Annotated in this window: 56 protein-coding genes, 1 rRNA gene and 3 pseudogenes (1 of these 60 only partly in view); 42 read left to right on the plus strand and 18 right to left on the minus strand. The window is 54.7% G+C overall.

Going from position 1 to position 54981, the window contains the following annotated elements; all coding sequences use genetic code 11:
- A 16S ribosomal RNA gene (locus HMPREF1144_RS25205) occupies positions 1-103 on the minus strand; the annotation flags it as partial.
- Positions 104-706: 603 nt separating this feature from the next.
- On the opposite strand from HMPREF1144_RS25205, the gene HMPREF1144_RS25210 reads away from it, so the two are divergent.
- Positions 707-1831, plus strand: coding sequence for a cupin domain-containing protein (locus HMPREF1144_RS25210; protein ID WP_009654410.1), 1125 nt, complete (start codon positions 707-709; stop codon positions 1829-1831).
- A 68-nt stretch (positions 1832-1899) separates the two neighbouring features.
- Here the strand turns inward: HMPREF1144_RS25210 and surE are convergent, their stop codons facing one another.
- Entirely contained in the window at positions 1900-2775 is an 876-nt protein-coding gene (gene surE / locus HMPREF1144_RS25215) for a 5'/3'-nucleotidase SurE (protein ID WP_004098184.1), read from the minus strand.
- Between the two features lie 495 nt (positions 2776-3270).
- Here surE and HMPREF1144_RS25220 point away from each other — a divergent pair, with 495 nt between their 5' ends.
- Both HMPREF1144_RS25220 and HMPREF1144_RS25225 read left to right on the plus strand, forming a co-directional pair.
- Positions 3271-4050: a histidine phosphatase family protein gene (locus HMPREF1144_RS25220; RefSeq protein ID WP_009654458.1), complete on the plus strand. Its 780-nt coding sequence runs from the start codon at positions 3271-3273 to the stop codon at positions 4048-4050.
- An 84-nt stretch (positions 4051-4134) separates the two neighbouring features.
- Positions 4135-5478: an OprD family outer membrane porin gene (locus HMPREF1144_RS25225; RefSeq protein WP_009654447.1), complete on the plus strand. Its 1344-nt coding sequence runs from the start codon at positions 4135-4137 to the stop codon at positions 5476-5478.
- A 41-nt stretch (positions 5479-5519) separates the two neighbouring features.
- On the opposite strand, the pseudogene HMPREF1144_RS25230 reads toward HMPREF1144_RS25225, so the two are convergent.
- Positions 5520-5783, minus strand: a pseudogene (locus HMPREF1144_RS25230) (MFS transporter); the annotation flags it as partial.
- 95 nt (positions 5784-5878) lie between these two features.
- Entirely contained in the window at positions 5879-6907 is a 1029-nt protein-coding gene (locus HMPREF1144_RS25235; protein ID WP_009654407.1) for a DUF1176 domain-containing protein, read from the minus strand.
- Positions 6908-7290: 383 nt separating this feature from the next.
- Here HMPREF1144_RS25235 and HMPREF1144_RS25240 point away from each other — a divergent pair.
- The 6 genes and pseudogenes from HMPREF1144_RS25240 to HMPREF1144_RS25265 all read left to right on the plus strand — a co-directional run bounded on the left by HMPREF1144_RS25240 (position 7291) and on the right by HMPREF1144_RS25265 (position 11185).
- Positions 7291-7763, plus strand: a pseudogene (locus HMPREF1144_RS25240) (DNA/RNA non-specific endonuclease).
- 288 nt (positions 7764-8051) lie between these two features.
- Entirely contained in the window at positions 8052-8375 is a 324-nt protein-coding gene (gene symE / locus HMPREF1144_RS25245; protein WP_009654422.1) for an endoribonuclease SymE, read from the plus strand.
- 158 nt (positions 8376-8533) lie between these two features.
- Positions 8534-8968 (plus strand): VOC family protein, encoded by a 435-nt coding sequence (locus HMPREF1144_RS25250; protein WP_004098173.1) that lies wholly within the window; start codon positions 8534-8536, stop codon positions 8966-8968.
- Between the two features lie 165 nt (positions 8969-9133).
- Positions 9134-9876, plus strand: a pseudogene (locus HMPREF1144_RS25255) (hypothetical protein).
- Between the two features lie 320 nt (positions 9877-10196).
- Entirely contained in the window at positions 10197-10460 is a 264-nt protein-coding gene (locus HMPREF1144_RS25260; protein ID WP_009654429.1) for a hypothetical protein, read from the plus strand.
- Positions 10457-11185 carry a Fic/DOC family protein gene (locus tag HMPREF1144_RS25265; RefSeq protein ID WP_009654459.1) on the plus strand — a complete coding sequence of 243 codons (729 nt, stop codon included), beginning with the start codon at positions 10457-10459 and terminating at the stop codon, positions 11183-11185. Before HMPREF1144_RS25260 ends, HMPREF1144_RS25265 begins: the two co-directional genes overlap by 4 nt.
- A 282-nt stretch (positions 11186-11467) precedes the next feature.
- Here the strand turns inward: HMPREF1144_RS25265 and HMPREF1144_RS25275 are convergent, their stop codons facing one another.
- Positions 11468-12247: an HNH endonuclease gene (locus tag HMPREF1144_RS25275; protein WP_009654449.1), complete on the minus strand. Its 780-nt coding sequence runs from the start codon at positions 12245-12247 to the stop codon at positions 11468-11470.
- Between the two features lie 160 nt (positions 12248-12407).
- On the opposite strand from HMPREF1144_RS25275, the gene HMPREF1144_RS25280 reads away from it, so the two are divergent.
- From HMPREF1144_RS25280 to HMPREF1144_RS25315, 8 genes are all read left to right on the plus strand, one after another.
- Complete coding sequence (locus HMPREF1144_RS25280; RefSeq protein ID WP_009654421.1) at positions 12408-13298, plus strand: hypothetical protein; 891 nt, start codon at positions 12408-12410, stop codon at positions 13296-13298.
- Between the two features lie 138 nt (positions 13299-13436).
- Complete coding sequence (locus HMPREF1144_RS25285) at positions 13437-13631, plus strand: helix-turn-helix transcriptional regulator (protein ID WP_001561320.1); 195 nt, start codon at positions 13437-13439, stop codon at positions 13629-13631.
- Positions 13632-13647: 16 nt separating this feature from the next.
- On the plus strand, positions 13648-14931 hold the full coding sequence (locus tag HMPREF1144_RS25290; RefSeq protein ID WP_009654417.1) for a ParB family protein: 1284 nt from the start codon (positions 13648-13650) through the stop codon (positions 14929-14931).
- The gene (locus tag HMPREF1144_RS25295) at positions 14915-15472 is read left to right on the plus strand and encodes a DUF2857 domain-containing protein (protein WP_009654413.1); all 558 of its coding nucleotides are present in this window, start codon (positions 14915-14917) and stop codon (positions 15470-15472) included. Before HMPREF1144_RS25290 ends, HMPREF1144_RS25295 begins: the two co-directional genes overlap by 17 nt.
- Positions 15462-16334 (plus strand): STY4528 family pathogenicity island replication protein, encoded by an 873-nt coding sequence (locus HMPREF1144_RS25300; protein ID WP_009654448.1) that lies wholly within the window; start codon positions 15462-15464, stop codon positions 16332-16334. Before HMPREF1144_RS25295 ends, HMPREF1144_RS25300 begins: the two co-directional genes overlap by 11 nt.
- Before the next feature lie 159 nt (positions 16335-16493).
- A complete protein-coding gene (locus tag HMPREF1144_RS25305; RefSeq protein WP_009654446.1) occupies positions 16494-17105 on the plus strand; it encodes a PFL_4669 family integrating conjugative element protein in 612 nt (203 codons plus the stop codon).
- Entirely contained in the window at positions 17095-17520 is a 426-nt protein-coding gene (locus HMPREF1144_RS25310) for a DUF3158 family protein (RefSeq protein ID WP_009654433.1), read from the plus strand. Before HMPREF1144_RS25305 ends, HMPREF1144_RS25310 begins: the two co-directional genes overlap by 11 nt.
- 191 nt (positions 17521-17711) lie before the next feature.
- Complete coding sequence (locus tag HMPREF1144_RS25315) at positions 17712-19538, plus strand: DNA topoisomerase III (RefSeq protein WP_009654423.1); 1827 nt, start codon at positions 17712-17714, stop codon at positions 19536-19538.
- 47 nt (positions 19539-19585) lie between these two features.
- Here the strand turns inward: HMPREF1144_RS25315 and HMPREF1144_RS25320 are convergent, their stop codons facing one another.
- Positions 19586-20056 (minus strand): Hsp20 family protein, encoded by a 471-nt coding sequence (locus tag HMPREF1144_RS25320; RefSeq protein WP_009654400.1) that lies wholly within the window; start codon positions 20054-20056, stop codon positions 19586-19588.
- Positions 20057-20443: 387 nt separating this feature from the next.
- Here HMPREF1144_RS25320 and HMPREF1144_RS25325 point away from each other — a divergent pair, with 387 nt between their 5' ends.
- The 7 genes from HMPREF1144_RS25325 (at position 20444) to HMPREF1144_RS25355 (ending at position 25991) form a co-directional block, all read left to right on the plus strand.
- On the plus strand, positions 20444-20887 hold the full coding sequence (locus HMPREF1144_RS25325; protein ID WP_009654409.1) for an STY4534 family ICE replication protein: 444 nt from the start codon (positions 20444-20446) through the stop codon (positions 20885-20887).
- A 70-nt stretch (positions 20888-20957) separates the two neighbouring features.
- Complete coding sequence (locus HMPREF1144_RS25330; RefSeq protein ID WP_009654405.1) at positions 20958-21341, plus strand: hypothetical protein; 384 nt, start codon at positions 20958-20960, stop codon at positions 21339-21341.
- A gap of 111 nt (positions 21342-21452) precedes the next feature.
- A complete protein-coding gene (locus tag HMPREF1144_RS25335) occupies positions 21453-22112 on the plus strand; it encodes an integrating conjugative element protein PilL, PFGI-1 class (protein ID WP_009654452.1) in 660 nt (219 codons plus the stop codon).
- 3 nt (positions 22113-22115) lie between these two features.
- A complete protein-coding gene (locus HMPREF1144_RS25340) occupies positions 22116-22790 on the plus strand; it encodes a TIGR03759 family integrating conjugative element protein (protein WP_009654457.1) in 675 nt (224 codons plus the stop codon).
- Positions 22769-23287 carry a transglycosylase SLT domain-containing protein gene (locus tag HMPREF1144_RS25345; RefSeq protein ID WP_009654414.1) on the plus strand — a complete coding sequence of 173 codons (519 nt, stop codon included), beginning with the start codon at positions 22769-22771 and terminating at the stop codon, positions 23285-23287. Before HMPREF1144_RS25340 ends, HMPREF1144_RS25345 begins: the two co-directional genes overlap by 22 nt.
- A complete protein-coding gene (gene traD, locus HMPREF1144_RS25350) occupies positions 23284-25305 on the plus strand; it encodes a type IV conjugative transfer system coupling protein TraD (protein WP_009654416.1) in 2022 nt (673 codons plus the stop codon). Before HMPREF1144_RS25345 ends, traD begins: the two co-directional genes overlap by 4 nt.
- Positions 25302-25991, plus strand: coding sequence for a DUF4400 domain-containing protein (locus HMPREF1144_RS25355; RefSeq protein WP_042928498.1), 690 nt, complete (start codon positions 25302-25304; stop codon positions 25989-25991). Before traD ends, HMPREF1144_RS25355 begins: the two co-directional genes overlap by 4 nt.
- A gap of 43 nt (positions 25992-26034) precedes the next feature.
- Here the strand turns inward: HMPREF1144_RS25355 and HMPREF1144_RS25360 are convergent, their stop codons facing one another.
- Complete coding sequence (locus HMPREF1144_RS25360) at positions 26035-26970, minus strand: DUF1848 domain-containing protein (protein WP_009654398.1); 936 nt, start codon at positions 26968-26970, stop codon at positions 26035-26037.
- A complete protein-coding gene (locus HMPREF1144_RS33130) occupies positions 26967-27764 on the minus strand; it encodes a hypothetical protein (protein WP_157214918.1) in 798 nt (265 codons plus the stop codon). Before HMPREF1144_RS33130 ends, HMPREF1144_RS25360 begins: the two co-directional genes overlap by 4 nt.
- Before the next feature lie 241 nt (positions 27765-28005).
- Here HMPREF1144_RS33130 and HMPREF1144_RS25370 point away from each other — a divergent pair, with 241 nt between their 5' ends.
- The 10 genes from HMPREF1144_RS25370 to HMPREF1144_RS25415 all read left to right on the plus strand — a co-directional run bounded on the left by HMPREF1144_RS25370 (position 28006) and on the right by HMPREF1144_RS25415 (position 36336).
- Entirely contained in the window at positions 28006-28314 is a 309-nt protein-coding gene (locus tag HMPREF1144_RS25370; RefSeq protein WP_009654443.1) for an RAQPRD family integrative conjugative element protein, read from the plus strand.
- Entirely contained in the window at positions 28307-28540 is a 234-nt protein-coding gene (locus HMPREF1144_RS25375) for a TIGR03758 family integrating conjugative element protein (protein WP_009654440.1), read from the plus strand. The genes HMPREF1144_RS25370 and HMPREF1144_RS25375 overlap by 8 nt, the downstream gene beginning before the upstream one ends.
- 9 nt (positions 28541-28549) lie before the next feature.
- The gene (locus HMPREF1144_RS25380) at positions 28550-28867 is read left to right on the plus strand and encodes a TIGR03745 family integrating conjugative element membrane protein (protein WP_009654415.1); all 318 of its coding nucleotides are present in this window, start codon (positions 28550-28552) and stop codon (positions 28865-28867) included.
- Positions 28867-29220 (plus strand): TIGR03750 family conjugal transfer protein, encoded by a 354-nt coding sequence (locus HMPREF1144_RS25385; RefSeq protein ID WP_009654444.1) that lies wholly within the window; start codon positions 28867-28869, stop codon positions 29218-29220. The genes HMPREF1144_RS25380 and HMPREF1144_RS25385 overlap by 1 nt, the downstream gene beginning before the upstream one ends.
- Entirely contained in the window at positions 29217-29876 is a 660-nt protein-coding gene (locus HMPREF1144_RS25390; protein WP_009654420.1) for a PFL_4703 family integrating conjugative element protein, read from the plus strand. Before HMPREF1144_RS25385 ends, HMPREF1144_RS25390 begins: the two co-directional genes overlap by 4 nt.
- Positions 29873-30640 (plus strand): TIGR03749 family integrating conjugative element protein, encoded by a 768-nt coding sequence (locus HMPREF1144_RS25395; RefSeq protein ID WP_009654428.1) that lies wholly within the window; start codon positions 29873-29875, stop codon positions 30638-30640. Before HMPREF1144_RS25390 ends, HMPREF1144_RS25395 begins: the two co-directional genes overlap by 4 nt.
- Positions 30637-31932, plus strand: a complete 1296-nt coding sequence (locus HMPREF1144_RS25400) for a TIGR03752 family integrating conjugative element protein (protein WP_009654426.1) — start codon at positions 30637-30639, stop codon at positions 31930-31932. Before HMPREF1144_RS25395 ends, HMPREF1144_RS25400 begins: the two co-directional genes overlap by 4 nt.
- Complete coding sequence (locus HMPREF1144_RS25405; protein WP_009654436.1) at positions 31929-32288, plus strand: TIGR03751 family conjugal transfer lipoprotein; 360 nt, start codon at positions 31929-31931, stop codon at positions 32286-32288. Before HMPREF1144_RS25400 ends, HMPREF1144_RS25405 begins: the two co-directional genes overlap by 4 nt.
- A complete protein-coding gene (locus HMPREF1144_RS25410; protein ID WP_009654408.1) occupies positions 32285-34966 on the plus strand; it encodes a conjugative transfer ATPase in 2682 nt (893 codons plus the stop codon). Before HMPREF1144_RS25405 ends, HMPREF1144_RS25410 begins: the two co-directional genes overlap by 4 nt.
- A gap of 101 nt (positions 34967-35067) precedes the next feature.
- Positions 35068-36336 (plus strand): phospholipase D-like domain-containing protein, encoded by a 1269-nt coding sequence (locus HMPREF1144_RS25415; RefSeq protein WP_009654402.1) that lies wholly within the window; start codon positions 35068-35070, stop codon positions 36334-36336.
- Between the two features lie 166 nt (positions 36337-36502).
- Here the strand turns inward: HMPREF1144_RS25415 and HMPREF1144_RS25420 are convergent, their stop codons facing one another.
- The gene (locus HMPREF1144_RS25420; protein ID WP_042928503.1) at positions 36503-36802 is read right to left on the minus strand and encodes a helix-turn-helix transcriptional regulator; all 300 of its coding nucleotides are present in this window, start codon (positions 36800-36802) and stop codon (positions 36503-36505) included.
- Between the two features lie 171 nt (positions 36803-36973).
- On the opposite strand from HMPREF1144_RS25420, the gene HMPREF1144_RS25425 reads away from it, so the two are divergent.
- The 5 genes from HMPREF1144_RS25425 (at position 36974) to HMPREF1144_RS25445 (ending at position 40258) form a co-directional block, all read left to right on the plus strand.
- A complete protein-coding gene (locus HMPREF1144_RS25425) occupies positions 36974-37249 on the plus strand; it encodes a helix-turn-helix domain-containing protein (RefSeq protein WP_009654445.1) in 276 nt (91 codons plus the stop codon).
- A gap of 112 nt (positions 37250-37361) precedes the next feature.
- A complete protein-coding gene (locus HMPREF1144_RS25430) occupies positions 37362-37883 on the plus strand; it encodes a PTS glucitol/sorbitol transporter subunit IIC (protein ID WP_009654432.1) in 522 nt (173 codons plus the stop codon).
- A complete protein-coding gene (locus HMPREF1144_RS25435; protein WP_009654453.1) occupies positions 37880-38254 on the plus strand; it encodes a PTS glucitol/sorbitol transporter subunit IIA in 375 nt (124 codons plus the stop codon). The genes HMPREF1144_RS25430 and HMPREF1144_RS25435 overlap by 4 nt, the downstream gene beginning before the upstream one ends.
- Positions 38251-39231 (plus strand): PTS glucitol/sorbitol transporter subunit IIB, encoded by a 981-nt coding sequence (locus HMPREF1144_RS25440; protein WP_009654412.1) that lies wholly within the window; start codon positions 38251-38253, stop codon positions 39229-39231. Before HMPREF1144_RS25435 ends, HMPREF1144_RS25440 begins: the two co-directional genes overlap by 4 nt.
- 10 nt (positions 39232-39241) lie before the next feature.
- The gene (locus HMPREF1144_RS25445; protein WP_009654424.1) at positions 39242-40258 is read left to right on the plus strand and encodes a Gfo/Idh/MocA family protein; all 1017 of its coding nucleotides are present in this window, start codon (positions 39242-39244) and stop codon (positions 40256-40258) included.
- 80 nt (positions 40259-40338) lie between these two features.
- Here the strand turns inward: HMPREF1144_RS25445 and HMPREF1144_RS25450 are convergent, their stop codons facing one another.
- From HMPREF1144_RS25450 to HMPREF1144_RS25480, 7 genes are all read right to left on the minus strand, one after another.
- Entirely contained in the window at positions 40339-41379 is a 1041-nt protein-coding gene (locus HMPREF1144_RS25450) for a ParB/Srx family N-terminal domain-containing protein (protein WP_009654454.1), read from the minus strand.
- A gap of 58 nt (positions 41380-41437) precedes the next feature.
- Positions 41438-42397 (minus strand): fimbrial protein, encoded by a 960-nt coding sequence (locus tag HMPREF1144_RS25455; RefSeq protein WP_009654399.1) that lies wholly within the window; start codon positions 42395-42397, stop codon positions 41438-41440.
- A gap of 17 nt (positions 42398-42414) precedes the next feature.
- The gene (locus HMPREF1144_RS25460; RefSeq protein ID WP_009654419.1) at positions 42415-43368 is read right to left on the minus strand and encodes a fimbrial protein; all 954 of its coding nucleotides are present in this window, start codon (positions 43366-43368) and stop codon (positions 42415-42417) included.
- On the minus strand, positions 43365-45872 hold the full coding sequence (locus HMPREF1144_RS25465) for a fimbria/pilus outer membrane usher protein (protein ID WP_009654431.1): 2508 nt from the start codon (positions 45870-45872) through the stop codon (positions 43365-43367). Before HMPREF1144_RS25465 ends, HMPREF1144_RS25460 begins: the two co-directional genes overlap by 4 nt.
- A 10-nt stretch (positions 45873-45882) precedes the next feature.
- Positions 45883-46563 carry a molecular chaperone gene (locus tag HMPREF1144_RS25470; protein ID WP_009654418.1) on the minus strand — a complete coding sequence of 227 codons (681 nt, stop codon included), beginning with the start codon at positions 46561-46563 and terminating at the stop codon, positions 45883-45885.
- Between the two features lie 103 nt (positions 46564-46666).
- Positions 46667-47179 (minus strand): fimbrial protein, encoded by a 513-nt coding sequence (locus tag HMPREF1144_RS25475; protein WP_009654430.1) that lies wholly within the window; start codon positions 47177-47179, stop codon positions 46667-46669.
- A 368-nt stretch (positions 47180-47547) separates the two neighbouring features.
- Positions 47548-48138 (minus strand): tyrosine-type DNA invertase, encoded by a 591-nt coding sequence (locus HMPREF1144_RS25480; protein WP_009654435.1) that lies wholly within the window; start codon positions 48136-48138, stop codon positions 47548-47550.
- Between the two features lie 213 nt (positions 48139-48351).
- Between HMPREF1144_RS25480 and HMPREF1144_RS25485 the strand changes: the two genes are divergently transcribed.
- The 3 genes from HMPREF1144_RS25485 to HMPREF1144_RS25495 are packed head-to-tail and all read left to right on the plus strand — an operon-like array spanning position 48352 to position 52156.
- Positions 48352-49284, plus strand: a complete 933-nt coding sequence (locus tag HMPREF1144_RS25485; protein WP_071532317.1) for a TIGR03756 family integrating conjugative element protein — start codon at positions 48352-48354, stop codon at positions 49282-49284.
- Positions 49285-49295: 11 nt separating this feature from the next.
- On the plus strand, positions 49296-50657 hold the full coding sequence (locus tag HMPREF1144_RS25490) for an integrating conjugative element protein (protein ID WP_085955013.1): 1362 nt from the start codon (positions 49296-49298) through the stop codon (positions 50655-50657).
- Positions 50654-52156, plus strand: a complete 1503-nt coding sequence (locus HMPREF1144_RS25495) for a conjugal transfer protein TraG N-terminal domain-containing protein (protein ID WP_009654451.1) — start codon at positions 50654-50656, stop codon at positions 52154-52156. The genes HMPREF1144_RS25490 and HMPREF1144_RS25495 overlap by 4 nt, the downstream gene beginning before the upstream one ends.
- Here HMPREF1144_RS25495 and HMPREF1144_RS25500 read toward each other — a convergent pair.
- Positions 52140-52847, minus strand: coding sequence for a M48 family metallopeptidase (locus HMPREF1144_RS25500; protein ID WP_042928508.1), 708 nt, complete (start codon positions 52845-52847; stop codon positions 52140-52142). The two genes, HMPREF1144_RS25495 and HMPREF1144_RS25500, sit on opposite strands and share 17 nt — an antisense overlap.
- Positions 52844-54981: the 3' portion of a type I restriction endonuclease subunit R gene (locus HMPREF1144_RS25505; protein ID WP_009654456.1), read on the minus strand. It continues 1129 nt past the right edge of the window; only the last 2138 of its 3267 coding nucleotides appear in the window; the start codon falls outside the window, past its right edge; its stop codon occupies positions 52844-52846. The genes HMPREF1144_RS25500 and HMPREF1144_RS25505 overlap by 4 nt, the downstream gene beginning before the upstream one ends.

Here is a 54981-nt window from a genome sequence, read left to right on the forward strand (position 1 = left end):
CCACTCGTCACCCGAGAGCAAGCTCTCTGTGCTACCGTTCGACTTGCATGTGTTAGGCCTGCCGCCAGCGTTCAATCTGAGCCATGATCAAACTCTTCAATTTAAGTTTGATGCTCGTAGAATTAAACTTCGTAATGAATTACGTGTTCACTCTTTGAGACTTGGTATTCATTTTTCGTCCGAGGACGTTAAGAATCCATGTCACTTTGAGTGCCCACACAGATTGTCTGATAAATTGTTAAAGAGCAGTGCAACGCGGCTTTCGCTCACCGTTGCGAGGTGGCGTATATTACGCTTTCCTCTTTCAGAGTCAACCCGTTATTTCAGGATTTTTTCTCTTCAACCGACCGGGTTGTTTGTGAAGTGATTCACATCTGCCGTGTCAGTGGGAGCGCATTATAGGGAGCTGCCGGGATATAGCAACCCTTAAAATACAAAAAACTTATCAAACGCTCATAATTTAAACTCCCCACGCCCCATCCACACCAGAAAAAATGGGAAAAAGCCAGACGCCAGAAGGGCTGCAGCGAATTCAGGCAAAAGCGACATTTTGCGAAAATCAACGTTATCCGCTTTACGTTTCCCCCTCTCTTACCGCGTCGTGACTTCAGATGATGAATTAAGCACCAGCCTTGACCCATGACAAAGCGGCTTGAGGGTGCATCTTTCTATAATCAGGCCCGTTTCTTCTTATTGGTATGAACCTATGGCTTATCAACTCAACATTAACTGGCCCGAGTTTTTAGAAAAGTACTGGCAAAAGCAGCCGGTCGTATTAAAGAAGGCTTTCGCGAATTTCGTCGATCCGATTACGCCGGATGAGCTGGCCGGGCTGGCCATGGAACCGGAAGTCGATAGTCGACTGGTGAGCCTCAAGAACGGTCAATGGCAGGCCAGCAACGGGCCGTTTGAACATTTTGATGACCTGGGCGAAACCGGCTGGTCGCTACTGGCTCAGGCGGTAAACCACTGGCATATGCCCGCCGCTGAACTGGTGCGCCCCTTCCGCGTGCTGCCGGACTGGCGTTTAGACGATCTGATGATCTCCTTTTCCGTACCGGGCGGCGGCGTGGGCCCGCATATCGACCAGTACGACGTCTTTATTATTCAGGGCATGGGCAGCCGCCGCTGGCGCGTGGGCGATAAGCTGCCGATGCGTCAGTTCTGCCCGCATCCGGCGCTACTGCACGTCGACCCGTTCCCGCCCATTATTGATGAGGATCTGGAACCTGGCGATATTCTGTACATTCCGCCCGGATTCCCGCACGACGGAATCACTCACGAAACGGCGCTGAACTACTCCGTCGGCTTCCGTGGGCCAAACGGCCGCGATTTGATCAGCAGCTTTGCCGATTACGCGCTGGAAAACGATCTCGGCGGCGAGCACTACAGCGATCCGGATTTGACCTGCCGCGAACATCCGGGACGGGTAGAAGAGTATGAACTGGAACGCCTGCGCGGCATGATGATCGAGATGATTAGCCAGCCGGAAGATTTCCGCCGCTGGTTTGGGCGTTTTGCTACCACGCCGCGCCACGAGCTGGATATTGCCCCCGCTGAACCGCCTTTTGAAGAAGAGGAGATTGTCGACGCGCTGGCGGGCGGTGAAATGCTGACTCGCCTGAGCGGCCTGCGTGTACTGCACATCGGCGACAGCTTCTTTGTGAATAGCGAACAGCTGGAGCCAACCGATCCCGCGGCTCTGGACTCGCTGTGCCGCTATACTCTGCTGGGTAAAGAGGAGCTAGGCGAGGCCGCGCTGCGCAATCCGGCTTTTATCGCCGATCTGACCCGCTTGATTAACCAGGGCTACTGGTTCTTCGACGAATAGCGCTTCATCACCGGTTCATATAAAGAAGGCGCGGAGCCCGCGCCCTCTTATTTACTATCGCTACAGCATCATTTACCGAGCAGCGCCTCAAACTGCGCCTGGTAGTGCGGCGCGTTCCATGAACCATCAAACAAGGTGTAAGTAATATATCCTTTGTTGAGCCAGCCCGAGTCATTATCGCCTTCCGCCGGTTTCATCGCCTCCGGATTCATCGTCTGTTTGGCGGTACCGTCAGCCAGAAGTTCATAACCAATCTGCGGTACAGGGAATTGTTCATTCTCAATATAATGAACGCCCTTAATTTCAGCCGACGGCAGCGGCGGATAGTTAATGCTCAACCCGGCCCCCTGCGGCATAATCGGGCTTCCCGGTTTATGCGCGGCGTTAAGTTTATCCACCAGCGAGACGACATAATCCACCGAATCAGGCCAGTACTTATGCGTGCTCGGCCATTTGTTCTTCATCTCTTCTTCCGTGAAGCGGTAGCCAATGCTGGCGGCAATCGCCGGGAAACCGTAGCGTACGGCGCGGGCCGCGGCGCTCACGGTGCCGGAGTTAACCTGCGCCATACCGGTATTGGGACCATCGTTGACGCCTGAAATCACCAGATCCGGCGGCGCGTCTTTCAGCAGGCCCCACAGGCCAAAATCCAGCGCATCGGCAGGGGTTCCAGGGAAGCAGTAGCGTTTGTCTGCGGCTTTTTTGACATCAAAAACTTTACCCGTTTTAAAGGTAATTGCCGACCCGATACCGCTCTGATTTGTTGCCGGCGCCACCATCCAGACGTCATACCCTTTGGCCGCCAGTTTTTCCTGCAGCGAAGTGGTTCCCACAGACTGGCAGCCATCATCGTTAACCAGCAGTATTTTCAGCGGTTTTTCAGCAGCCTGTACGCCAGCGGCAGATAACGCCAGAATGGCGGCAGTCAGAATTTTCGTTCTCATCATCACTCCTTGTTAGGTAGCAGAGGTATTTCTTAGGCGCAAAAAAAAACCTAAGACTCCTGCCGCACGCCAAATTGGCGGACAGGGGTCTTAGGTTTTGCCTGTGGTCAGTAACAATCCCAGAGTGCTGCGAAAATAACGCCAGAGCGTAAAAGAGTCCAGCCCGGACATCATTATTCTGTGACGGAGATCAATCCTCTAAAATTATTTAAGCCGAAAACTGCCAATTAATCTGAAAATTAAACTTAAGATACAACTCAATCGACAAAATTACCTCCATGAAGACGATCACATTTATTGACATTCATAATAAATAGAAGATGTCTTTTCTCATAATTAGTGCTAACGTCGCCCTTGTTGGATTGTTACTGTTTAGAACAGGCGAAACCTACGTTATAGACGTTCGAGCGAACATAATCTTATTTATGCTTCGCGTCGAATATCTGACGTAGGTTTTTTTTTGCTTATAAAAAGACCATTCAGGTGGAGCGTTATATGAAGAAGTGGCTAATAGCATTAATGATGGCGGCAGGTGCGGCAACCTGCTCTGCGGCGGAAGTTAAAAACGATGACGGCGTGAATATCTATTTCGCCCGTCATGGCAAAACTCTGCTGAATACGTTTGACCGCGTGCAGGGTTGGGCGGACTCACCGCTTACCGAAGACGGCATTCGCGTCGCTCGTTATCTCGGCGAGGGGCTTAAAGGTATTCCGTTTGACAGTTTCTATTCCAGCGATGCCGGACGTCAGCGTGAAACCATGCAGGTGATCCTTAAGCAAGCCGGAGTAAGTGATTACAAACTTACTGAGCTCAGCGGCCTGCGGGAAGCCTTCTTCGGCGGTTTCGAAGGCGGCTATAACAAAGATATGGCCGACGCTGGCGCCAGAGAGCTGGGGCTTAAAGACGGCGCTGCGCTGTTCAGCCAAATGAAAGCGGGCACCCTGGCCGTCGATACCAACCAGAACGCGCTGGCAGCGGCCGACCCAAAGGGTATGGCGGAAAACTATCAGCAGGTAAAAACCCGTACCCAGGCAGCGCTGCACACTATCGTTGCAAACGCGCAGGCCCGGGGCGATAAAAACGTGCTGGCGATTTCATCCGGTACCGCAATGCAGATTATGATTTCCGATTTAACCGACGATAACGCGAAAAACAAACCGCTTGCCAATGCCGCGGTGGTTAAAATTGTTTATAAAGACGGCAAATATACCGTTCCAGAAATTGGCACCATGAAATATGTCGAAGCCGGAAAACAGGCTCTCGATAAAAAATAATAACCACGCTTAACTATTTATTACGGCAGACTTCAGGCGAAAACACCTCGCCTGGATCGCTGCGTCCCTACTCTGGGGTTTATTATGAAAATCAATACTACAACAGTCGCCATTATGCTGCTGGCTATTCCCGCCAGCGCCTGGTCAGCTTCGACCACTAACAGCCTGAAGGAGCGCGATTATATCGATACCGTGCTCGACGATCCGTTATTCAGCCAGTCCCATATGAATTTATCGTTTAAAAACTACTGGAAATATCTTAAGGAAGAAGAGACCGAGCCAAAGAAAGTCCATAATGCCTGGGGTCAGGGCGTTGCCGTCGATTATCAGTCCGGCTATTTTGCCGATATTATTGGCTTTGATGCCACTTACTACGGAGCGGTAAAGCTCGGCGCCAGCGATTACTTTAACTCCCGCGGCGTGCTGTATAACAACGGCAGCGGGAATAAAAAGAGCAACGCTGAAGGCTTTTCCAAATTTGGTCAACGCAACGTCAAGCTGCAGTATCGCCTGGCGGACACTCATCTGAACGCCCGCTGGGGCTGGCAGACGATGAAAAACTTTGGCGTCATCTCCAACTCGACCCGCCTCTCCCCGACCACCTATTTGGGCTGGACCGGCGCGGTGAACTACGGCCCCTTCACGCTGCGCGGCGCGTACATCGAAAGCGCGATGGATCGTAACTCGCCGGATAAGAAACGCTTCCAGACCAACAGCGGACAGTACATTAACCATATCGCCAGCGGCGATATTCTGTGGCAAAGCGAGCACCTGAACATGCAGTACGGCTATGGTGAAAGCGATAACTATCTGCGCCGCCATATTCTGTTTACCAATATTAAGCCAATAAAAGCGCTGAACATCGGTACTCAGGTTTACGCCACTCACGCGCTGGACGAGTATAAAGCGATGCCGGCGAATAAGCGTGACTTTGACGACGACGCCTGGCACATCGCCATGGATGTGAAGTGGCAGGCGGACAACTGGAGCACCAAGTGGGGTCTGGGCTATACCGATGCGAACAAGGCCAATGAAGTGGGCTTCTACCCGCGCCATATGAGTAAAAACTCGCGCGGGACCTTTATCTCAATGGCCTATGCCGGCAACGACTATATGCGCGACGGTGAACTGGTTCTCTCTAATATGTCGGACTATAACCTGACGCCAGAGCTGGCGATCGGTCTCGCCGGCAACATCGCCCAGTTTAACTACCGCGGCAACCACGTCCGTACCGGGGAAATTAACGCCTTCAGCCGCTGGGTGCCGACGCACCCGAGACTAAAAAATCTCACCGTCTGGGCGATGTTCGGGCCGGGCTGGTCCTATAAGATGAATGGCAAAACGCCGGTGCTTACCGACGGCCATTACAGCCGGGCCAACTCGCTCTCTTCGGAAGTGATTATCGAATATAAATTTAATCTGTTCTGATACGCCCGCCCCGCCGGTCATGGCGGGGCAACCCTCCCCAGCTACTTCTTCACCTCATTAAGCTCATCGTTATAGCTTTCCCGCGTCACGCAGACGCACAGGATGGTAATCAGCGCCATGCAGGCGAGAAACAGCGAGATGGGCCACGATGCGCCGCCGGACCACACCAGCAGCAAGGTACCAATCATCGGCGTTAGGCCGCCGACGATGTTCGCCAGCTGGAAGCCGAGCGACACGCCGGTATAGCGCACGCTGGTGTCAAAAAGCTCCGAAAAGAAGGCCGGCTGAACGCTGAACATCATCCCCCTCGATCGCGATCCCGCGACGCGGACGATCGTTAAGATCCCTCCCTGCCGTCTCTGTCGACGTGTGTGCCGGGAGAGATTCTGGCCGCGTGATTTCATTTTGCCGGTTTAACCTCGGTCACCCAGGTGGGGAGATCCCATGTCCCGCCGAGGCGAAGATAGCGGCACATCCCGGTGGTCGCTTCACGGCTTTTGCGGAACGTTGTGCCATCCCAGAGCCAGCTCGCCGTCCCCCAGCAATCGCCGAGCCCTCGCCCTTTCTGGCTCATAAAAATCTCGCCGTCACCATACTCAGAACCGGAAACCGTAATAAGCGTTGGATTACCCTCAAGTTTGCTATCCACAACCCAATAGCCGTATCCCTCGTTATAGGCCGCCCGCCAGCACAAGGCCGAAATCAGGGAATGCGCGTTATCCAGCGGCGTCAGGCTGATGGTTTCAGCCTCCCCCTCCTCAGGCTGGAGGCGATCGCACCAATCATCGTTATTTAGCGTGGCCAGAAGCTTCGGCTTGAACACCGCCAGCTCAGGCGCGGTTAGCGCTCTCTCCTGCGCTTTCTCAGGCATGACCCGGTGAATAACCGGGGCGGGAATCGCTGCCCGGACGCTACTTTCCGGCCTGTCGCCTTTTTTGGTCAACGCGCCCGGCGTGCCGATTCGCCCCTGAACATCGTCCATTTTCAGCAGTACCGCGTAAGCGCCTTCGCCGGAAAGCTCAAACGGCGCCTCCCCGCCTGTAAATTCGACCTTCCCGCTGCCTTTGATGGCGTTAACGATCGCCCGGGCCTGTTTCTCCGACAGCGGCCAGCTCTCTTTTGCCGGCTTCACATCGCCTGCCGGCTGGCCGTTGATCCACAGCGTCAGTTTGCCCGGCAGAATGTCGCTGTCGGTCACCTCCGCCAGCATCAGCTCTCCCGAGACGGCGGTACCCGCTCCGGCCAGGCGGGTCAGCAGCACCGAACCTCCGCTTCCTTCTTCAGCGCTGTATCCCGCCGCCCGGCAGGTCAGCGTGTTATCGCATACCACTTCCCAGTCTTTGTGGCTGAATGAAACGCCTGTTTCCGCCAGCGCGGGGAGACTAAGTACGGTCAGTGCCAGCACGCCTCTCCAGAGTTCCTTTTTCATACCTTCTCTCCTTAATCGGTCATCCGCGTAGTCTGAGTAATCCTCCTCGCAGAGAGAAGCGTTTTCCCCTGCCGCAACATTTTTTCAGACAACGACATGGATGCCGACCGCTTTACGCGTCGTCGGGCATATTCCCGCCGGTTCAGCCCGGCTGAAAATGGCGAGCTTGAGAGTCTGGTCACCTCATTCAACATCATTTCCAGGGTCACAAAATAACATCCGCCGTGATGTTAAATCATCTTGTGATATTCCGCGCGGCTGCGACCGGCTATCTCTTTTTACGCTCTCACTTCATCTTTGCGATTCATAGCTGAATTCCGCTCTGGCTATTCAGGGGATTCTTTTATGCATCGATTCATCTTTTCTTTGACGTCATCAATAATATGAAGCTATCCCGAGTATTCAGCGTACTGCCGTCGCTATTTTTTGCCGTCGCGTGCGCTGCCGCATCATCAGGCGTGGATCATTGTGAAGTGGGCTGCCCGACCGGCGGAAGCGCGCAAACGGTGGTTCGCGAAGCCTATACGCTTAATAACAACATGTGGTCTATTACCGGGCCGCTGTTCGAACGGCACATATCGCTACCTTGCCCGCCGCGCCCGAGGTGGAGCTTCCCAGCGGATACTGGAAGATTATTTTTATCGGCTCCAGTCCGGATAAGGGCGAATACGCGGCGTTTTTGCTGGATCAGGCGACGCCCAAAAGCGCCAGTTTTTGTGATTATCAAGTGACGGTGGAGGAGATTGAGCGGCGGACTCATCCGGCGCTCTCGTTCTGGTCCGCCCTGCAGGCAGGTATTGCCCGCCGCCTGAAGTCCCGGAAGGGTTCGCTGGCAAAAGAGATGGGGTGCCCGTAATTGGACATGGCATTCTGTTGCGCGCATTATCTCACTTTTATTTTTTGAATCTGCTTTGCGGTTATTTCAGCAATATCAGGAAAGTCATTTTCAACAGGCGCTAATTAATAGTATCACGCATTCTGTTAACTCTTAATTCGCGGTTAAAGGTGTTTATTATGTCCGATTAAAGTCTGGACTTTATTTTTATTACTGGTTAGGTTTACAGGTGTTATTTAGCGCGGTGCGAATGTGCGCCAACACACCCGCACCGCTGATCACAATTACTATTTCGCGAGAATAGCAACCATGACTAATGCTGATTGTATTGTAGATTCATTTGATCCAGAAGTGTCGCCGAAAAATAAGCGTCAGTTGACGGTGAGTTATGTGAGACGTTTGCCAGATCGTCGTCTTGTTCCGGCGCTGCTCATGAAGGGCCAGTGGCTGGCGGCGGCAGGGTTTTCGACCGGTACCCGGGTGGAGGTGCGGGTGATGGAGGGCTGTATTGTGCTGACGGCGGTTGAGCCGGAACCGGAGCTGGAAGCCGTGATGCGCAGGGTGGAGAAGCTGTCGGCCAGGAAGCAGAAGCAGGTCAGAGAGTTTATCGGGGTGATTGGGGGACGGGGTTGAGGGGTCAGGATTGCGGTGACAGACTGGACTTGAATATCATGCTCTGTTGACTGAGATTCTTCGCCACCCCGGGCCTGTACTCATCCATCAAATCCGTACAACGTTCCTTTTAGATAACGGATAAATACCTGTTAATACGACTGAATGAGGAAACCATCATGGAGACTTACCGATTACATCGCGGCAGGCTTATCGACCATATCCAGCTTGTGGTAAATGATTTCGAGGCCAGCAAAGCGTTTTATACAGCCGTGCTGGCGGTCCTTGAGATCCCTGTCGTGAATACCTACGACGATTATTTTTGGGCTGATGAGCTTGTTGTTTCATCCATTAATAGCCCCGGTTCCGCAGGTAAGCCGACAGGACGCCATCATCTGGCTTTCCAGGCCAGGGATCGTGAGACGGTGGATGCTTTTTACCAGGCAGCGCTAGCACATGGCGGCAGTGATAACGGCGCACCCGGTGAGCGAACTTATCACCCGGGGTACTACGCGGCCTTTGTACTCGATCCCGATGGTAACAATATCGAAGCGGTTTACCATGGCGAGGGGGAACGCAGTGCGGCATCGGTGGAGATTGGCTTCAGTCTTTAAGTACAACGGCCTCCGGGCAGGAGCCGTATTGAGCGGAAGGCAATAAGTCAGACTATGCGCCAGCCCAGGAATTAGCCATATCGAAGCCCTCATAATAATGAGGGCTACATAAAATAAATTCAGTGTTGTAAATTCATTGCGTATTCATTTTATAAAGGAATAACGATGGGAGCCATTAACGAGATAGATATTGCAAAGCTGGTATTACTACCCGCGGTTTTATATGTGGCTAAAAAGATCATCGACTGGGCGGGAAAAGTGATATCCAGCCCGCCAGCAAAGCGAAAAATCCGCTTCGAAAAGGTACCTATTGAAACGAAAATAGAGGTGCTGAATAAAATCGCTGAGATAGCGAACGCTGAAATACCCGACACTAAACTCTCGAGGACGCATCAGACGGTACAAATGAAATTTTGTATGAGCAGATCGGGATTACTCTTCCTGTCTGGCACGCCCATCAGCTGATCGCGTTTATCGCTGATAAAAATATCGGCTCATATGATGTACGATTAATGAGTTTCCTTAAAAACCCATCCTTATATCGTTGTGAAGAAAATCTTTTTTCTGTAGATGCTAAAAAAATAAAAAATTTTCACATCGTTAGCGGGGTTTTCTGGCTATTTTCAATCGTCATTTTTGCTTGCGCCTGGTGGACGACAATACAATCGTTACTGGCCAGCGGGGGCGTAAATTCGGTTATCGCATTTTCACTGTTTTACTTTATTTCCGCTATTGTGGTCACTGGCTTTATCTTGAGCCAGGTTGGAGAAACCTGGCAAAGCGCCAGATTCGCCAGGCTGTTTGAAAGGTGGTGTGAGGAGGAAGCGGAGGTGGAAAGTGGGGAGCGTGCTGTGTTAGCCGCATCGGAGCCAGAAGAACAGATGCCTCAACAGGAGGTTTTCAAATGATGAAATGCAGATACAAAAAAGATTTTAGTGGACTGATTGGGGGATTTGGTGCGAAGGCCGGACTCGCCTTTTCTTTTAATTTATTGAAAATTAATGGGTTGTGAGATTTTATTTTGAGGATTTGCCCCCAAAATGGGACATAAAATTGAATACTGCGTGGAAGATCACAAAGTTGCGTGATTATCACTCATCGACAATTCCTATCCTAACCCTAAATTGCCTCATCAGCTCTCCACATCACACATGATGTGTTTATTGCTGTTCTGAAGACACCGCAACCTCGGTATGCTAAAATTTAACCAGGAACTGAGGATGGCCACATGACCCATAAAACTATCGTTAGTGTCGCTAGCTATGTTCAACAGCTGGCAAAAGATAACAATGTTACAGCTAACCGTGATGGCATGAGCCGCGTTGCTGTGACCATTACCGCACTTGCCGATGACTCTGTCGAGCTGGATAATGTTGAGCAATTACTGGTAAACCTTAAAAAGAAAGGTGTACTCAGTAAAGCTGAAATTTTACAGCTTCAGGGACGTTACTTCCGCGAACAAAAGCACTTTCATAAAAAAGCCACTGCATGAGTTTTGATCCATTTGGCGATTTCGATACCGCAGGCTATCTTCAAAATGTCCTTCAGCTTAAGGAGCCTGAAGAGGTCAAACGGGCAGAACATCTTGCTTTTGAAGCAAGTATTGAAATCGCATTCAACTACTTAGCTCAAACAGAAATTATAGATTACCAGGCTGTACTTAAAGTCCATGAGATCCTTTTCTCCGATTTTTATCCCTGGGCAGGAAAAGACCGTAACGAACTCGTTCCCCATCTTGCCGTTTTCAAAGGTTCTCAGGATAACCCCCGTCACACGGTCTTCGAGCGACCTGACTCCATCCGTATGGCTGTCGAATACGCCCTTTATTTGGCCAATAACAAGCAACGTTTCCGGGAAAGGCCTGGAGAAGTCATGGGGCTATTAGCCTTTGCACATCCTTTCCTCGGTGGTAATGGGCGTACTATTTTGCTTGTGTTTATGGAACTCGCCTTTCGAGCCAGTTTTGCCATTGACTGGTCACAGACAAGTAAGAATGACTATTTGAAGGCACTCAGCGACGAAATCGGAGAACCATCTAAAAAGCACCTTGATCGTTACCTGGAACCATTCGTAGTGAACATCACAAACCGGGATGCCTGGCCGGCTATTATTGGCGGGATTAAGGGGCTAGATGGTTTAGATAAAGAGAACATCTCTTATGAAAGCCTGGATGACCCCGAAGTACAAAAGATTTATATGACTTACCGTTCAGAATGAGTCAACTGCTATAAAGTGCCAATATTCTGTCACTTTTGATGCAGTATCGCTGTAATATTAGCACTATTTCAACCAGTCACAACATTCATATAACCCACATAATAGATCAATTCACCATGAAGAAATCCCTGAACGCAGGTTGTCAATCGTAAGGCAATGGTTTTATCTAAATAGATAACGAGCTTCACAAGAAGAAATGTCTGCGCAGACATTTCTTCAACACTCTCAAAAAACATGAGTCCTATCGTACTCAATAGCCCTCGCAGTAAAAAAAACAACCTACTACCTTAAACAATTATCCCGATGCCACTCCAGATAACAATACGATTCAACAGAAAACGCCTTTATTTTCTCCGGTAACAAACACTGCTCTTTAACACTAATATCCAGCTCCTTACTAATTAATAAACGCCCATCGTTCTCAAACGAAATCCATCCCTGATCAAATAGAATATCAATGTGTGCAGCTAATATAATTCCATTATAAGGGTCAAGGCGTTCACTCCCATTCTCGCAGGCAGCCCACGGTTTTATATGGCTGGCGCGGAGTAACGGCGCAAACATCGTTCCCGTAACGGGGCATGCCGGATACAGCATGAGACAATTTTTCCGAAAGGAACCCTGCCCCAGCCGTGCCGCAATCAGCTGCTCGCGTACGGTATCTTCAATAGTTTTATCCTGCTGAATAATAAGACAGTCACGTTGCGCCTGTTCATCTCCATCAGACGATATTAACGAAAGAACGTGCTGCTCAATTGCACTATCAGAAAGCACACTCAATCGCTGATGAACACGCTGCGCTGAATGAGAAAGCGCAGCAGGAGCGCCCTGCTCGTCACGCCAGCCGACACGCACATCACTAAGCCAGGAATCAAAACGGTCACGACTATTTTTCAGACTATTGTGAAACTCGCTGGCGGTTTTACCCGCTCCAAAGCGAGGATAAAACAAGGCAAAAGCCTCTTTCCATTTCTGGACACCCAGTCCTACGGGTGGTTGAGATTTACCGTACTTCGACAAATACCACGCAACTTCAAGCAAATCGTCTTCCGAGCTATTCAATGTTACATCCTGTTTTTCCAGCGTAATTCATCACCAGATTATGTCTGAAAAGATCGTTAACTAAACTGATCAGGTTAGTTGTTTTAGCAAAAACATCTCACACCGGTTTTCACAATCAACAAGCACTACACGCAACCAACAACACAAAAAGGAATACGCCATGCCCCCACACAAAATCCGCCAGGAGTGGCTGACGCTGGATGAGGCCGCAGAAGTTATCCGGCAGCACAACATCACATTGCTGCCTGCCGATCTGATCCGCCATGCCCTGCACGGCGATCTGCCTCTCTCAGTCTACTTCCCCTCGCCCGTACTTCTGAGACCACTCAATCCTCCTTGCCGCTTTGCCTGCCGATTCAGCAAGCCGCCCTTTCCACCTTCTCAGTGCAACAAACCCGGCAACCGCAAAGTGATGGCCAACTCTCCGCCATGCCGACGCGACCCGACTCTGCAACTGACCACCAGCCATCTGTGGAATTTGCCGTTGATCGGCCTTGAGCGCCTGCTGCTCCACCAGCAACTGGCGAAATCGTTGAATCACCCTTGCCCCAGTGATACCCACTGCTGCAACCAGATTGGCATTGTGGTCTGCGATGAAAACGACAGCTACTACCAACTCTGTTGCCGCAAATCGTTGCGAGAGCTTTTACTGGAACTGCTCGCCACGCAGAACAACCTCCAGGAAGAGCTGCATCTGCTGATTGGCCAGCTGTATGGCAATGGACGCAATGACCTGAAATCCCGGCTCAGTCTGTCCGTCTGCTACCTGCAGGATACATTGCCTCCTGACGCACTGTTCGTCATCCGCCGCACTCATCTCGAAGCCTTCCTGACCCGTCATCAGCCAGAATCAAAGGAGCGGATCACCTCCGCGCTTTCCCGTTTGCTGTGGCTGGCCTGCAAGCACAACCCGCAACTGGACGATGAAATGCTGGAGCATCCCTACAAACTGCTGAACATTTTCGAATGCTGGGCGCGTGAAGAAGGTATGCACCTGCCGCTGAGCGCCGAGACGTTAAAAACTGCACTCCAGCGCGGCGCACCGCCGTAACGCGGTCAACTAACCCTTTCAACTAACAACTCTCACTAACCCAGATAAGGATTTTTACTGCCTGGCAGGGACGCTGCTGCTTTGATAACCACGCCCATCGTGCTGATGTGAACGACTCTGGACACAGGAGGAATGGTTATGAATAGCGACAGATTTTTACGCTTACGCCAGGTGGAAGACAAAATCGGCTTCGGTAAATCGTGGATTTACCGGCAAATACAGCTGCAACAGTTTCCGCCATCCATCCGACTCAACAGCCGCCACGTCGCCTGGCTGGAAAGCGAGGTGGATGCCTGGATCCACCAGCGCATCCGGCTTACCCGCGATGTCTGAATGCCGGAGGAAGATTATGTGCGCTTCACACCTGCTCAACCGCTGGCTTCACGGTGCCAGCACTACCGGAGAACAGGAAATGGTCCAGGTCATTCTGGAACAAATCCAGCCGTTCGCCCTCAATCCCCGCGTCACCCGCAACCCCGGCTATGACGTACTGAAAGCGTCAATTCTTGCCCGCGGGCTGGATAACCCGCCGGTGTTGACCCGTCGCCCCGGCGATGAAAAATATATGCTCGCCAGCGGCGGGAATACGCGCCTCGCCATCCTCAATGAACTGTGGCAGGAGACGCAGGATGAACGTTACCACCGCGTCTGCTGGCCGTTCAGACCGTGGCCGGAAACGCTGTCACCGCAGCAAGGCGAAGTCCAGTGCCTGATCGGCCATCTGGCGGAAAGCGACCTGCATAATGGATTGATGTTTATCGAACGCGCGGAAGGGATCCTGCACCTGCGCGATCTTTACCTCGAGGCAGGTGTTGAATGCCCGACGCAGCTGGCGCTGGCGGAGCAACTCACCCGAGACGGCTATCCCGTCAGCCAGTCGCAAATCAGCCGGATGTTGCAGACCGTCGACTGGCTGCTGCCCTGCATCCCTAACGCGCTATATGGCGGTCTGACCCGAAAGGTTATCGATCGCCTGCTGGCGCTACGCAGCGCAGCGGAACAAGTCTGGGCAAAGCTGATGCCGCTGGAACGCCAGCCGGAATTTGCCGACCTGTTCAGCACCGCCCTCGCCACCTTCAACGGCGAGCCGGAAGCCGTGGTACCGCAACTGGTGCAGGACGAACTGCTCGGCGAGATGAGCTGTCGCAGCGGCATGAGCTGGAATACGTTGCTGGCGGAACTGACCGATGGCCAGAGCAAGCGGCAGGTGCTGCTGGGGCCTCCGGTCGAAAAGGTCCTCTGGCCGCCACCGCCGGAAGTGGAAAAAGCACCACTACCAGAGCCTGAGCCACCGACTGAACCCGCCGCGCCCGATGAGTCAAAGCCCTCACCGCTGGTGCATACGGCACGGTCGCTGTGTGCCTGCTGGGGATTGGACGCCTGTATCCAGCCGGACGACAGCGCTCCGGCCGGTTTCACCCTCGCGGCCTGCCACGAATTTCCCCATCCGGCGGCACAGCGCTGCTATCAGGTACTAGCCGCCCTAAATGGCGACACCAGTACGCCGATGCCCGCCCTCGAATTGCTGCTGTCGCCGGACTACGACAACGCTCAGATCCAGCAACTTATGCAGCTTATCAGCCTGTGCCGCCAGCGGCGGCTGCGGGAGGTTCGCCATGACGCCCTCAGTTAACCAGGCAGTACTCACCCACATCGTCCAGGCGCTGAAGGAGGGGCAGATCCGCTACTGCGAATCGCTCGGCTTCAGCCCGCAGGAGCTGTGCGAGCTGACGCGCCTTACCGCCGACGACATCCTGTTTCTCAGCAACAGCGCGGTGCAGTTCATCACCACCCATATTGACCACGAAATGCTGGGCCGGATGCTGGCAAGGATGGAGCAGGAGCGGCTGTTCCAGCAGCGTCTGGAGGAAGCCCTGTCGCTGGGCGCGTCCATCGAGTTCATCAACCACTATTTTGGCCTTTCCACGCCGGAGGTCTGCGCCCGGCGACGGCTGATTGGCCTGTTTGTTCGGCAAGGGCGCAACAATGCTCCGGATGAGCAGGTGGAGACGCTGGTGTGGAACGAGTGGCAGAAAACCGACGTGAAAAAGCTCGACTCACCCGAAGCGCTGACCGCCATGATAGCGATGGCCCGCGAACACGATCTGTCGCTGACGGTCATCTGGAACCTGCTGCGCCAGTGGACTCAGGAGAAGCTGCTGCATGAAGAGTGACGATCGGCTGCTGTTTCTCGGCAACCCACAGCAGAGCGTGCCGAAGCGCCTGCTGCTGGCGCGCAACCTCTCCCCGCGCGACAAGTTCACGTGGCAACTGCTGCGCCTGCACGCCCGCGACGACGGCAGCGGCGTCTTTCCCTCCTACAACGAACTACAGGGCTGGCTCTCCGACCAGCCTGAGGGCGAGAAGGCCTCGCGCAGTACGGTCAGCAACGCGCTGGTGATGCTGCGGATCACTCGCTGGCTGAGCCTGTGCCAGCGGCTGCGCGACGAGCAAAGCGGCAGGATCACCGGTAACCTCTACGCCCTGCATGATGCGCCACTGACTCATGCCGATGCCTGCCGGATGGACAGAGAATATCTGGCGCTGCTCACCGCCTGCTCCCGCCACCACAACCGGCGTATCCGCAACATCGCCATCGGGTTACTGCTCGCCCTACAACAACCTGTGGACAGTGGACGAACCTGCACTGAGTCTCCATTGAAGACCGCCCCTGGTCTTAATCGAAGACTCAGTAAAAAATGCCCGAGTCTTCAATTAAGACTCAGTGATGCGGCGGGGGCTGGCGGGCAGCCGGAGCCGCATTGCGTACATACTGGTACAGATTTAAACAATAAACATCAAAAGCGTACGCAACTGCTGCACTGGCCTGTGGATAATCCCTTCAGCGCCAGCGAGCGCCGCGCCGCCGAACGCGCCATGCGCAATCTGGATCCCGACCTCTGCCAGCAGGTGCTGGACGACTGTCTGTGGCGGATCGCCGCCCACGATATCCACCGTCCCCTCGCCTACCTGCTGGCGACGCTGGAGCGGGCCAGACGGGGCGAGTTCAATCAGCTTCGGCGCAGGCGAAGATAGCCCCGATTTTATGCGCAGCGCATAAAGCCGGTGTACCAGCTATCAATCAAACCTCATTCATCGGCGAAATTAACTTTCTGTGAACCAAATGGGTTTCCCGTCGCCTGACTCATTGCGCGGACCGACACTGCGGGCATCTGAATCCATGGAGAATTTCCGATGCCTGGCACAACCCTGTTCAGCGATATCCGCATCACCCTGCACACCCGCGTCGCCGCCCGGCTGTGGCAGGCGCATCCCACTGGCATGCTGCTCTGTCTGGCGTTACTCAGGCGTCTGCTGCGCGCCGAAGAGGCCGACGATCCGTGGGCCGCCCACTGGCTGAAGCAACTGCGCATCCGCCTGAACCTGATCGCCCACCTGCTGAAGCAAAAAAACCGTCGGCTGGACCAGGCCTTCGCCAGCCTGCCGAGCGCTATCCACACCACGCAGGTCAGTAACCCGTCCCCGACCGAATTCATCCTGCCGCTGGCGCTGTTCTCTCCGCCCGGTTCGCGCCTGCTGCAACAGTTGATTGATTACGATCTGCTGGTCCGCCGCACCCTGCTTGCCTGGCATCTCGGCCTTATCGCCCAGGCGGAGAAGCGCGATTTCATTGCCACCATCCCACGCCTGATGCTCCAGGTGTTCAGCTTCGTGAACCGCTTTCGCACCACCGGCGTGACCCGCGCCGACGTGCGGGCAAACAGTCCGCTGGCGCAGACGATGGCGCATAAGCTAGGGAATTTGCCCAAAAAGATGCTTGCGGAGATACAGCGCGATGTTCAATGACGACGACGAAGAAAGCGCCGCCCGCAAAAGCTCGCTAAAGGGCCTTTTAAAGGCCTTTAAGGGTAAGGGAGAGCTGCGAGCGCTGGTGCGGGAATTACAGACGTTGCGCGCGCAACTGCAACAACGTCAGCCGATGCTGAAACAGGCGGTGTATGAATTGCCGGGGCGGAACGTACCGCTGATCCTGTGCAGTAACCCGGCGCGCTCCGGCGTCAGCTATCTGCGCTGGCGCAATCTGGACAACAACCGTTCGGGAGGCGTGGCGTTGCAGGAGGCCATTCAACAGCCGGACGTGAGCGATGAACTGCGCGATGCGCTGATGGCGCTCGAATGGCGGCGACAGGTGCTGAATACGCAGCTTTCGGTGGTGATGTTTATGCTGCGGCGAATACAGCCGTTAACCACGCTGGTTTAAAATTTTGCGCAAAGTTAAACCCTGAGTGTCACTTTAGCGATTTTTTTAAACTCACTTTATGCACCTTAAAGCAGGCACTATCCGCTTACTGCGCGTTTTAAGGTGCAATTTTTACCTTCTCCCTCCAGTTTCCCCTGTCGCCTTACCCCTCCGGCACACCATGCTGAACTCCCTTTCACCGGAGACAGCCCATGCAACTTTACCTGTGCGAAAAACCCTCTCAGGCGCGCGATATCGCCCGTGTTCTTGACGCCCGTAACCGCAGCGATGGCTACCTGCATAGCGCCACCGTGACCATCACCTGGTGCTTTGGCCATCTGCTGAGCATGGCCGCGCCGGAGGATTACGATCCGAAACTGAAACACTGGCGGGCAGAGCATCTGCCGTTTATTCCTCCGGCGTGGCGGCTGGTGATCCGCCCGGAGGTGCGCAAGCAGTTCCGCATCATCGAAAAGCTGCTGAAACAGGCGGATGCAGTGGTGATTGCCACCGACGCCGACCGCGAAGGCGAAACCATCGCCCGTGAAATTCTGGAACAATGCCGCTGGCGCGGTCCGGTCCAAAGGCTGTGGCTGTCGGCGCTGGATGACGCCAGTATCCACAAGGCGCTTGCTGCCCTGCGACCCGGCGACAACACGTTTCCGCTGTACCAGGCCGGACTGGCGCGCGCCCGCGCCGACTGGCTGGTCGGCATCAACATGACCCGCGCCTGCACGCTAATGAACCGGCGGCACAAGGGTGTGCTCTCCGTGGGCCGGGTGCAGACGCCGACCTTACGCCTGGTGGTGGAGCGCGACCGGGAGATCTCCCGCTTCACGCCCCGCCCCTGGTGGCGGGTAGATGCCCGATTGCATACAGGCGGCAATTCCTTTCTGGCACAGTGGCAGCCCGATGGAGCTTACTGCGATGACGAAGGGCGCTGTATCCGAGAATCCGCCGCCCGCGAGGCCACCGCGCGCCTGCAACAGGCCGGAACCGCGCTGGTAATGGACGTGACAACCCGGCGGGAGAAAACGCCGCCACCGCTGGCCTTCACCCTCAGCGCCCTGCAGCAGGTCTGCTCAAAACAGTGGGGCATGGGCGCGCAGGAGGTACTGGATATCGCCCAGCGCCTGTATGAAACCCATAAGGCCACCACCTATCCGCGCACCGACTGCGGCTGGCTGCCGCTCTCCATGCACGCTGAAGCACCGCAGGTTCTGGCGGCGCTGGTCGCCAGCGACATCTCACTGCAGCCCCTCGCCACACAGCTCAACCTGCAACAGCGTTCCCGGCTATGGGATGACAGTAAAATCACCGCCCACCACGGTATTATCCCGACCCGTAAAACGGTGGATCTGACGCAGCTAAGCGACAGTGAGCGCAAGGTATACGGCCTGGTACGCAGCCATTTTCTGGCGCAGTTTCTGCCGGACCATGAGGTGGACAAAACCGACCTGCGCCTGAACTGCGCCGGGGAAACGCTGGTTGCCCGTGGCTCAGTGGTGATTGTCAGCGGCTGGCGACAACTGTTTTTGCGCGAGATGGCAACCCAATCGCCGGAAGAAACGCAGGCACTTCCCGCCCTGCTACAGGGACAAACCTGCGAGGTGGAACAGGTGGACGTTCGCGCCCGCCAGACCCAGCCACCGGAGCACTACACCGAAGGGACGCTGATTGCCGCGATGAAAAACGCCGCCCGTTTTGTCAGCGATGAGCGCCTGAAACAGCGGCTGAAAGAGAACGCCGGTATTGGCACCGAAGCCACCCGCGCCGGGATTATCCAGACGCTGCTTAAGCGTGGTTATCTGATTAAGCAACGCCGCTTTCTGTTGGCAACGGATACCGCCAGCGCGCTGATTGACGCCCTGCCGGAAACGCTGAAAGATCCGGGCACCACTGCGCTATGGGAGCAGATGCTGGATGACATCGCGACGGGGAAAATGGGGCTGGAGGCGTTCCTGGCGCAGCAGCAAGAAACCGTTACAGCGCTCACGGCTCAAATAGTCAGAGGCCAGAAAAGTGGCTCATCAGGTTAGCAAAACGCCCGGCGTTTGCCGGGCGTGAAAACAACGACAGTGAACAATTATGGCTTGTGTTCAATCGCCGGGTTGTTGTTGATGGCGATGCGCTGCGGTTTCTCTTCTTCTGGGATATCCTGGTGTAATTCAATCGCCAGCAAGCCGTTTTCCAGCGAAGCGCCGGTCACTTTCACATGCTCCGGCAGACTATAGCTGGCCCGGAAGTCGCTGCGGCTGATACCCCGATGGATCCACCCTTCTTCGCCGCTTTCGGTTTTCTCCTCTTCACGTTTACCGCTGATGTTCAGCTGACCGCCGACGGTTTCAATTTCCAGTTCGCTCTCTTTCCAGCCCGGCACGCTGAGCGTCAGTTCATAACGATTATCCCCCAGCCGACGGATATTGTACGACGGCGTGGAGGGTAACGGCGTGCTGCCGGTTAGCTGGCTAAAGAGGCGATCGATACGGTTAAAACGGTCCGTAAACAGAGAATCGGAGAGATCGTGCAACACGGGAAAAGTTCTGAGAGTCATCATGTACCTCCTGAACAGTAAAAAAGAATATTCAAAAAGTTCATGTCTTGTGGGCAGGTGTTTCTTACCCGCTTTCTAGATAAGGTTCCTGTACAACTTTTCAACTCACTGAAGCGCAATTTTGTGATGAAAATCACATACTCTCCTCTCAGCCTGTCACGGAAATTATTCAGCCACCGGTAACAAATCTCGCTGTCCTCTCCCCCCGAAAGCTGTTGCTGTAATGCCGTTATCACCAAAGTCCGCCATGCATTCCTGAAACGCGGAGGCGCACAGCGCGGAATGCCCGTACTGCCAGTAACTCAGAGGCCTTGCAGCCCATGAGCCAAACCCGAAGCGGGGCATCCCCGCGCATGGGGCCTCCGCACCTTTCAACACGGAGATACCACCATGAACGATACCCACTACTTCAACCTGTACACCAGCGGTCTGGGCTACCTCAACCGGATCCGGGAAGTGACCCCGAAAAAAGGCGAACCGTTCCTGTGCTGCGACATTGCCGCACTGCGGGGCGAAGCCAGCAACGCGGAGCACACCTGGTTCGACTGCCGCGTCAGCGGCAAGGAAGCGCAGAAACTGGTGCGCCGCTGTATCGACGCCTGCGAGCAGAAACGCAAGGTGCTGATCCAGTTCCGCCTCGGCGATCTGTATGCCGACACCTTTGTCTACAGCAAAGGCGACCGTAAAGGCGAAACCGGTGTCAGCCTGAAAGCCCATCTGCTGCACATCGGGCTCATCAAAATTGACGGTGAAGAGGTTTACCGGGCAGAGCGCGAAGCTGAATCCCAGCCAGCGCCAGACGCACCGCCAACAGAGCCTGTAGCGCAGTTCTGACGCACAGCATTCACCCTGCCGGGGAAATTCCCCGCCGGGGCGTTTCCCTGGCCTTTTACCGGAGAGACGCATGATGAATACCGCATTGAATTCACGCGAAGAAGCCCTTAACCAGGGCAAACTGATTAACCTTGATGACAAGGCGCTGGACGCTGGCTTACCGCTGGATCTGGCCATTACCCTTTCGGCGCACAAGCACTGTCTTGAAGACCGGAATGACAACGCCATCAGGGACTTGCTGAAAGGTGTTGAAATGGCGGTGATAGTGGCCTTTATCGCCCACCAACCGCCGCAACGCACCATTCGTATCGATTACCGCTCGGTGCTGTCGCAGAAAACCAACGGCAGCACGCAGCAGCAAACCGTCAGGCTAACGTTACGCGTTCATTTTTCTGAGCAAGGCATCCCCATCGCCGCCACGCTGGGGCTGATGGGTGAAAGATTCCCTTACTGAATTGATTTCGCGCCCTTAACCGGGCGCTATTTTTTGACGCCGCAAACAGTTGTCGGTATTCCCCAGCCCTCTCATCCAGCACGCTCCTGTCAAAGCACTGTGGAGGATGCGATGAAACGACTATTAATAGCCCTGCTCCTGTTCATTTTCATCGGCGTGGCCACCGCCTCCCCAGCCACGCCTGAAGTCGTCCGCTACGACCGCTATCTGCTGGTCAGCACATCACCGCAACAGCCGCCACTCGAACAGCTTACCGCCCTGTCCGTGCCGCCCGGTTTTCACCCGACGGTAGGGGAAGCGTTGCAATACCTGCTGCGCGACAGCGGCTGGTCTTTGTGTCTCGCCGATGCGCACCGGGCGCAGCTTTATGTGCTCCCATTACCGCTGAGCCAGTACAACACCGGCCCGCTGCGCCTGAAGAGCGCCCTGCAACTGCTGGCGGGCCCGGCGTGGCGGATGACCACCGACGAAAACCGCCGCGAAGTCTGTTTCGCCAGCGACCATTCCCTCCCCCAGACGGTGGCTTACCGTCATCCCGTGTCCCTCCGCCCTTTGGGGCCGTTAACGGCCCCGTTTTTTCTCGCCGGGACCGTAAAGCGCGGTGATATCCGCCTGGCGGTGATCGTGCCGTCGGAGGCTGTTTACCTCCATCAGGTGGTGTGGCTGCGCACGGGGGAACAGTGGCGCGGCTGGCGGCTGGAGCGGTTTGATGAGCGTCGGGCGGTATTCCGCCACGGCAAACGCCAGTTGACGCTGAAAGTACCGGAGTAAGCGATGAAACGCCTGATTCTCCTGTTATTGCTCACTGCAAGCGTGGAGGCGCAACCGCTCCAGATGCAGACCAGCCAGAATGCGGACTCTGCACTCAGACCGCTGACCGCGCAACAGCAGGCCACCGTCTGGGGCGTCACGCAGGAAGAGTGGCAGCGCTATCTCACGCTGAAACAGCAGGCGCGCGGCGTCTGGTCGCCGGGGCTCGATCCACTGACCACGCTGGGCGTCGAAGCCGACACTGACCACGAACGCCAGCACTTCGCCGAACTGCTGGTCAGGCAGGAGTACCAACGGCTGGAGAAAGAACTCGCCTTTCAGCGCGCCTATGACGCGGCCTGGCAACGCCTCTATCCGGGCCTGACACCGCTGAAAACCACCTCTGCCAACACTTCCCGCGTTTCGTTGTTCGTCCAGGATGACTGCCCACCCTGCGACAGCCTGCTGCGTACCCTGCTGGCGCAGCAGCGTCCGCTGGATATCTGGCTGGTCAACAGCGAAGGCGATGATAACCGGGTGCGCCGCTGGGCGATGGCGCACGGCATCGACACAAAGCTGGTGAGTGAACACAGCATCACCCTTAACCACGACGCGGGTCGCTGGCTGCTTTTGGGGCAGAGCAAAATCCCGGTGGCGCTGGAGCGTAAGGGGGAGCAATGGCGCGAGGTCCTGCCCTGATCCTGCTGCTGCCCTGCCTGGCGCTGGCACAGCCGCTGCCGGAAGCGTACTTGCGCGCCGCAAAAAATTACCGCGTGCCGCCGGAACTGCTGTGGGCCGTCACACAGACCGAAAGCGGGGCGAACCTGAGCGGCAGGCATCTCCCATGGCCGTGGACGCTCAATATCAAAGGTACCGGCTACCGCTACGCCAGCCGGGAGCAGGCCTGTCAGGCGCTGCTGGCCGCCATCCGCCGTACCAGCCCGAAGCGCATTGACGTGGGGCTCGGGCAGATCAATATCGGCTGGCACCGGGCGTATTTTGACTCTCCCTGCGACGCCCTGCATCCCCTGCAGAACCTGTCGCTCACCGCGCAACTGCTGCGTCAGCGCTACGATGAACGCCCCGGAAGCTGGCTCAATGCCGCAGCTCGCTATCACCGCCCTGCAGGCGGCGCGCCCGCTGCACGCTACCGCAAGCTGGTCAGCCGCCACCTGCAACAGGCCGCTCCGCCATGAGCTGCTACGCGCTGGAAGCGCTGCTGCGCCCGCCCGTGGAGTTTTACAGCACCGTCACCGCTGGCTGTGGCGCACTAATCTGCCTGACGCAAGCATCGCTGCTGATGCTCACGCCGTGGCAGGCCCGCCTGATGGCCTGCGCACTGTTGCTGCTGGCCCTGCGACGTGGCTGGCAGGGCTGGCACATCGTGCGCTACCACCGCAACCTGTTGCGCCTGCCGCGCTACGCGATCACCAGCAGGAATATCCCGGTCAGCCGCCAGCGGCTGTTTCTCGGTAAGGGCTTTCGCTGGCAGCCCATCCACACCCAGCGTCTGTACGACTGCCTGCAACCGGAAGCCGCACGCTGGCTGCGCCCGGGATGGTGTTACCGCCTGGCAAGACACATCGAAAAACGCAGCGAGCATACTATGCCCGGTCTTAGCCGCCTGCTCAGCGCCGATCGCTGGCTGAACCCGGTGCGCCCGCTGCCGCCCGTCGGCGGCAATCCGTGGCTGCATGGAGTAGAACTGAAAGAGTACGACGTCACCCTGCCGCTCAGCGAACGCCCCGGCCACACGCTGGTGCTTGGCACCACCCGCGTCGGCAAAACCCGACTGGCGGAACTACTTGCCACTCAGGACATCCGCCGTGGCGAGGTGGTGATCGTTTTCGATCCGAAAGGCGACGCCGATCTGCTGAAGCGTCTGTGGACGGAAGCGCAGCGCGCCGGACGCGGCGACCGCTTTATCCTGTTCCATCTGGCCTACCCGGAGATCTCCGCCCGCTATAACGCCATCGGGCGCTTTGGCCGCATCTCGGAAGTGGCGTCGCGCCTCACTGGACAGCTTTCCGGCGAGGGTAACTCAGCGGCCTTTCGCGAGTTCGCCTGGCGCTTTGTCAACATCATCGCCCGCGCCCTGGTGGCGCTCGGACAGCGCCCCGACTATCAGTTAATTTCCCGCCACGTGGTCAATATCGACGCCCTGTTTATCGACTATGCCCGCATCGTGCTGCCACGCCACAACGCGCGGGCGTGGGAAGTGGTGGCGCAACTGGCGGAGCGCGTTAACGACAAAAACACGCCGCGCCATATGCTGGGACGCGATCCTCACGTAGTGGCGCTGGAGCAGTACCTCAACGCGGAGAAATTCTACGATCCGATCCTCGATGGGCTGCTCTCGGCGGTGCGCTATGACAAAACCTACTTCGACAAGATTGTCGCCTCGCTGCTGCCGCTGCTGGAAAAGCTGACCACCGGCACGCTCGCCGCCCTGCTCGCCCCCGACTATCACGATCTGGACGACATACGTCCGATCCTCGACTGGCAGCAGGCGATCCGCCAGAAGGCGGTGGTCTATGTCGGACTGGATGCGCTGTCTGATGCGGTGGTTGCTGCCGCCGTCGGCAATTCGATGTTTGCCGACCTGGTGAGCGTCGCCGGGCATCTCTACAAATTTGGCCTGAATGATGGACTGCCCGGCAATAGCGAAAAACCGTCGCCCATCAACCTGCATTGCGATGAGTTTAATGAACTGATGGGCGAGGAGTTTATCCCGCTGGTCAACAAGGGCGGCGGCGCGGGCATTCAGGTCACCGCCTATACCCAGACGCTGAGTGATATTCAGGCCCGCCTCGGTAGCGCGCCCAAAGCAGGCCAGGTGGTCGGCAATTTCAACAACCTGATTATGCTGCGGGTGCGCGAAACCACCACCGCCGAACTACTGACGAAGCAACTGCCGCAGGTGGAAGTGCGCAGCCGTCAGGTTAGCTCCGGCGTCACCGACACGCCGGGCGGCATCAACAGCTTTACCAGCAATACCCGCGAGCAGGTAACCACCAGTAATGTGCCGCTACTTGATACCGCCGCGCTGATCCAGCTTCCCAAAGGGCAGGCCTTTGCCCTGCTCGAAGGCGGGCAGTTGTGGAAAATTCGTCTGCCGCTGCCCATCGACGACAAACACTGGACGCTGCCGTATTCTATCCAGCAGCTAACAGAATGGATGCAGCCCCGCCAGAACGGAGGGAACGTAGAATGAGCCAGCAACAACCGACACTCCCTTCTCAGCCACCTTCCGGCTTGGTAATTGGATTATTAAGACTTGTAAGTTATGCATTGGTAATTATTATTGAGGGAGTCTTTTTACATCTGTTGCTGACATTATTTCTATATTTTTTATGGCCGCAAGACGATGTTGAGCATATTTCGCGTGCAGTGCTACACGAACAGGCAGCGCTGGAGCAGGATCTACGTAGGCATCCGTTAAAAACTCATATTCTGGGTTTACTACAATATAACCAAATAGTGTTGAGACATACTGAAGAAATAGTACTCAGTCTCTTCAAACAACGTGAACTGACATCTTCACTGAGTCCTGTAATCCGCAGCATAACGTACACTATGTTTTATTCGATGCAAAGTGTTATGATGCAGGTGCTCAGATTGATTATAACTTTTCCACTATTTTTATTTTGTATGACAATGGGAATGATTGAGGGATTGGTTCTGCGAGATCTGCGACGATTTGGTGCGGGTTATGAGTCAACGTTGATTCTTAACCGGCTAACTTCCATAATGGGAAAAACATGTAAGTATATAATTATTATAACTCTCTCAGTTCCAAATGTTTTTCCCTCACTAAAAATAGATTATTTATCATTCCTATCTGCAGGGGTTATGATTTATTATCTTCTTTTGTGTATGAATATCCGAGGAAGGTTATAATCCATTTCCCCAACACTTCCTAAAAAACACCTAAAATGAGGCATTAAAATAGCTTTTGTTGAACAATTACATTTTTCAAAAGATCATTATCCACATCAGAAGCATCACCTAAAAGAAATGGGCTGATTGGATTATGTTTTTTCATATTAGCTTTCACTATATTTTCATTAAATGTTGCATAACAATACCTACAACCATGTAAACAAGTATTATACTGTCCGATATCAATGCTTTTGATACATCCACATGCTTCTCGCTGCCCTGAATCTTTTATACCTGAAACATGTAGTCCGAATAACTCCTTCAGCAACCTATCATCAATACATTTACCCTTAACGATTCCAACCTGTTCAAGATCAAGCGATTCCGCACATGTTGATATTTGCATATCGTATTCCCGAGCGACATCTGCAAAAAAAGAGCATAAATCATAAAGTTCCTCATGGAAATGAGTAATATCCCTATATGTAAAATCAGGGATAAGATTGAGGTTTCGCTTTGTTTTTTGATACAAATCTGCGAAACTAATCACTACACGGTCAGTATGACCAACCAGATTAGAGGCTATCTTCTGGAAAAGCCGTTTATGCTCAGAAACTGGCGTTGCACTTGAAATAATTATCGGATCATAGCGCCATATTACTTTATTACGGCCAATTTTCTTGCTTAGCGCTAAAAAAGTTGATATTGCACGATGAGGGTTTAATCCATGAGCATCCAGTATTTTCGGATAACCTGTTATGGTATACTGAAAATAATATTTAAACTCCTTAAGAAGATCCAGATCAGATAGCATCTTACCGGGGTTTCTCGTCCAGAAAACGATAGCATCGATATCTTCGGGAAGCAAAGATATCCTTTTTACTTGATGGTAGTTATAGGGATTTCGTATCAACAGAAACCCTTCTTTAATTCGATTCATAAACCAGTCATGGTAAAAAGCAGGGATATCTGTTCGTCTACTGGCACTGATTATCATTTCAATTTACCTACAAAATATACAGATTTACGAAACACTTTAGGACTAATACTTGAGTATATATCATCAGGATAGGAGAAACCACAATGTTCACTATCATAATGATAATCACGATAACCTGCATCTGCTACCGCAGTCATTATTTTAATTATCTTCTCTTTGACGAGAGGTTCATTTCGGTCATTAATTACAATGTATGAACATTCACTTTTATTATTTTTAATGTTTTCAATTAATTTATTAACACCAGACTCATCAAGTTCAGAAACAATATATGATAATGTTGCAATATCGAACCTTTCAGAAAAATTAACATCCTCCGTCGTGACATCCACAATATTTCTATAATATTTTCGCTCAAAATCCTGAGGGCTATTTGAAAACATAACTTCTTTAGCTAACTCAGTCCACTCATCGCAACATTCGATCCTAAATGCAGTAATATTTTTGCAGGATAAATCATTACGATGCTTATCAAGCCAACGATGAAAAGCATATGTATCTATTCCTGGACCAGCACCAAAACTTGCGAATACTATTTTTTCTTTATCCTTAAGCTCATCATAAAAACTCATCGCCAAATGATCAAGCGCATTAGAAATCTCAGAAGAATGAACAGGCAAATACCGCGCAATATAGATATACCTTTTATTATCACATTCGTAATTCACATCATTGCCATCAAAATACATATTACTGCTACATTGAAGACAATCATCACCTAAGGAAGCATCACATTTGAGATGTTTGTCCCCTTCAATCCTATCATGACAATTTTTAATTAAACCATCCATAATTTAACCTCGAAGCATTACCATTAGAAAAACAATAATGGAATGTACCGAAATTTTTCGTGTTCTAAATCAATTAACCAATCATTACTAATGACAACTTCCCGCCTCATAATTTTTACAGTCGCCACAATTCCTTTTGACTTAACAAAAACTATCAGCATCAACAATGAGTTTCTGAAAGATATCCCAAGTTAAAGTTTTTATCTTCTTCCGCATTCATGCCTGTGTGGAACCTTGTCTTATGCAGCATCATATACTTCTATCACTGATTCTTCTTAGCTTCGGAGGGCCAGCCTTCGCCTCCCCGGAATCCACCCAACTCGCCCTCGCGCTGAAGCAACTCGACGGCGTGAAAACCTCGCTGGAGCGCGCCCGGAGCAGCGCCAGCACCGATCCACAGTCGCGCTACTTCTTCGACTACTCACAGGCGCAGCAAGACATTTCTGCCGTTGAACAGGGCATCCGCCGCTACCTTAGCCCGGCAAGAGCGCAGCCGCGCGCCATTCAGCCTCTGAGCGCCAGCTACCAGCAGGAGAACCCCGATGACTGATTCGCAACTCGCCGCCTTCCAGGCCGCCAGCCTGAGCAAACCGGAGACCGTCAGCCTGCTGGTGCTCGGTCTGTTTACCAGCGCCCTGCTGCTGTGGTGTGCCTGGACACTGCTGGTCGCCTGGCAGGGCGTCTGCCGCCAGCGCCTGAGTTGGCAGAGTTTTGGCGCGGTAGCGGCCCGTTCACTATTACTGGTTCTGGTCAGTTTCTGGCTGGTCCTGAGCTGAGGAGGCATCATGCGCTGGCTTTTATTACTGCTGCTCGCCACATTTAACGCCCTCGCCGACCTGCCGACGATGGAAGATCCGTCACGTGGCCAGGGCAAGGGCATTATGGAGACGCTGCAGAACTACGGTTTTGATATCGTGGTCGTGCTGGCTCTGGGCATCTGTGCCGTCGGATTTCTGGTGGTAGCGAACAACTGTATCGCCACCTATTCGGAGATCCAGAGCGGACGCAAGCAGTGGAAAGATCTGGGCTCGATGGCGGGGGTTGGCAGCATTCTGCTGGTAATCATCATCTGGCTGCTCAACCAGGCCTCGGACATCCTCTGATGACGACAATTCCTTTCCTACCCGACCGCCTCAACCGTGAACCGGTGGTCTGGCGCGGCCTGACCACCAGAGAGTTGTTTCTGGCGCTGGCAAGCGGTCTTGGTGGTGGTTGCATATCCGGCATTCTGCTGGCCCTGCTCACCGGTTACTGGCCGTTGATCCCCGGTTCGGCGCTGGCAGGCGCGGCGTTGCTGATTCAGGGCGGTGGGCGCATTCTGGCGCGAGCCAAACGCGGTAAGCCCGACAGTTGGCTACCCTTAGCAATCCTTGCCTGGCTGGAACGTCATCATCTTCGCGGCGCACAACTGGTGCAGCACAGTACCGTATGGGTAGTGCGCAGGAGTCCGCGATGAGCCGCTTTCGCCACGCGCTGGCCGAGCGCGATAACCATATCCTGACGCTGCGGGCGGTGATTATTCTGCTGTGCCTGTGTCTGGCGGGCGTCGGCTACGGCTGGTACAGCGCGCCGCAAAAGCTCACCCTCTGGTTCCCGCCGGATCTGCGCAGCGGCAGCACCCGCCCGTGGTGGGAAGTGCCTCCCGCCAGCGTCTACGCCTTCACCTTTTATATTTTCCAGCAACTGAACCGCTGGCCGGACAACGGCGAGGAGGACTATTCCCGCAACCTCCGCTCGCTGCGCGCCTACCTGACGCCCGCCTGTTACACCCGCCTGGAGCACGATTTCCAGGTGCGGCGCAACGGCGGTGAACTGCGCGAACGGACACGAGGCGTGTATGAGCTTCCCGGCCACGGCTACAGCAGTTTGGTACATGATGGTGATAAACACCCTGTCCCGCGCGTCGAGACCTTAAGCCAGGACACCTGGCGGGTAACGCTGGACGTGGCAGTTGAAGAGTATTACCAGAACGAGCCGGTGAAAAAAGCGCTGGTGCGCTACCCGTTGCAGGTGGTGCGCTACGCCATTGATGCGGAGAAAAACCCGTGGGGACTGGCGATCGACTGTACCGATGCCGCTCCGCAGCGTCTGGTAGCCGAGGAGAAACAATGAAATACCTCTTCTTTGCTTTGTTATTCAGTCTCCCGGCCTTCGCCACGGAAGTGGTGCAGTGGGAAAACATCCCGCTACCCGTCGCGCTGCATGTCGGGCAGGAGCGGATTGTCGACGTGGGGAAAGCGGTGCGCATCGGCTATTCCGCCACGCTGGAAGGTAAAGTGCGCCTGCAAAGCGCGGGCGGAAAGGTCTTCCTGCTGGCAAATACGGCGTTCCCGTCCACCCGCATTCAACTACGAGATACCGGCAGCGGCGAGCTGATCCTGCTGGATATTCATGCCATCCAGAACACTTCGCCACTTGAACCCGTACAAATCAGCTATGCGCCGCAGACGCCTGCCACAGCAAAAACGTCCGTCCCGGTGACAGCATCAACCGAGCCCCTGCCCGTCCTGCTGGTGCGCTATGCCGCGCAGAATCTGTATGCGCCGCTGCGCACCGTCGAAGCCCTGCCCGGCGTCACGCCTGCGCCCGTCCGGCTGGCGAAACGCATCACCACCTTACTGCCGCAGCAGCCTGTTACCGCCATCCCGCTGGCGTCATGGCAGATTAACGCCACCACCGTCACCGCCATCCGCCTGCAAAACCAGAGCGGACAGCGCATCACGCTCGATCCGCGCGAGCTTCAGGGGCAGTTCACCGCCGCCGCGTTCCAGCATGACTGGCTCGGCCCGCGTGGTCTGGCAGAAGATACCACCGTGGTGTACCTGGTGACGGAAGGCCCGGTTTCCCGCGCCCTGCTGCCGGAGTCGAAACCATGATGCCGCGCCAGAGTCTCCTGCTGAAAATCCTGCTGCCCGTGATTGTGCTGGTAACGGTATGGCTGCTGCTGCGTCCCGCCAGCAAAAACACCACTGAGAAATCCCCGTCCCGCAGCGTGGCAGCATTAACGCCGCAGGAACTGCGCGATCTGGGCATCGATGGCGACACGCCTGCCGATACCGTCGCCACGCTGGTCGGCCAGATGAAGCAGTACCGCCGCGAGCTTCAGGCTATCCAGAGCGATAATGAAAGCCAGCAGGCGCGCGAGAAGCGGCTGAAAGCGCAGCAGGCGACGCTAGTATCGGAGTTGCGCGGCGATATGCGCAGGCAGCAGGACCAGATGCGCGACGAGCTACTGAAAAACCAGCGGGGATTGCTGGATAAACTCGACCGCCTGATGGCGAAACGCCCCGACGATATCCCGCCCGGTCTGGGGCTCACGCCCGGCGAACTACCTGCCGATGTGCAGCCGGATATCCGCTGGCTGGAGCCGCTGGATGCGCCCCCGCCCATGGATGAAAAGCTGCTGCGCGTCCCTCTGAAAGCGGCGGACAAACCGCCGCCAAAACCTGATGTGAAGGTTTACACCCTGCCGCAGAACGCCACGCTGACCGGATCGGTCGCCATGACGGCGCTGATTGGCCGCGTGCCGCTTAACGGCACCGTCAGCGATCCCTATCCGTTCAAATTGCTGATTGGCGAGGACAACCTCACCGCCAACGGCATCGAACTGCCCGACGTGGCGGGCGCGGTGGTCTCCGGCATCGCTTCCGGCGACTGGACGCTCTCCTGCGTGCGCGGGCAAATCACCTCCATGACCTTTGTGTTCCACGACGGCACCATCCGCACCGTCCCGCATGGCGGCAAATCCGGCAACAAACAGCAGGAGATCGGCTGGCTTTCGGATAACCAGGGACTGCCGTGTATTCCCGGCGAGCGCAAAAGCAACGCGAAGGAGTACCTGACCTCGCAGTTCCTGCTGGCGGGTTCCGGCGCGGCGGCGCAGGCCTTCGCCAATGGTGAAAGCACCACCGTGGTGGAGGACGGCAGCATCACCAGCGCAGTGACGGGCAACAACGGTCAGTACGTGCTCGGCCAGGCCATCGGCGGCGGATTAAAAGATACCGCCGACTGGATGAAACAGCACTACGGCCAGATGTTTGATGCGGTATATGTGCCACCGGGCCACAAGGTGGCGGTACATCTCACCGAACCGCTGACCATCGACTACGAGCCGGAAGGCCGCAAAGTGAAATACCAGCAGGCCAGCACGCCGGGGGGACTGGAATGAAATACACCATCCTGATACTTCTGTTTTTACTGGCCGGGTGTAGCACCTCGCAGGAGGAACTGATGCCGGTCGATCCTGATGCCAGCATGCTCTCACTGTGGCAGCAGCAAAGCGGTGGCAGCGCGGCCCTGCTGGATGCGCGCGCCCGGTTGCGCCGCCCGCCAGATGGTCCGGTAGATCAACCGGCGGCAGACGCGATCCGCAGCCAGTTTCCGCGCCTGCCCAACCCGGATATGGTGTTGTACGTATTCCCGCACCTTAACGGCAACACACCGGTGCCCGGCTACAGCACCGTCTTTCCCTTCTACACCCGCCCGCAGTATGCGCTGCCGGGCGAACGCCTGACGCCGCCATGAATGAACGACACGGCCTGACCGGACAGGCGCTGAATGCCAGCTACCGCAAGGGCCCGTCATTTGTCGACTGGCTACCGTGGGTGGAATTTTTACCGAATTCACAAACGCTGCTGCTGGAGGATGGCCGCTCGGTAGGTGCCGTATTTGAGCTAAATCCCGTGGGCACCGAAGGCCGCTCGACGGCGTTTCTGGAGCAAGTCCGCGATACCGTCACCGATGCATTGCAGGATGCCTTTGACGAGCACGAGCGCGCGCCGTGGGTGGTACAGTTTTTCTGTCAGGATGAGGACGACAGCGAGGCGTGGCTGGAGACGCTAGCGGCTTATGCCTCGCCGGAGATCCGCGACTCCGCCTTTACCCGCGAATGGCTCACGCAGATGACAAACCATATGGCGAATCTCACCCGCGACGAGGGGCTGTTTCTCGATAACACCGTCACCCGTACCCGCTGGGGGGCGACATGGCGGCGCACGCGGATGGTGGTTTACCGCTGGCTGCCCGGCCTCTCCCCGGATGAACCGTCCCCGGAAGAAACGCTGAACCACATATGTGAACGGCTCACCGCCGGGCTTAAAGCGGCAGGCATCAGTGCGGTCCGCCAGAATGAACAGGCCATTCACCGCTGGCTGGTGCGCTGGTTTAACCCCGCGCCGCCCGTTGAGGATAAAAAAGCCTTCTGGCGACAACTGGATTTACCGGACGCAGAATCCCTGCCCGTTATCACCGATTTTGCCGAACGACTGCTGACGAGCGAACCGCGCTCAGATGCAGAGAACGGTGTCTGGTGGCTGGATAACCGCCCGCATAAAGTGGTGGTCGTCGACCGCCTGCGCAAAGCGCCACCGCCCGGTCTGCTGACCGGAGAAACCACGCGCGGCGACGGCATTAACGCCCTGTTCGACCTGTTGCCAGCAGGCACTATCATGAACCTGACGGTGGTGGTGTATCCGCAGGACAAACTGGAGCAGCACACCAGCCACCTTTCCGACCGGGCGATTGGCGACAATACCGATTCGGAATACACCCGCCGCGACTGCCGCGAGGTGCGCAGCTACCTGAAGGACGGGCATAAGCTTTACCGCAGTACGCTGGCGTTCTACCTTCATGCACCCGATACCGATGCCCTGTTTCGCCAGCAGCGCCAGTTGTACAGCCTGTTGCTGAATACCGGACTGGTGCCGGTGCAGGAACAGCATGAAGTCGCCCCGCTCAGCCACTGGTTACGCTGGCTGCCAATGTGTTTCGATCCTCTACGCGATCCGCGCGGGCTGTATACCCGGTTCAACTTTGTGCAGCATATCGCCGGACTGCTGCCGGTGTACGGACGGGAAACCGGCACCGGGCATCCGGGGATTTGTTACTTCAATCGCGGCGGCACGCCGCTATGCTTCGATCCGCTGAACAAGCTTGACCGTGCGCAGAATGGGCACCTGCTGCTGCTCGGCCCGACCGGAGCGGGCAAATCCGCCACGCTGAACGCGAAAATCGCGCAACTAATGGCGCTGCATCGCCCGCGCCTGTTTATCATTGAGGCCGGGAACTCGTTCGGCCTGATGGCCGACTACGCCGCCGTCCACGGCCTGACGGTGAATAAAATCAGCCTGCGTCCCGGCTCCGGCGTTACCCTGCCCCTGTTCGCCGATGCCTCGCGACTGGTGGAACAGGCGGTTACCGACGCCGAACCGCCGGAGGACGAAGAGAGCGAGGGCGACGACCAGCGAGACGTGCTCGGCGAAATGGAGATCACCGCCCGGCTGATGATCACCGGCGGCGAAGCAAAGGAGGATGCGCGCCTCACCCGGCCGGATCGGGCGATGATCCGCCAGGCGATTATCGCTGCCGCGCATACCTGCCATCAGGAAAAACGACAGACGCTGACGCAAGATATCCGTGACGCACTATTCACTCTTTCCCGCGACAGCAGCCTGCCGGAAGTCCGCCGCCAGCGGGCGTATGAAATGGCGGAGTCCATCAACCTGTTCTGCGCCGGGTTTGAAGGCGAACTGTTTAACCGCGAAGGACAGATGTGGCCGGAAGCCGATATCACCCTGGTGGATCTCGCCACCTTTGCCCGCGAAGGCTACGAAGCCCAGCTTGCCATCAGCTATATCTCACTGATTAACCATATCAATAACCTCGGCGAGCGCGACCAGCATCTGGCGCGGCCAATCGTTAATATTACCGACGAGGCGCATATCATTACCGTTAATCCGCTGCTGGCGCGGTTCCTCACGAAGGGCTCGAAGATGTGGCGCAAGCTCGGGATCTGGCTATGGCTGGCGACGCAGAACCTGGCGGATTTTCCCGACGAGGCGAAGAAACTGCTAAATATGATTGAGTGGTGGGAACTGCTGGTAATGCCGTCGGAGGAGATTGAACAGGTGTGCCGGTTTAAGGCGCTGACCGAGGAACAGCGGCAACTGCTGCGCTCAGCGGTGAAATCGCCGGGGCAGTATACCGAAGGTGTCGTGCTGTCGCCGCGCGTGGAAGCGCTGTTCCGGGTGGTGCCGCCAGCGCTGTATCTTGCGCTGGCGATGACCGAGAAGCATGAGAAGGCGGAAAGGATGCGGATTATGAAGGAGACCGGATGCAGTGAAGTGGAAGCAGCTATGATTACAAGTACTAAATCAATTTTAACTGGTAATGCTCTTTCGAAACACCATCACACTTCATCATAAATATCCATATCTTTGATTGTATTGGAATAAAAGTTCAAATAGATTAGATAACTATCTTCACAGAGAAAATTCTGTGAAGCAAATCATAGTAAGGGAATAGCATGACTGATCTATATACCAACAGAAATTCACGGCAGGATTTTGTTAAACATGCATTTACACATCACATTCAGAATAATATGGATATATTTATTGCTTCTGCTTTTTTTACTGAATTTAATGTAATTGACAGTTTGCTTGAAAAAGGATGCCATATTAGAATCATTGTAAGATTGGGATTCCCTACATCGCCATTTGCTTTAGAGAAATTACTTTCACATAAAAATGTTGAAGCAAGGTTCTTTACCAACAATTCATTCCATCCCAAACTTTATATTTTTGGAGATAGCTCATTATTAGTTGGCTCTGCCAATTTAACTAATGCCGCTCTCCTGACAAATCAAGAAGTAATGGTTAGTTTGAATTCAGAGGACCACAGATTCGAAGAATTAACCAGTCTATTTTCTAACTATTGGGAGTCTGCAAATGTACTAAGCAAAGAAGCAATAAAAGATTACAAGAATATTTACAATAAATATTCAAAACTATCATCTCAAATAATAAGCCTTGACAACGAAGTTTTGGATAAAATAGGAGATATAAATTACTCAAATATAAATAGAGGGAAAAAACACATCTCACAGAGCTCTATATTTTTGGAGTCTTATCGAAAATCATATCAAACATCAGTCTATGCTTTTGAATGTATTGAAGAGATATACTCATCTTTTCAAAGAAAAGTTCCTGAAGAACAGATTCCGTTACGCCTTGAAATTGATTCATTTTTCAGTTTTGTACGTGATTACTATGCAACTCAAGAAACTTGGTTAGCCCAACCACTCGGATGGACTGATATGCAAAAATCTCATCTGCGTACACTAGTAAATGAATGGTTATCAACACCATGGGAGCATTTTGAAGAAAGAATTGTCCCTATAAATTACCCTCTCATTTACAATGTATTTAAATCACCAGACTCAATTGAGCAAAGCAATGCCGGAGAAATAGTTGATGCATTATGTGTTCTTCACTCTTTTCATGATCGCTTAAGATTTTACAAAGGAGGACTGGACACATTAATAGAAGAATTCTCAACAAGCAATGACATCAGTCAAATAAAAAAGACCATCACTTATTTATTATATGGGAAAGGAGATATTATCAAAAGAATGTCTGATTGTATCTATAACGATGAATTTAAACTTAATGCCTTTGGACAATCAAATGTTCAAGAGCTGATTGGATGGATAAATAAAGAAAATCTACCCGTTATTAACGGCCGAACAACCAAGGTGCTTCGATATTTTGGCTTTGATGTGCGACAATTATAATTACCTAACAAACATGCCTGCCCTTGTAACATTATAAAATGAGGGCAGTCTCTTCAATATTTATTAATATACTAAATATTACGCCTTCACATCTAAAAAATACACCTTACCAAATAAAATCATCATCTAACGTTTATCTGAATAGACTGAGAATAATGTTAGCTCGTTACTTTGTAATGTTGTTTTTAGCATAAGCAATCACATCTGTACGCTTTTGTTCTGATGTTGACCACAAGATTAACATCAATTCAGCCAAATCATCTTCAACCGTATAGAAATAGCAAGCCGGTACGTTCAATACCTCAGCAAACTTGCAAGCCAAGGAGAAATCAGGCGCATGCGTCCCCCGCTCATACTGATTCATCCTTGGACTGGCAGTAGCTTCGTCAATTCCTGCAAGTATACCTAAACGTTCCTGCGATAAACCCGCCCTAATACGCGCTTCTTTTAGACGATGCGTCAACATGAGATCCCCCTTCCATTTCCAGTAAACAGGGGAATTCTCAGTCTTGCTTTGACAAATATTACTAAGTTATCCTTAGTATTGATGTTTTAGATCACCTTTTAAAAACACATTACATCAAACCTAAGGTTATCAATTTTTTTATATAAATAACAATTAGTTGAGGTAACCAAAATGGCTAAAAAAGACTGGCATCCGGCCGACATCGTTGCCGCCTTACACAAGCGCGGTACCAGTCTGGCGAAACTGTCGCGGGAAGCTGGACTGGCCTCGTCAACGCTGTCGAATACCCTGACGCGCCCGTGGCCAAAAGGCGAGTGGCTGATTGCCATCGCGCTCGACGTGCATCCATCAGCGATCTGGCCCGGCCGTTACCTCAATTCCAGTAACAAACGCGAACCCCGAAAACCGCTTCAACCCATGACAACAACCGACAACTCCGGGACATAACGACCCGCGCAGTGAGTGGCAGGACGCATTAACCAACGATACCTGACAGGAGAGTTGTTTATGCACACCAAACCACAACCATGCACCATCGCACCACTCGCAGGAGGCCGCCATGTTTCTGGTCTCCCTGGCTGAAGGCTTTATTCACCTGTTCCAGGCCGCAGGCAAAATCTTCCTCGACATGATGACCGGGCTTATCCCGATGCTCATCTGCCTGTTGCTGGCCATTAACTTCCTGATGAAGCTGGTCGGCACCGTCAGAATGGAGAAAGTCGCCGCCCTGCTCGGCCGCTCGCGCATCCTCACCTACGGCGTGCTGCCGGTGCTCGGCTGGTTCTTTATGAGCAGCCCCGGCGCACTCACTTTAGGTAAGCTCCTGCCTGAGAAGAGCAAGCCCGGCTATGAAGATGCGCTCGGCACCACCGCTCATCCCCTCACCAGCCTGTTTCCACACGTGGTGCCGTCGGAGCTGTTTGTCTGGCTCGGCGTCGCCGCCGGGATTAAGGCGCTCGGCCTGCCCGTTACCTCGCTGGCCCTGCGTTATATCGCCGCCGCCATGCTGATTGGCCTGATACGCGGAATTATCACCGAGTACCTGTTCCTGCGGCTCAGCAAGCGGGGGAATGCCCCATGATGATTTACTGCGCACGTATTACTGCCATCGGGCTGTTTGTCGCCGATGGCCTGAGCGACAAGATGCTCATCACCTTCGACAGCAACGGCCCGAAGGACTGTCTCGATTACTCCCTGTCGCTGGAGTCGTCGTTCCGGGAAGAGAGCCTGATGATACTCCCCGGCGACCGCCTGCTGCTGGCGGGCCATGATTATCTGGTGACCAGTGTTGGCAAAGGTGCACAGCAGGCGCTGTTTGAACTCGGCCACCTGACGCTGGTGTTCAATGGTGACCTGAATCCCTGCCACGTCGGGGCGGTTCACCTCTCCGGCCCGGTGCCGAACCTCCGTGACCTCCACGGCAATCTGGTGATTGAGGAGGGACGCCCATGAACACGGTGCTTATTCCACCCGGTCCCGGCGGATACGGTAAAGGGCTGTGGCTGCCTGTCGCCAGTGGCAAAAAAGTGCTGTCGCTGACCGGGCGGGAAATCCATCCGGTTGCGATAGAAATCGGCGCGCTCACCGAATCGGAAATCGTTAACGGCTTCTCTGACATTCCGCCGGATAACGACATCCTGTGCGTGGTGATTAACTGCGCCGGGTCCCTGCGCTGCGGCCTGTATCCGCAGAAGGGTATCCCGACCATCAACGTGCTGCCGACCTGGCGCGCCGGGCCGCTGGCGCAGTTTATTACCGAAGAGAACTACGTTTCCGGCGTCACCCCGGAGCAACTGGTTCTGGTCGATACGGCCGAAGCCCCGGACGGCGAGCCTAAGACAATATCGGAACCTGCGCCACGGATTGTCACCACGCCGCCACCCGCGCGTGGCGCGGAGAAACTGGTGCGCATGGTGGAGCAGACCGGCACCGCCGTCGGCCACGTTATCGCCCTGCTGTTCGCCGCCAGCCGTGAGGCGGTGGACGTGTCGCTGCGCAACGTTATCCCGTTTATGGCCTTTGTCTCGCTGCTGATTGCGCTGGTGCAGGAGACCACACTCGGCAGCCTGATTGCCCACGCCCTGACGCCGCTGGCGAACTCGTTGTGGGGGCTGGTGCTGCTCTCGCTCATCTGTGGCATTCCGTTCCTTTCCCCGGTGCTCGGGCCGGGCGCGGCCATCTCGCAGGTCATCGGCGTGATGATTGGTTCGCAGATTGGCGCGGGTGCGATATCTCCGGCCTTCGCCCTGCCCGCGCTGTTCGCCATCAACGTGCAGGTCGGCTGCGACTTCGTGCCGGTCGGCCTTTCGATGCAGGAGGCGAAGCCGGAGACCATCGCGAAGGGCGTCCCTGCCTTTCTGCTCTCACGTCAGTTAACGGGGCCGCTGGCGGTCATCATCGGCTGGCTGTTTTCCCTGGGCTTATTCTGAGGACTCACTAATGAACAAAATCAGAGCCGCCGTGGTCGGCGCAGGCATCTACGGCAAACACCATATGAATGCGTACCGCCACAACCCGGACACGGTGCTGGTCGCCATCTGCGACACTGACACAGAGCGCTGCGACGACCTTGCCATGTCATACGGCGTCATGGGCTATACCCGGCTGGACGTTCTTCTGCAGGAGGAAGCCATCGACGTGGTCTCGGTGGCGACGCCGGACCCGTACCACACCGAATCCATCCTCACCGCCCTGCGCCACGGTAAACATGTGCTGGCGGAAAAACCGCTCGCCACCTCGGTACGCGAGTGTGAGCTCATCGTCGAGCTGGCACAGCAGCGCGGCCTGCTGGTCGGCGTCGATTTCCACAAACGCTGGGACCCGGCAGTGATGCGCATCAAAGCCGAACTGGAAAAGCCGGAGACCGGGCACATCCTGCGCGGGCATATCAGTATGGACGACGTGATAACGGTCCCGACGGCGTGGCTGGACTGGGCGGGCGCAAGCTCCCCGGTATGGTTCCTCGGCTCCCATTGTTTCGATCTGGTGCGGTATCTCTCCGGGCAGGAGGTGGTATCGGTGTATGCCGTGGGCCAGAAGCAACTGCTGGACGTGTGCGGGATAGACACCCACGACAGCGTGCAGAGCCTGCTGACAATGGCCGATGGCAGTTCATGGGTGGTCGAGAATTCGTGGGTGCTGCCGGAGGGGTTTCCGAAGGACAACGACGGGCGCATCGAGATCCTCTGCGGGACGACATATATCCGCAGCACCTCACAGCATCGGGGACTGGAAATTACCACCCCGGACAAGACGCTCACGCCCAACAGCTATTTCATCAACTACCGCAACGGCGTCGCCAGCGGTTTTGGTATCGACCCCATCAATGATTTTGTGCGGGCGGTCAGGAACAGGTCACCGTACCCGGTCACCGCAGTGGACGGGCTGGCGGTAAGCCGGATCTGCGAGGCGGTGCATCAGAGTCTCGAAAGTCAAAAACCAGTGTCATTAAAATAGTCGGCCAGCAGGGATGCTGGTATCCGCAAGCCCGTTGACTCTGTATTCCCTAAAGAATGCCGCCATTTGTTATCCTTAATTCAGCATTCATCGTTAACGCCATTAAGTACCCTGTCGCGATAGTCTTCCAACTGATGCCGTTGCAGATAGCTTTCTACCTCCTGTGTCCAGCGCGTTCCTTCGCCAAGCGTCGCGCGGCTATGGGTTGAGGCATAAAGATAACGTGTATCATAAAGATTAATCAGCGTCTGATTTACACCATCGATTTTGCACTTAGGATTTTTGAGCTGCTGTTCTAACGCCCGGACAATACGGGCCCGATGGTCTTGATCGGTAGCAAAATCCCGTTCCTGCAATTCGCTGAGCACCAGAAATGAAGGTGGGATCTCTTCTGCAATCGCTGCCTGTAAACGATAATGACCATCAAGAATAACAAATGATCCCAGCCCTGCTATATACCAGACAAGTACTGGAGGCAGCGCACCCTCCCGGCATTTTTTACGCCACCATTTCAACCTTCCGGCATCAGGTTGTATCGGATAACGCCCAAGTAGCAGGCTACCTCCCCACCACCAGTCCACTAATCTGACTTTGTCAGGATTGACCAAATCAGGAAAATCTTCGCCGTAGAGCGTCCAGCTACAGCCGATATTCCCGCTGCTTTCTGGGGCATCAAAACGCCAGCTATTTACAGGAACACGCTGTCCGGATAATTTCGGTAATGTATATTTAGCCTCCATCGGCCTTATCAGCCATCGGCGAGGAGACAGAAGAGGCACTGGCGCATTCATTAATTGCCGGGAAAAATAGCGACACCATTCACCTGTCCAGGCCCGTTCGCCTTTGTTTTTAATTCCTTCAATATCTTCAGATGTGACAGCCGGTAATAATGTCTGGCAAGCGGAATGTTCGGCATTAAACACCAACCAGACACCAGAATGATCTTTCAACATCGATGCCCAGAATAATGTCTCCCCAGAGACCTGCAGCGCCATTCGCCCATAACGACCACTTAGCATTTCCATTACCACGTCGGTCCTCTGGTTGCTCTTAAGTGTCAGCTCCAGGCCCTGCCAGTTATTATTGCGATCAAAAAGATCTTTCCACCAATATTGGGTCATTATCATCTTCCCTGATAAACAGAGGGTTAGTCTAAAACCTTTAAAATTGTTCAGGTAGCTATTTATACGTCAGCGTAAACGTCGCCGTCGCATTGGCGGGTCCCGCCGTCACCGCTGAAGCCGTCTGGTAATAACGCGCCTTGAGCTGAACGGTCTCCATCCCGCCATTGGGCGAAGTATAATAATCCTTCACCTGCCCGAACTGAGCCGCGCTGTTGTCCGGCACGAAGTAAAGCTGAACCCCAACGCCCGTCGCCGCGGTACTACCGCTTTCGGAATCAATAGCCATCACGCCTGGCGCATTCGAGGCATCACGGGTAGCATCAATCTGCACATAAATATGCGCGCTTTTATTGCAGTCCAGCACGATATTAAATGCCTTCCACTCCGTGGTGTAGCCGACGCCGCTGAACTCCTGCTTGTTGTGATCGCCAAGCTGAACGGGTTCATCCACCGAGGTTACCGAGCAGGTGGCTGCGGTGACAGTATTCGTACCGTTAAGCGTGACGTTAGCGAAATAAAACTGGTTCACCACCGAAGCGCGCGCCAGCGTGCCGTCGGTTAATGTGCCGCTGGTGATGTCACCGGTTTTTATCAGTTCCCCCTTGATTCCATCTCCTGAAATGGAGGCCCATGAGCCACCGGCATTGTAGGGATAGCTGGCTTCATACGGTAGTACTTTGCCCGATTGAGCAGTGGTCAGGCGTAAACCCACTCCGACGAGATTGGTATTGTAAACGCCGTCACCATATCCGCTCAGCGTCCCCCATTGCGTTAGCTCCCAGCGTGCAGTCCAGGCTTCCCGGGTACATCCCGCGATGGGATTACCGCTGTTATAAGCGCCTGTTACCGCTGTGGCGAGTACACTGCCTATCGGCGCATCACGCTGAACAACCACATTGCCGAAGTTCAGATAACCCGGCACTTCTGCGGACACGCCGGTGTAAAATGAACAACTGGCTCGGGCGATCGGTGAAACCACCGGCATCAACAGCATGAAACATATAACTTTTCTCATGTCATTGCTCCGGTGATTTACTTGTAGCTCAGCGTGAACGTTGCAGTGGCATTCGCTTTCCCGGCCGTTACGTTCTGCGTCGTCTGGTAATAGCGCGCCTGAAGCTGAACATATTCGTTACCGCCTGATGGCGATGTGTAGTAATAACGCTCCTGGCCGAACTGTACCGGGCTGTCTTCATAGCGATACCAGACCTGAACGCCGACACCGCTGGCATTAACGGGATCGCTGTCGAGTTTAATGACGCCGGGTACGCCTGCGTCGCTGTCTGCTGTGGCGTCAATACGCACATTAATCCGCGCGCCCTGAACACAACTCAGATTGATATTGAATGTCTGCCAGGCTGTTGCAGTACCCGGACCGCTGAACTCACTTTTGTCATGGTCGCCCAGAGGAACATTAACCGGGTTAGTGGTAACGGAGCAGGATTCAGAGGTAATGGTATTTGTGCCATTCAACGTGGCATTGGCAAAATAAAACTGGTTTGCCACCGAGGCCCGCGCCAGCATACCGGTATCCAGGGTTCCGCCCGTAATATCGCCCGTTTTGATTAACTCCGCTTTGATACCGTTTCCACCAATAAAAATATTGGTATTTGCACTCACACTCTGGTCATAGGGAAGCACTTTACCGGAAGAGCTGTTAGTCAGCCTGATACCGACACCGGGAACATTAGTGTTATAGATATTCCCCCCCAGCGTGCTTAGCGTTCCCCATTTACTCAGCTCCCAGCGGTAGGTCCATGCTTCAGTGCACCCCGCAATGCTATTGCCGCCGTTATACGCCCCCGTTGTGGCCGTGGCGATGACACTGCCTACCGCCGCATCACGCTGCACCGCCACATTGCCAAAACTGACATAACCCGGAATTTCGCCACTCACACCGGAAGCGAAACTACAGGAAGCCTGGACGCCAAAAGTACCCCCCCACAGTGCCAGCAACAGGCAGCCTGATGTTAATAATCCTTTCATTCCCGACACTCCTGCTCAGTTTCCGTTACCGGCGCGTTTGCGGCATTCTCCGGCAACCGGTAATGCACCACACACTGCTGCTTTCCGTTCCAGTTCACCGTGATATCACCTTCATCCGGGACGCCCGTCAGATACACCTGGCCGTCATCGCCAACGATGCCGCTGCCGCCTTCCTTCATTTTCACCTGAGCGCCGAACGGCACCGGCAGCCCACGGTAAAGCAGCGTCATCAGTACGCGCCGTCCGACGCGGGTGTTGAAGTCCGCCATTACCACTGCGCCCTGCGTTGGCGTCACCGTCTGCACGGCGGTGTCGATGTCGACGCCATCGCTGAGCGTACTGGTGTCCAGTGCGATGCGGTTTTTCCGGTAGGCGTTGACGTACGGCACCACCGCATAGCCGCGCCAGTCGGTATAGACCCCGGTGTTGTTCTGCACCTTCGCGTCATCCGCGCCGGGCGCTTTCACGATGGCAAGCGAATCACCGAGCGGCTGGGAAAGCGTAATGCCATGCGGATGGACGACAATCCCCCCTTTCAGGCCATAGTTCACCTGCTGCATATCGTCGTCATAGTTGTAGCCGCCCGTGATTTCCCCCTGCCCGCCTTTATAGTCGGCGTTGATATTGCCGGAGCCGCCCGTACCGTGGTTGGTGTAGCTCTGCTGGAGGCTGTAGCTGAGGTTGTTATCGGCAAGCGCCGTTCCATTGAGGCCCACCTGCTGGCGGGTGTCGCCGTGCTTCGCGGTGTTGACGCTGTAGCTGGCCCACGCGTTCGGCATAAAGCGGCTGAGCGGCACCTGGATGCTGAACGCCAGTTGCTGGTCGGCAGGCTGGGTGCTGTCCGGGTAATCACTGTAACTGTAGGAAACGCTGTAGCTGATACCGTTGATGTTGCCGTTCCAGCCGGTGCTGAGGGTGCGCTCGTAACCGTCCTCATGCCAGTAATCCTGCTGGTAGCCGGAAACAAAGAACGAACCGTAGCTGCCGATACTCTGGGTGAGATCGAGCTGGAGTTTCTGCCGCTTGTTGTACGTCAGCCGCCAGCCATCATCGCTGTCCGAGCGTAAGTCGTTTGCTTCCTGGAAGGTGTAGAAACCCTCCGTGGAATAGCGGTACGCCGCCAGGGTGAAGCTGGTATCGGTGGCCTGAAAATCTTTTGAGTACTGCACCCGGTACGACTGACCGTCGTGAGTTTCATCGTTATTCAGCGTGGTGTGGGCAGCAGTGATATCCGCGGAAACCGAACCCAGCTCGCCGAGACCAAACCCCAGCCCTGCCGCCCCGGACTGATAGTCCTCCGAGTACAACGTGCCGCCATAAATCGTGATGGCATGCGGCAGGCCGTAAATCGCTGTTATCTGGCCGAACTCCGGCTCATCGCTGTCGCTGTTGCCGCTGCGGTATTTACCGGCGGTGAGGGCATACTTCAGGCGGCCTTCACGCTGCATAATCGGTACCGCCGAGAACGGCTGGATGAAGGTTCGCTCGCTGCCATCGGCCTCTTTAATCGTCACCTCCAGATCGCCGCTGCCGGATGTCGGGTAGAGATCGCTGATGGCGAAGGCCCCCGGCGCGACGTAGCTCTGATAGATGGTGTAACCATTCTGCTTAATGGTGACCTGGGCATTCGACTGGGCAATACCGCGGATGATCGGCGCAAACCCGCGCAGGCTGTCCGGCAGCATATTGTCATCCGACGCCAGTTGCGCGCCGCGAAACTGCACGCTGTCGAAGATATCGGAAGGCGTATAGCTGTCGCCGAGCGTGAGCTGCCCCTGCAGGCGCTGGATATCCCGCTGAAGATACGTGTTCACCGAATCCCAGTGGCTGCCGTTATCCTCGTCGTAATTCCAGGTGGAATAGTTGCGCAGCCGCCACGCGCCGAGGTTCAGCCCGCTCTGCAGGTTGGCGTAGTAGTTATCATCAGAGCCGTTTTCACCGTCGCGCCAGGTGTTGCTGCCGCTGAGGTTATAGTTCAGCAGCGCGGCAGATACGCCTTCATCCCATTCGGACGGATCCACCCAGCCGCGCGCGGTGGCGCTCATCGCCGCCTGCGGGATACTGAGATTCAGTTGCAGTTTACTGAAACGCAGTTCGCTGGAAGCCATCGGGATATAGCGGCCAATATCCTCCAGCGGTTTGTCCGCTGGCAGTGCGGTAAGAGCAGGGAACGCGGCGGTGTTCACGCCCCAGGCTTTCAGCATTGCGGGAGTTAACTGCGCGGTGAGTTTTTTATCTGCCCCGGCAACAAAGGCAATATCCTGCGCCTCGCCCTGCTGCTCGCCGTTGACGTACACCGTCACCCGGTAAGTACCCGGTAGCTGGCCATCGGCTTCGGAAAAGGCGGATAAGTCAACGACCGCCTGGCCCGGGCTGTCCAGCTCCAGCGCGTGGGTATTGAAAATCTCGCGGGCTTCCGCATGACGCAGATAACCCAATAGCAGCACCATAATCAGCAACAGCGCCAGCAGGAAGATCATCAGTCGGGAATTCGGGTTATTCATATTCCCTCCTTCAGAGCTTGCGGCTTTCGGTCTGGCTGACGCCGCCGTAATCACTGATCGCCTGCCAGGTCACCGTGGACGCCGTGGCCGATGGCAGCGTGAAGCTGACGCTGCCCTTCGGCGGCACCATATCGGCCTCTTTGATCTCCTGCCCGTCCGCCTTTAAGGTGAATAACGTGACGTAGTAAGGCGTGGGGTTGCTGACAGTAAGACGATTGCCGCTGCGGGCGATGGACAGGTGGTGGTAAGCGGTCTCCGACTGCCCTTCCAGCCCCGCCGGGCGGTAAAAGAGTTTCAGGCGGGATTTCACCACCACCTGCAGAACGTTGTTATGCGGCACGCTGTCGTCGGTGGCGGGAATGGATTTCACGTTCAGCCAGAACACCGATTCCCGATCTTCAGGCAGGCTCCCTCCAGTGCGCACAATGCGCAGGATGTTCTCTTCCCCTGGATTAATGCGAAACAACGGCGGCGTGACGATAAACGGCGTTTTATTTCCCTTCATCCCGCTGTCTACCCAGCTCTGCACGAGCCAGACGCCGGATCTGTCGGGGTTCCGTATAGAAGCGGAGGTCTCTTTTTTGTCGCCGTTATAAATGACCCGTGTCCCGCCAATGACAATCCCGGCCTGTGCCTGCACGGTAAATACGGCCAGCAATAGCGCCAGCAAAATGTCTGCATACCTGTTCATCTTGTTATCTCCGGACGAAAAATACGCATCCCTGCGAAACGCTCCCTGTTATGCGGTGGCGCATGGTCAGGAGGAGGAGAATGCGCCCCGCGACGGCACAGCGTTATTTGTAAATGATGGTGAACTCAGAGGTACCGTTTGCTGTACCGGTGGTGACCGCCGGGCCTGTGGAGACATAGCGGGCGACAAAGTCGAGCGCGTTTGCGCCTTCTGCGAGGGTGTAGTCGGATGAAGCGGAGTGCAGTGGGATGGCCGTGCCGTTTTTATCTGCGATCTGGATCCCAACCCCGGTGGCGATGCCCGTGCCACTGTCCAGTGCCAGCAGGCTCTGGTCGTTGTTATCGGATGTCCCGTCAAATTTCACATTTGCACCGGTGACCGTTTCCGGGCATTCGCTCACGTTGATGGTAAATTGCGTTGGCGCCGCTCTCATCCCCTTCGCCCCGTTAAGGGCGGTTTGGGCAACATTGCCGAGGTTCACCGGTAGATTCTGGGAGCCAGTGTCGATCTTGCAGGTCTGGTCGGTAATGCTACCGGTGAAATGGATGGTGCCGTCGGCGGCCATGGCATTAGCCGCCGCCAGCATAAAACACGCGCTTAACATCGTTTTTTTCATGTGTTTCTCCTTGATGAAAGAACATTCGGGACTCGGCCCCGCATCACTCTGGCGGTGAAAAAATCTGCATTAGACTTTCCCGTTAGTGCCAGAGTGGTGAGTTCAGGAGAAAATGATGTGGAAGAAGAGAATGAAAAATAAAATGCCATCGGGAGAGAAGCAGAGCTTGCGGAATGGCATAAAACAGTAAGGCGGTGAGCAAATGAAAACTGGCAACGTGGACGACTCACGCACGTTGCCAGCAGGGTACCAAAGGTGTGTTAAGCTGCATTAGATCGGAATTATTATTTTAAAACAGAGAGATAATCCGTTATCAAAAGGGGTCTCAGAAAAATTTTGACACTTTGCTAAATTTTTCTGATACTACTTTACATTCTGGCACTAATTGTGTGGTTTTCTTTCATATTCCCCCAGACATTCATAAACCTCTGCGTATTTGTCGCCGTATAAATCACCGTATGCCGGATGTTCCGGTGTCCCAGATAATCCTGTATCAGACGCGTATCACGCCCCAGGTCCGCCAGCGCGAAACCGCATCCATGTCTCAACATATGTGGGTATGCGGAAATGCTGACGCCGCCCAGCTCACCGTAACGTTTGAGCAACAATCTAACCTGATGGCGCGACAGCGGGCCTCCTTTCTGCGACAGAAAAAGCCAGTCGCTGTCTGCCTCCCGCCAGCGGCGGCGCACCTTTAGCCAGCGCATCAACGCGGGCAATTCGGCATCAAACAGCGGATGCTGCGTCGAGAGACTGTTTTTAAGCCGTCGGACATAGACCGAACGCCCGACCAAATCGATATCCGACAGGCGCATTCCGCACAGTTCACTGACCCGCAGACCGTGTAAAAAACACATCTGAATCAGGCAGTAATCCCGCTCAAAATGGATCCCTCTGTCCGCTGCAAGCAATATCTGTCCCACTTCATGTCGGGTCAGATGTTTTCGTTTTACTGGCATAAGTCTTGCTCCTTAAACACAATAAAAAATGAAGAAAAAAACAGGCCGGAACCACTTTCGTAGCCCGGCCTGAACCACAGAATAGCACCAGAAAGCCCGGCAAAGGTTGATGACAGACTCAACAATTTTCACGGGCTGGTTCCAGTTTTCAGCGGTGATCTTATGGGCATTGCGCTATACCCGGCAGAAGAAAACTCTGTTGCCGGAGGCGTTATGCAAGACCGCTTTCCTCTTCTGTTGCCCCTGATGCTGTGCGCCGCTTTCCCGCTCAGAGCCATTACCACGCCGGAAATTGCCGCTTCCGCCCTGTCGCCGGACTGCGTGCGTTACCGGGTCGTCGGCCTGTGCTACTGGCTCTATTGCACGCCGCTCGGTTGCTCGGTACGCACGTCGGTGAAGGTCAGCCATTTTCGTCCGGATCTGGTGGTCTCGGCTTACAGCAACACCGGGCAAAGTCCGTGGATGGAGATGTCGTTACTCAGCCCGGCGTTACCCGGCATTGCCGAAAGCGGTGGCGACACTAATCCGCGCTCGGCCAGCCAGCACAGCAAGATCCGCTTTAAGAATGCCGACGCCATCGGCTTCCCGGCGGGTGATGAACTGGCAAAATTTTTCACCCAGTTTGGCTATATCTGCTCACCTTCATCGCAGCCTTTTCAACCGTACTTTCTGAGTCAACTCGATACGCTGGCGTGGCGCAGCAGTGTGCCGGAAATGACCTGGCCAGAGGCGCTGACGCCGGGCATGCGGGAAGTCGGTCAGAACGGCGATATGTGGGGCAATATCTACCCTCGCGCCGGAGCCATCAGCCAGACGCACGACTATAAAGCCGCCGCCGTTATTGCCCAGCGCGCGGCCGATCTGGTGACCCGTACCGGGCAACCGCATATCTACACGCCGCTGACCGCCTCATCCCGTGCCGGATACTGGCCGCCCTCCCCGGTTATCGAAGGCGACAGCGATAACCATCGCTGGCAGATGCTCACGCCGAAAAAATCCGCTTCCTGTTCTGTGTTCCCGGATGGTAGCGCCACCGACACTTACGCCAACAAGCTGGCAGAGAACGGCTCGTACGCCTGGACGCTGTGGCGGCCTTACAAATGCTGTCCGCGCCGGGGGCAAACCTTCCTCGGCAGTACCGGTTAACGGAGGCAATGATGAGAGTCCTTTGCCTGGTCTTAGTGTTTTTCGCCTGGGTTTGCCTGGCGGCAGACGACTACAGCTTCCGCACGCGAGGCGCGGTCGACGACCTGCTTTACTACCAGATTGGCGGCGGCGAGGCGGTCATGCCGCCCCCCGTGCGTCACAGCCCTTCGCCACTTAGCGTGGGCATTGGCTGGAACGCCGATATGATGTGCGGCAATTTTGACATCGACACCACGGTGCGCAACCAGCTCAACGGCATCACCGATGGCTTCCAGCAACTGATGGGCAACGTTATCCAGAGCGCCACCGGGGCGGTAGCCAGCCTGCCCGCGATGATCATCCAGCGCGCCAATCCGCAGCTTTATGATCTGCTGACCAACGGCGTACTGCAGGGGCGGCTGGATTTTGATAAATCGCTGCTGAACTGCCAGAAAATGGCGGAGAAGATGACCGATTTAGCGGCCGATTCCGCCTGGTTCTCAGGAGCCAAAGCGGAGAATTACCAGACTCTTGCCGCCAGCGATAACGATGCCATCCGTACCGACCAGAAAGCGGCAAAAGAGGCCGCCGAAAAGGGTAAACGCTGGGTCGGCGGCGAAAAGCGCGGCGGTAAAGGCCAGCCGCCGATTAAGGTGGTCCATGACGCCACCGCCGCAGGCTGGAACATTCTCAACCAGCAGCCCGCCACCAGCACCACATCTCTTACCACCTCCGAATGCGACGGGGAACTTTGTAGCACCTGGACATCCCCTGAAGAGGCCGCCGGATGGATGACCCGCGTGGTCGGCGAGCAGACTATCAGCGTGGCGCAGGTCACCGACGATCCGGAGGCACGCTCCGGCGCACAGGCGGGGATCGGCCTGCATCCGCTGATCGACGAAGAAAAGGCGAAGATCCTGCCCCTTCTGGCGGATCTGGTTAATGGCAGCCAGAAACCCGGCTTCGACAACCTGGCGAAAGCCTCCGGTGTATCCATGCAGCTTACCCGCGGCGTGGTCGAGGCGCTACGCGACGATCCGGATGTTGCCGTCCTCACTGAACGGCTGGCGGGAGAACTGGCGCTGGCCCGCGTCACCGAGCAGGCGCTGCTGGCCCGGCGCACGCTGCTCGCGGGCATGCGCGAACCGAATATCGCCAACGTCAAAGAGGCGCAGGAGAGCCTGGGCAAAACCACCGCCCAACTGGATGAAGAGCTGAGCCAGTTAAAGCTGGAACTCGATTTCCGCCAGGCGCTGACGCGCAATACCACAAGCCTTATCCTGCAACGCAAACAGCAGCGCGACCAGCTTCAGGGCCAGGCGGTGGAGGTGCCGGACGACAGCGACCGCCGTCTGCACAACCTCAATAACCCGCAGCCGGACAGTCCGCGATGACCGCCAACAGCTATTTCGAGTACGTGCTCACCCTGCTCGGCTGGCTGGTGAACAACGGCGTGTGGCAGACGCTGACCGCCACCGGGTTGTTCGCCCTGCCCCTGCTGGCAAAACTGGTTGCCCTGTGGCTGAATGCGCGCGGCCAGGGGGCCGATGAAGGCAACGTCGCCCGCCTGCTGGTCGTCCAGGTGGAGCACTCGCTCTACAGCGCCCTGCTGGTGATCCTCTTCGCTGGCGTACCGTTTCTCAATGTTGATATCAATACCCTCACCTACGACAGCCAGCGCACAAAACAGTGCGGATGGTCGGTGGTGCAGCCCGGCGATTCCGGCTATGCGCCGCTCATCAACGAACTCAGCGGCCAGAGCGCTTCCGTTCCGGTGTGGTGGTACTTCACTCATGCGCTGGGCAAAGGCATTACCAGCGCCGCCGTCGCGGTATTGCCCTGCAAACCCGACTTGCGCCAGTTGCGCTTTGAGGTGCAGCACACCCGGATCGCCGATCCAGCGCTGGCACAGGAATTACAGGATTTCGTTAACGACTGCTATGGGCCGTCGCGCGCACGCCTCAAGCGGCTGGGCAGCAATATTAGCGAGGAACAGAGCCGGGAGGTGGACTGGGTGGGATCGTCTTTTTACCTCACTACACCGGGTTATTACGACCACGATCATTCCCGTTCGCCCCACGCCGCCTGGCCTTATGACGCCAGCCGCGATGACGGTCTGAGCGATACGGGCGGTGGCGGCTATCCAGCGTGTAAGGAGTGGTGGTCCGATGGCGATGCGGGGCTGAAAAATCGGCTGCTGAAGCAGGTCGATACCACGCTCTGGCAGCAACTGCAAAAACTGGGGCAGTCGAAAGAGGAGTATGAAGAGGCGGTACTGCGCTCGCTGGTGAGCCCGCGTAATATGCATGTGTCGCAGGGAGGTCTGGTGTACAACGGGTTTGGTGGGAGTGCGGGGGATAACTTGAATGCATCACAAGCGTTAAGCCGGTTGGGGAGTATCGCCGGAATGTCGGTTTCCAGCCTCGCTTTGTTCCCTGCTTTCGACAGCGTGCGCCAGGCGTTGCCGATGGTGCAGGCATTCCTTGGAATGGCCCTTGTGATTTGTATTCCTGTGATCCTGCTGTTCTCTGCGTGGGAATTAAAAACCGTGGTTACGCTGAGCTTCGTGCAGTTCGCCCTGTTCTTTCTTACCTTCTGGTGGGAACTGGCCCGTTGGCTGGATAGCTGGCTGATGGAGATAATTTATAGCGAGAACGGAGTTTCGCATTTCAACCTGTACGGCTTACAGAACACTTCTGATGATCTGATCGTCAATATGGTGATGGGGACGATGTTTGTTGTGTTGCCCGCGTTCTGGCTTGGAGCGCTGACGTGGGCGGGGGCTAGGGTTGGCGGGGCTGTGGCCGGGGTTGTGTCTGCGGGGATTGGGGATGTTAAGGGAGGTGGGAGCCGCGGTTCCCACCTGTTAATGAAAACTACAGGTCTAAACTAGCACCATGTTTACGCAGCCACTCTTTTCGCTCTCTCCAGTCAGGCATCACCTTATCAACTTCATTCCAGAAAGCGTCTGTATGATTACGATGATGAAAATGACATAGTTCGTGGACCACGATGTAATCTATGATCTTCGCTGGGGCCATCATACATTTCCAGTGGAAATTCAGTGTACCGCTATGGCCGCAACTGGCCCAGCGATACCCCATTTCCTTCACCCGGATTGTATCTGCCTTCACTCCGACTTTAGGCGCAAAAAACAGAGTGCGTTCTCTGATGCGCTGCTGACCTTTAGTTATGTAAAAGTCTTCAAACACGCCTTTCGCTGCGGCTATACCGCCTTTTTCAATAAGCTGCCGATTAAGGCAGAAGCGTCCATCTTTCAGGAGTAACGGCAGATGCTGATCGGAAACCAGAGATAAGCGATACATGCTCCCCAGATAGAGAAAGGTCTCGCCGTTTACCCATTCGCGCGCCACCGTAGTGGCATTAAGATCTTTCCACTCCGCTAGGTTACGATAAATCCACATGCGTTTCTGAAAAACAACGGTATCTGCCTGTTCCGGAGTAAAGTGTACTGGCGGGCGAACTATAACCTGACCATCTCTTTCGATGACGATATCCGTTGTACGCCGGGTAGTACCTGGCGCGAGATGATAGTCGATGTCCTTCACCCGACGGTGCATCATGGTTTTTTGCTCTCCGTTGAGTTCTGAAGTAACGCATTATGTCGATTTTTTGCCAGTTTCATAATTTCTACCGCAATTCGTTCTCTTGCCTGTTTCAATTCAGGAACCCCGGTTAGCGTCAGAGCCGTCTTGATCTCACTGCGCGTTTTCTTTTGTTTGCTACTGTTGTGCCAGTAGTCGATGCTGCCGATGCTTTGTTGTAAAAGGTCAACAATTGCTTCCATCAGCGCTTTAATTTTGGGTTTTACCGAAACGGGTATTTCTCCGCCCGGGAACGCTTCACGAGCAATATGTTCATAAAACGTAGTGGCCTCCCGGCTCATCCCCTCTTTCCCCTCCTGGCGCCCGGTAATCGCAACGTTACGCAGTTTCTCTAACTCTTCCGCCAGCTTCTTCCATTGATCCTGATACAGGTCGATCAATTGTTCCACTTTTTCCGAAAGACTCTTATAAAAAGCTGGATCTTCATCATGGTGAACAGTGCAATGCTTACGAATTGCATGCTCCATTTCGCTGGCTTTCGCCTCATCATTGCCGTTGGTATGCTGGTTTAGCTGTTCAATGAAGTTATCTGAGAGCAATTCAACGGGAGGAACCGTAGGGTTGATCCCCAGACTGATGAGGTGCTGATTAATCAGATCGCGTACCTTCTGGCCGGCATCTCCCAGATCCAGCGAATCGTCTTTATAACGCTCTTTGGTTACTCGCTGGATATATCCCAGACGCTTTGCAGGAATACGATAAACTTGGCCCGCACTATGCGGCAGGATGATATCCAGACTGCTAAGGAATTTTTTCAGGTACACATCAAAATCCGCCCGCAGTTTCTCGTCTTTCAGCAAACGAACAGCGTCGTTTACCGCGGCCGCTTCTGCTGCTATGTCGGGTAATCGTCCCTCAAGGAAATCATGGATGCCATTAACCTGGTGATACGAGAATAAACTCAACAAGCGCTGATAGCGCTCCTGCAGCACCGGGACCTCTGAATTGATATTTTTTAATCCTTCGGCCAGCTCCTGGCGCTCGTCGCTAGCTGCATAGAGGGTTAATGCCTCGGTAAGATGGTGAGTAAGGCCAATATAATCCACAACAAAACCACGTTGTTTCCCTTTTTTCACCCGGTTTGTACGGGCAATTGCCTGTAATAACGTATGCTCGCGGATTTTTTTATCCAGATACATGACCTGCTCTATCGGCGCATCAAAACCGGTTAATAACATGTCACAGACAACCAGGAAGGCAATTCCTGTATAAGGTTTATCAGGATCGTCAAACGCAAATGGCTTACAGAAATTTTCTACCGCATTCCAGGCACGGGCTTGCTTGCGTGTTTCGGTAATAAATGCCGCTTCGTTGGTGCCATCACTGGATATCACGACCGCAGCTTTGAGGAACTTGATCCGATTAATTAATGTGTGGTCAGGTACGTCCGCAGATTCAAGCTCATCCACTTTCTCTTTTAACGCCTGATGGATAGCCTTCTGGTAACGGACTGCCGCCAGTTTGGAGTGACACACCACCTGAGCTTTAAAGCCATTAGGAAAAATATGCTCCAGATAGTGTTTCACCATATCGCGCGCGATAGCGGCAATACGTTGCTCTGCTTCCAGAATGTCGCCTGTGGCGCCATACTTTTTCTTAATAGCGTCTAATTCTTCTTCCGTTCGGTCTTTAAAGAGATTCTCAAACTGCGTTTCAAAGCCATGTTTATCGTTCAGCGCGGCATCAGCAGTCCTGCCTTCGTAAAGGATCTGCAATGTGGTGCCATCTTCAACGGCATCCATCAACTTGTATTTATCGATATATTCGCCAAAGCGTTTGACGGTACGTTTCTCACCGTGGCGTTCTGTAATCAATGGCGTTCCGGTGAAGGCAATGCGGGCCGCATTGGGGAAGGCCTCAAAAATATTACTGCCCAGATCTGAACTCTGAGTACGGTGTGCTTCATCGATCATTAACACAATTCGCGAAGAGGTATTCACCACGCCAAATGTTTTGCCCGTTGGAATGGCCTGGTAGGTTCCCAGCGCTTTAGCAACGGATACGGGGAGGCTTTCCTGCGCGACCAGGAACTTATGCGCCATCACCATATTGATATCGGAAGTGTTGGTGGCTAATTCTTTTCGTAGCGTAT

This window comes from Klebsiella sp. OBRC7 (assembly GCF_000293135.1).
GTDB lineage: Bacteria > Pseudomonadota > Gammaproteobacteria > Enterobacterales > Enterobacteriaceae > Klebsiella > Klebsiella michiganensis.

Excerpts from the sequence above, each read along its gene's own strand:
- HMPREF1144_RS25435 (WP_009654453.1), top strand. The coding sequence starts at position 37,880 with ATGATGATTTACTGCGCACGTATTACTGCCATCGGGCTGTTTGTCGCC.
- HMPREF1144_RS25455 (WP_009654399.1), bottom strand. The coding sequence starts at position 42,397 with ATGAGAAAAGTTATATGTTTCATGCTGTTGATGCCGGTGGTTTCACCG.
- HMPREF1144_RS25265 (WP_009654459.1), top strand. The coding sequence starts at position 10,457 with ATGAGTTTTGATCCATTTGGCGATTTCGATACCGCAGGCTATCTTCAA.
- HMPREF1144_RS25410 (WP_009654408.1), top strand. The coding sequence starts at position 32,285 with ATGAATGAACGACACGGCCTGACCGGACAGGCGCTGAATGCCAGCTAC.
- HMPREF1144_RS25345 (WP_009654414.1), top strand. The coding sequence starts at position 22,769 with ATGGCGCGAGGTCCTGCCCTGATCCTGCTGCTGCCCTGCCTGGCGCTG.
- HMPREF1144_RS25305 (WP_009654446.1), top strand. The coding sequence starts at position 16,494 with ATGCCTGGCACAACCCTGTTCAGCGATATCCGCATCACCCTGCACACC.
- HMPREF1144_RS25235 (WP_009654407.1), bottom strand. The coding sequence starts at position 6,907 with ATGAAAAAGGAACTCTGGAGAGGCGTGCTGGCACTGACCGTACTTAGT.
- HMPREF1144_RS25465 (WP_009654431.1), bottom strand. The coding sequence starts at position 45,872 with ATGAATAACCCGAATTCCCGACTGATGATCTTCCTGCTGGCGCTGTTG.
- HMPREF1144_RS33130 (WP_157214918.1), bottom strand. The coding sequence starts at position 27,764 with ATGGATGGTTTAATTAAAAATTGTCATGATAGGATTGAAGGGGACAAA.
- HMPREF1144_RS25430 (WP_009654432.1), top strand. The coding sequence starts at position 37,362 with ATGTTTCTGGTCTCCCTGGCTGAAGGCTTTATTCACCTGTTCCAGGCC.
- HMPREF1144_RS25450 (WP_009654454.1), bottom strand. The coding sequence starts at position 41,379 with ATGACCCAATATTGGTGGAAAGATCTTTTTGATCGCAATAATAACTGG.
- HMPREF1144_RS25500 (WP_042928508.1), bottom strand. The coding sequence starts at position 52,847 with ATGATGCACCGTCGGGTGAAGGACATCGACTATCATCTCGCGCCAGGT.
- HMPREF1144_RS25405 (WP_009654436.1), top strand. The coding sequence starts at position 31,929 with ATGAAATACACCATCCTGATACTTCTGTTTTTACTGGCCGGGTGTAGC.
- HMPREF1144_RS25425 (WP_009654445.1), top strand. The coding sequence starts at position 36,974 with ATGGCTAAAAAAGACTGGCATCCGGCCGACATCGTTGCCGCCTTACAC.
- HMPREF1144_RS25420 (WP_042928503.1), bottom strand. The coding sequence starts at position 36,802 with ATGTTGACGCATCGTCTAAAAGAAGCGCGTATTAGGGCGGGTTTATCG.
- HMPREF1144_RS25325 (WP_009654409.1), top strand. The coding sequence starts at position 20,444 with ATGAACGATACCCACTACTTCAACCTGTACACCAGCGGTCTGGGCTAC.
- surE (WP_004098184.1), bottom strand. The coding sequence starts at position 2,775 with ATGAGAACGAAAATTCTGACTGCCGCCATTCTGGCGTTATCTGCCGCT.
- HMPREF1144_RS25460 (WP_009654419.1), bottom strand. The coding sequence starts at position 43,368 with ATGAAAGGATTATTAACATCAGGCTGCCTGTTGCTGGCACTGTGGGGG.
- HMPREF1144_RS25285 (WP_001561320.1), top strand. The coding sequence starts at position 13,437 with ATGAATAGCGACAGATTTTTACGCTTACGCCAGGTGGAAGACAAAATC.
- HMPREF1144_RS25320 (WP_009654400.1), bottom strand. The coding sequence starts at position 20,056 with ATGATGACTCTCAGAACTTTTCCCGTGTTGCACGATCTCTCCGATTCT.
- HMPREF1144_RS25480 (WP_009654435.1), bottom strand. The coding sequence starts at position 48,138 with ATGCCAGTAAAACGAAAACATCTGACCCGACATGAAGTGGGACAGATA.
- HMPREF1144_RS25490 (WP_085955013.1), top strand. The coding sequence starts at position 49,296 with ATGAGAGTCCTTTGCCTGGTCTTAGTGTTTTTCGCCTGGGTTTGCCTG.
- HMPREF1144_RS25290 (WP_009654417.1), top strand. The coding sequence starts at position 13,648 with ATGTGCGCTTCACACCTGCTCAACCGCTGGCTTCACGGTGCCAGCACT.
- HMPREF1144_RS25495 (WP_009654451.1), top strand. The coding sequence starts at position 50,654 with ATGACCGCCAACAGCTATTTCGAGTACGTGCTCACCCTGCTCGGCTGG.
- HMPREF1144_RS25485 (WP_071532317.1), top strand. The coding sequence starts at position 48,352 with ATGCAAGACCGCTTTCCTCTTCTGTTGCCCCTGATGCTGTGCGCCGCT.
- HMPREF1144_RS25280 (WP_009654421.1), top strand. The coding sequence starts at position 12,408 with ATGCCCCCACACAAAATCCGCCAGGAGTGGCTGACGCTGGATGAGGCC.
- HMPREF1144_RS25415 (WP_009654402.1), top strand. The coding sequence starts at position 35,068 with ATGACTGATCTATATACCAACAGAAATTCACGGCAGGATTTTGTTAAA.
- HMPREF1144_RS25470 (WP_009654418.1), bottom strand. The coding sequence starts at position 46,563 with ATGAACAGGTATGCAGACATTTTGCTGGCGCTATTGCTGGCCGTATTT.
- HMPREF1144_RS25335 (WP_009654452.1), top strand. The coding sequence starts at position 21,453 with ATGAAACGACTATTAATAGCCCTGCTCCTGTTCATTTTCATCGGCGTG.
- HMPREF1144_RS25330 (WP_009654405.1), top strand. The coding sequence starts at position 20,958 with ATGATGAATACCGCATTGAATTCACGCGAAGAAGCCCTTAACCAGGGC.
- HMPREF1144_RS25380 (WP_009654415.1), top strand. The coding sequence starts at position 28,550 with ATGCGCTGGCTTTTATTACTGCTGCTCGCCACATTTAACGCCCTCGCC.
- HMPREF1144_RS25390 (WP_009654420.1), top strand. The coding sequence starts at position 29,217 with ATGAGCCGCTTTCGCCACGCGCTGGCCGAGCGCGATAACCATATCCTG.
- HMPREF1144_RS25445 (WP_009654424.1), top strand. The coding sequence starts at position 39,242 with ATGAACAAAATCAGAGCCGCCGTGGTCGGCGCAGGCATCTACGGCAAA.
- HMPREF1144_RS25440 (WP_009654412.1), top strand. The coding sequence starts at position 38,251 with ATGAACACGGTGCTTATTCCACCCGGTCCCGGCGGATACGGTAAAGGG.
- HMPREF1144_RS25220 (WP_009654458.1), top strand. The coding sequence starts at position 3,271 with ATGAAGAAGTGGCTAATAGCATTAATGATGGCGGCAGGTGCGGCAACC.
- HMPREF1144_RS25295 (WP_009654413.1), top strand. The coding sequence starts at position 14,915 with ATGACGCCCTCAGTTAACCAGGCAGTACTCACCCACATCGTCCAGGCG.
- traD (WP_009654416.1), top strand. The coding sequence starts at position 23,284 with ATGAGCTGCTACGCGCTGGAAGCGCTGCTGCGCCCGCCCGTGGAGTTT.
- HMPREF1144_RS25340 (WP_009654457.1), top strand. The coding sequence starts at position 22,116 with ATGAAACGCCTGATTCTCCTGTTATTGCTCACTGCAAGCGTGGAGGCG.
- HMPREF1144_RS25400 (WP_009654426.1), top strand. The coding sequence starts at position 30,637 with ATGATGCCGCGCCAGAGTCTCCTGCTGAAAATCCTGCTGCCCGTGATT.
- HMPREF1144_RS25355 (WP_042928498.1), top strand. The coding sequence starts at position 25,302 with ATGAGCCAGCAACAACCGACACTCCCTTCTCAGCCACCTTCCGGCTTG.
- HMPREF1144_RS25300 (WP_009654448.1), top strand. The coding sequence starts at position 15,462 with ATGAAGAGTGACGATCGGCTGCTGTTTCTCGGCAACCCACAGCAGAGC.
- HMPREF1144_RS25225 (WP_009654447.1), top strand. The coding sequence starts at position 4,135 with ATGAAAATCAATACTACAACAGTCGCCATTATGCTGCTGGCTATTCCC.
- HMPREF1144_RS25315 (WP_009654423.1), top strand. The coding sequence starts at position 17,712 with ATGCAACTTTACCTGTGCGAAAAACCCTCTCAGGCGCGCGATATCGCC.
- HMPREF1144_RS25395 (WP_009654428.1), top strand. The coding sequence starts at position 29,873 with ATGAAATACCTCTTCTTTGCTTTGTTATTCAGTCTCCCGGCCTTCGCC.
- HMPREF1144_RS25310 (WP_009654433.1), top strand. The coding sequence starts at position 17,095 with ATGTTCAATGACGACGACGAAGAAAGCGCCGCCCGCAAAAGCTCGCTA.
- HMPREF1144_RS25385 (WP_009654444.1), top strand. The coding sequence starts at position 28,867 with ATGACGACAATTCCTTTCCTACCCGACCGCCTCAACCGTGAACCGGTG.
- HMPREF1144_RS25210 (WP_009654410.1), top strand. The coding sequence starts at position 707 with ATGGCTTATCAACTCAACATTAACTGGCCCGAGTTTTTAGAAAAGTAC.
- HMPREF1144_RS25260 (WP_009654429.1), top strand. The coding sequence starts at position 10,197 with ATGACCCATAAAACTATCGTTAGTGTCGCTAGCTATGTTCAACAGCTG.
- symE (WP_009654422.1), top strand. The coding sequence starts at position 8,052 with ATGACTAATGCTGATTGTATTGTAGATTCATTTGATCCAGAAGTGTCG.
- HMPREF1144_RS25375 (WP_009654440.1), top strand. The coding sequence starts at position 28,307 with ATGACTGATTCGCAACTCGCCGCCTTCCAGGCCGCCAGCCTGAGCAAA.
- HMPREF1144_RS25250 (WP_004098173.1), top strand. The coding sequence starts at position 8,534 with ATGGAGACTTACCGATTACATCGCGGCAGGCTTATCGACCATATCCAG.
- HMPREF1144_RS25370 (WP_009654443.1), top strand. The coding sequence starts at position 28,006 with ATGCAGCATCATATACTTCTATCACTGATTCTTCTTAGCTTCGGAGGG.
- HMPREF1144_RS25475 (WP_009654430.1), bottom strand. The coding sequence starts at position 47,179 with ATGAAAAAAACGATGTTAAGCGCGTGTTTTATGCTGGCGGCGGCTAAT.
- HMPREF1144_RS25360 (WP_009654398.1), bottom strand. The coding sequence starts at position 26,970 with ATGATAATCAGTGCCAGTAGACGAACAGATATCCCTGCTTTTTACCAT.